Genomic DNA, 55,752 nt, shown 5'->3' on the forward strand with positions numbered 1-55,752 from the left:
GCACCGTCTTGCCCGCTCCTGGCTCGCCGAGAACCACCAGTTGCGGGGTCGCGAGCCCGCGGAACTTTTTGGCCATGTCGAGGATGTCACCGCGCAGCGCCTCGCGCTCGCGGGTCACGGGCCGGCCCGTGGTCGACCACCGCACCCGTACCGGTGCCGGTCGGTGCAGCGACCGGATCTCGGCTTCGGCCGTCCACTGGTGTTTCACGGCGGTGGACAACTCCTCGGCCGCCCGATCGAGCCGAACAGCCGGAGCGGGGTCGTCGGCAGCGGCAAGGGGCCGAGTACGCGGCTGGGCCAGCTCCGGTTCCGCGGTGAGTATCTGCTTGAACAGGTATTGGGTGTCTGGTCCGGGGTCGGCGCCGAGCTCATCGGCGAGCTGGCGGCGCAATGCTTCGTAGTGCTGCAGCGCGTCGGCCTGCCGGCCGCAGCGGTAAAGGGCGAGCATCATCTGGCCGGCGGCGCGTTCATCCAACGGGTGCTGTGTCGCCCGCGCCGACAGGCTCGGCAGCAATTCGGCGTGCCTACCGCAGCGCAACGCGGCGTCGACGTGGTCGAGTTCGGCCGCCAAACGTTCGCCGTCCAACGTGGCGCGCAGACCGGTCGCCCAAGGCGTGTCCAACTCGGACATCGGTTCGCCTCGCCACAACCGCAGGGCCTGCTCGAACAATTCGACGGCCTGTTGATCATCGTGCGCGCCCCGCCCCTGGGTGACCAGGGCGCGGAACCGATGGATGTCCGCGGCCTGCTCGTCGACCGTGAGAAGGTAGCCGCCGGAACGGCTGTGCAGGCGAACCTCGTCGCCCGCGGCGCGCAAGGCTGTGCGCAGGCGGGACACATAGTTGTACACGGTCTCCCGACCCCGGGACGGTGGCTGTCCTCCCCAGACCCGGTCGAGCAACTGGTCGACGGTCACGAGTTGGTTGGCCTCCATGACCATCACTCCCAGCACCGCACGCTGCCTGGGGTGTCCCACATCGATCACGACATCGTCAATCTGGACTTCGACGCCACCCAGAATCCGGAACCGGACTCCCATCACGACTCTCCACCCACGGACTTCCTGGTGCCGGTGACTGACAGCCTGACCTGCGAATTTTAGGTTCTTCGCACCATTCTCTCATTGTCGGCACTGCATCGTGGGTCCCGTTGCGACGGCTGCGGGACCCACGGGCGACCGTGTCCGCCCCGCTGCCCAGTACGGCCCGGCCTGGTCACCGATCCGGGCACGCCGCAGCGTTGATCGACAGTGTCTAATGGGAGGAGCACATCGTGCGAAAGCGCAATGGTCTATTGGCGGTTGCCGTCACCGCGGCTGGCCTGATATGCATGCTAGCGTTCACCGGCTCACCGGCGTCCGCCGCAAGTACGAGTCGGCGCGACGCCTGCTTCACCGGCGCCTGCGGCAGTGCCACGGTCACGTGGCAGAACCACTACAGCGCCTACGTGCGCATGTCGGTGGCGGACACCGATTGCGACGGTCACGCCGCTGAGATCCGGATCATCGCCCACCAGATCCACCTGGGCACGGATCAGTACAACTGGTACGGGCCGTGGCACGTCAACAACAGCGGCTGCCACGGTGGATACGAATCGTTCAACGGGCCCTTCAATGGCGGCGACCCGTTGCTGGGCTTCAAGGTCGAGGTCTGCGTCAAGGACACGTCCCGGTGCGTGACATCGACCGAGATGGGCAACATCTACTGACCCGGCCACACGGAGGTCGCCGCACCCGACACAGGGTGCGGCGACCGCCAGCCGGTCGGTGAGACTGGCAGCAAAGCGGACGTTCCCACCGGGCCGCCGCAGTTGCGGTGTGGCGTTGTCTGCCGGTCGTGAGTGCGGCTTTCCGTGATCGAGAGCCCTCGCGTCGGGAGCCTGGAGACGAGTTCGGAGTTTCACTGATCTGCCGCAGTGCGGGCGCGCGGCGATGTGTTGCACTAGGGCATGCAGATGCGTCCCGCGGAGCTGGCGGGGATCCGTGCCGGCGAGGTTGACGTGGCGTTCCGCCAGTGGGAACGGCCTCGTGTCAGGGTCGGTACCCGGATGCGTACCGCGGTCGGACTGGTCGAGGTCACGTCTGTCGACCGGGTGCCGCTGAGGTCGCTGACCGCCGCGGACGCCCGCCGGGCCGGCGCGGCGTCGCTGGCCGCGCTCCGGCAGGGACTTCCAGAGCTTATGCACTTCGTTGCGCTGCCGCAGATCGACCGGAGAACGCACACGCTCATGGCCCGCGAGTCAGGGCAGGGTGGTATGCGCCGTCGAGCAGGATCGATGCCGGGGCGGCTTTCGGGTTCACGACACGAGTACGAGCCAGGGTCCGCTCCACGCACCAGCGGCGCGGGATGACAGCGAAGCCTCAAGGGCCGGCGGGCCTGTGCACGATATGGTCCACCAGCGTCGGCGAGTACCGACGACGCTGCTGTCTTACCGAGTCCTGGGCCGCCAATCGCGTTGGCGGCCGCACGGCGATGGTCGTACAGGCGACACAACCGCGGCGGAGGCGGACGTCAGTCCCTTCCCGGCTCGACCGGAAGGACCATGGGCCCGATCCAGCGAGCCATGTCGAACACCGCCGCGCAGTAGTCGTCCCGGGTGTCGACGACCGGCTGGTTCACCAATTGCCCCTCCCGAAGGAGCGGCACCAGTTCCTGCGGGAGACTTCCGCCGAAGTGCTGCAGCACCTTCCCGTCACGGCGCAGCAGCGGTATCTCCAGTCCATAGGTGACACCGCTGTCCATGATGCGAATGTAGATGCGACACCTGTGGTCACCAACCAGCATGAACCCCGCAAGCGTGTAGAACTCTTCGAACCACGGCGAACCCCCGCCCTGGACCATCAGGTTCAGCAAGGTGTACAGGCTCTGGTCGTGGTGGAGGGCTTCGTGCTGCTGCGAGAAACCCAGTGTGGCAGCCTCGACAATGACATTCATGCAACTGTCGTAGCGCCGGGAGGGCTGGTTCCGAATCGCGTCCAGTTGCCCCGGCAGGACAAATCTGACGTAGTCGATCGCGGCTCTGACATCCAACGGCTGGCCAGCTCCGGAGAGTTCGAACTCGACGCCCACGCCGCTGGTCATCCGCGCATCGTCGGAGACGGCGATCCGTGCACGCTCGTTGCTTGCGCGGACCGCGCCGCGTAGCCGGGGACCCGACGGCGGTAATGAGCCCGGGGGGACGACCACCAGAGGAATCACGCCTCGAAGCATGAAGTCGTAGGTGCCGTCCTCCAGGCTCATCACCATGCGCGTTGCCGCTCCTGCTCCTCGTTGCCAATCGCCCTAGATGGTGTTCACCCAGTCAGGGCAGCGGTTGTAGCCCTCGCAGGACGGCGAGGGCCGTCACCGCGGATCGTCGGCCCGCAACGACTGATAGCACTGCCGACCGGAACGGCAACTACAGATCTTGAAAGGCCAGCTTCATCCACTGTGATGTCGCGGGGTGGACGATCGGGCGACGTTCACGGCGATCGTGTTCGTGTTGACCAGCGGTTGCACGTGGCGGCATCTACCGCCGTCGTTCGGGATGACGGTGCCCTGACGGGTGGCCAGCAGGCCCCGCAGTGCCTCACGTTCGCCGCGGCGACGTGGGTGAGTCAGATGGTCGGCAGTCAGCGCCTCGCGGGCCGCGCGCATCGGATAGTGTCGATCGATGTCAACCCTCGCATCTCGGCTCACACGACGTACCCTGCTGGCCGCCTCCGCCGCGAGCGCCACCGCGCTCGGCGAGGCGCCTGCCCTGGCCGCACCGGCGTCGTCGGAGACCGCCGCGTCTGGTGGCCTCCTCCGTGACCTCGACAGAAAGATCGAGACCGCCATGGCGCGGTACGCGATTCCCGGCGTGGCGGTCGGCGTGCTGTGGCAGGGCCGGGAGTACGTGCGCGGCTACGGCGTCACCAACGTCGACCACCCGGTGCCCGTCGACGGCGACACCATCTTCCGGATCGGCTCGACCACCAAGACGTTCACCGGCACCACCGCCATGCGTCTCGTCGAGGCCGGCAAGCTGGCGCTGGACGCACCCGTGCGCCGGTACCTGCCCGACTTCCGCACCTCGGACCCCGCGGTCGCCGAGCGGGTGACCGTGCGGCAGCTACTCAACCACACGGCGGGCTGGCTGGGCGACTACCTCACCGACACCGGCCCCGGCGACGACGCCGCCGCGCGGTACGCGGCCGGGATCGCGCGGCTGCCGCAGCTAACCGCGCCGGGCGCCGTGTTCTTCTACAACAACGCGGCCGTCGAGCTGGCCGGCCGGGTGATCGAGGTCGCGGCCCGCATGACGTACGAGGCGGCGGTCCGCGCGCTGGTGGTCGACCCGCTGGGACTGGCGCACAGCCGGTTCTTCACCGACGAGATCATCGGGTTCAACATCGCCGCCTCGCACGACATGGTCAACGGCAAACCGGTCGTGCAACCCGACTACTTCCGCCTGTGGCGCAGCCTCAACGCCGCCGGTGGGCTGATCTCCAGCGCGCGTGACCAACTGCGGTACGCCCGCTTCCACCTCGGCGACGGCACCGTCCCCGGCGGTGGACCGCGGCTGCTGAGCCACCGATCGCTGCTCGCCATGCGCAGCGACCCCGGCCCCGGCGGCACGCTGTTCGTCGAGCTCGACGGTGTCGGTGTGACCTGGATGCTGCGCCCGAGCGCCGAGGGCGTGCGGATCGTGCAGCACGGCGGCGACTGGGCCGGGCAGCACTCGGGCCTCATCATGGTGCCCGAGCGCGGCTTCGCCATGACGCTGCTGACCAATTCGGAGACCGGCCCCGCGCTCATCGAGGAGCTGTTCGTCGACGACTGGGCGCTGCGGCGCTTCGCCGGCGTCAGCAACCTGCCGGCCGTTCCGCGCAAGCTCACCCCGCAGCAGCTCGCCGAGTACACCGGCCACTACAGCCGGTCGGCGGTCGGCCCGGGCGGCGAGCCGATCGACATCGTCTTCGATCTCGTGGCCGGCGACGGCGACCTGCTCGTGACGCTCGGGGGCGTCACCACCGCCCGGCTGAAGTTCTACCGCACCGACTACGCGCTGCTCCACGGCCCGGGCAACGAGCCCGGCGCGTCGCGGGTCAACTTCGAGCGCGGCTCGGACGGCCGGGTGGACTGGCTCCGCCTGGGCGGCCGGCTGGCCCGCCGTGCAACGACGGCCGCGGCGGCGAGGGCCACGGCGTCCACCCCACCGGCGACCCTGTTCCGCCATCCTTGGGCCCAAACGGCTTACTGAGTTGCGCGCACGTCACATATACCAGCGTTGCCGGGTCGAGCTGTGCTGTGTGGGCGCCCTTGAGCAGCAGATGCCCATCGGGACTGAACGCCCCGGCGGTGACCGGGGCCTGGTGTGGCCAGGCTACCGAAACGGCCTGTCAATCGGACTGCACTCCCGGCCTCGACGGCTATCGAGGCCGGGAGTACAGCCCAAAGAGGCAATCAATCGTTCGTCACCACCAGGCGCTGCATCCGCTGCCTAGGCTGTCGCAGGCGCGTAGGTAGAACCTCTTGACGTGTGAGTAACTGCCGCCCCTACCGATAGTGGAAACGCGGCCATCCTCGTACTTTTGCACGTATGTGTAAGAGGTCGTCACACCGATCGAGTAGGTGCCGTGGTAGTAGCCGCCACCATCGGCGATCCAGCTCTTGCACACATAGGAGTGTCCGCCCCGCCCGTCATAGAGCGTCGTGCATCCTGAGGCGGCATATGCCGCCGCCGGAGTGAGGGCAATGCCCGTAGCCGCTAGCATGCCAGCCAGCAGACCGGCGGTCCGTCGTTTCATGAATCCTCCCGTCAGTTACACGTACCACTGCACGTAGCCATAATCGAGCGATGAGTTCACGCGGGTGCAGTAGGCGTACGACCAGGCGCCGCTATTGCCGCCTTGGTAAGGGCCGCCTACAGCCCTGCCGTTCTTGCACACCGCAACCGCGCGGTAGGCGGCGCCCGGCCGGCCGGTACAAGCGGCGCCGAAGGTGTTGGAGTCCTGCCACTTCCTACAGCTAGGGGCAGCCGCCGCCGGGCTGCCGGCGGTCAGCGTTGCGGCCGTCACGGTGGCGGCGGTCAGCAGACCGATTGCGGCGAAGCGGATCTTCATCTTCATGTGTGGGCTCTCGTTCGAGACATGCCGACAGCGAGTCGGGTCATTGACTTTTGTGTGGACACCCGTGTCTCCCCTCGGTTCGTCCGAGTGCCTTCTTGATGTTCATGCCATCCTCCTGTGAGGTTCTGATCCTCATCGGGTTGGGAAGCTGACATCGTCATCCTGCGATGTATCATCATTCGGCATGATTGCGAACGGGACCCTTCCCCGAGCAGCGTTGAGGGTGCTGCCAACGCCAGGGCCGGCCCCGACAAGAACGATCGACTCTGTCGTGCTGTGACCGCCTTCGGTAGCTGATCTGGGGATGACGGATGACGCCGCCGGCCGAACTGCTGATGAATCGACTATGTACGGCTGACCTGGGATCGATCTGGGACAGTTCTGGGATCCGGGCCGGCGCAGGCTGGCGACGCCGTCGACGCGCGGCGAGCAGGTGCGGTCAGGTGGCGTGATGACGGTACGGTTCGGGCTACTCGGCGACGTGGTGGCTGACCTCGACGGCCAGCCGCTGGACCTCGGCCACGTCCGGCAGCGGTGCGTACTGGTGGCCCTGCTGGTCGATGCGAACCGGACGGTGTCGGTCGACCAGTTGATCGACCGGGTGTGGGCTGACCACCCGCCACGGCGGGCGCGCGACACGCTGTACGGCTACCTGTACCGGCTGCGCCGGGCGCTGGCGTCCTCCCCTGATGTCGCCATCGTCCGGGCGCCGGGCGGGTACCAGTTGACCGTCGACGTGTCCGTCGTGGACGCGTACCGCTTCGATCGGCTGGTCGCCCAGGCGCGCGCCGACGACGACGAACAGAAGGCATTGACGGCCTTCGACAACGCGTTGGGGCTGTGGCGGGGCGATGCCTTCGCGGATCTGGGCAGCGTGGATACCCACTGGCTCGACGCCCAGCGCGAGTCGATGCACGCGCAGCGCTTCGCCGCCGAGCTCGACCAGACCGATCTGGCGCTGCGCTTGGGCCGGCACGGCGATTTGCTGGCGGGCCTGGCCAGCCGTGCGGCGGCACATCCGCTGAATGAACGTTTGGCCGGCCAGACGATGCTCGCCCTGTACCGCAGCGGCCGACAGTCCGAGGCGTTGGAGCATTACCAATGCCTGCGGGATCGGCTCGCCGACGTGCTGGGTGTCGACCCCGGGCCGGACCTGCTGCGCCTACACCATCAGATACTCACCGCCGATCCGTCCCTGACCACACCCGATACCCTGCCTGTCCGCGGGCCGGTCGCGGTGGTTCCGCGCCAACTGCCCGCCACAGCCGCCCAGTTTGCCGGTCGGGCCCGTGAGATCGCGACGCTCACGGCGCAACTGGAGGCGGCTGCCGACGCGGGAAGTGTGGTGATCGTGTCGGTCAGTGGGGCCGCCGGAATCGGCAAAACAACCCTTGTGACACACTGGGCGCACCGGGTCCGGGGCCGCTTTCCCGACGGGCAGTTGTACGTGAATCTGCGGGGGTTCGACCCGAGCGGAAAGATGGTGGAGCCGGCTGAGGCAGTGCGCGGCTTCCTCGACGCCCTTGGCGTCCCTCCGCAACGCCTCCCCTCGAGCCCGGAAGCGCAGATCGCCCTCTACCGCAGTCTGCTGGACGGCAAACGAATCCTGCTGGTGCTGGACAACGCCCGAGACGCCCAGCAGGTCAGGCCGCTGCTGCCTGGCACCGCGTCCGCATTCGTCCTGGTAACCAGCCGGGACCGGCTGTCCAGCCTGGTCGCCGTGGACGGCGCGCACCCGATCAACCTCGGCCTGCTCTCCGGGAAAGAAGCGCGGGAACTGCTGAGTCGCCGGCTCGGCTCCAGGCGGATAGCCGTCGAACCCGAAGCGGTACGGCAGTTGATCTCACGGTGCGCCCGGCTGCCCCTCGCCCTGACCATCGCCGCGGCTCGCGCCGCCCAGACCGGCTTTCCCCTCAGCGCCCTGGCCGCCGAGTTGACCGAGGCCGGCCAACGGCTGGACATCTTGTCCGCCGACGATCCGCAAAGCGGGGTACGAACGGTCTTCTCCTGGTCCTACACGGCCCTGACGTCCATGGCGGCCCGGCTGTTCCGGCTGCTGGGCCTGCACCCCGGCCCGGACGTCTCCGTCGCGGCGGCGGCCAGTCTGGCCGCGCTGCCTCTGGCCCAGACACGCAGGCTGCTGGCCGAGCTGAGCCGCGTCAGCCTGCTTGCCGAGCACATGCCCAGCCGGTACACCTTCTCCCACGGCCTGCTGCGCGACTACGCGATCGACCAAGCCCACACCGGTGAGCCCGAGCACGAACGGCACGCCGCAACCCACCGGATGCTGGACCACTATCTGCACACCGCGTACGCCGCCGCCCGATTGGTGAAACCAGGGTGGAACCCGCTCAGCCTCCCCCCACCCCAGCCCGGGGTCGCCCCAGAGCAACTCGCCGACCCCGAATGGGTGCTGGCCTGGTTCACCACGGAGCGAGCCGTGCTGCGGGCCGTCACGGACCACTCCGCGGCGGCCGGTTTCGACGCCCACGCCTGGCAGTTGGCCCAGTCCCTCGTTACCTTCCTGGACCGGCACGGGCACTGGCACGATCTGGCTGCCATCGGGAACGTCGCCGAGGCCGCCGCGTACCGGTTGGCCGACCCGGCAGCGCAGGCCCTGGCCCACCGGATTTCCGCCCGGGCACTGCTCCGACTGGGTCACCTGGACGACGCACAAACCCACCTGGACCAGGCGCTGGAACTGTTCGGCCGGGCCGGTGACCTGGCCAGGCAGGCCGACACCCACATCGCCCTCGCTAGGGTATGGGCCCGGCGGGGGCCCCACGCCCTCACAGCGGGCCTCTACCATGTCCGGCAAGCCCACAAGCTGCATCACGCCAGCGGCCACCGGGCGGGGCAGGCCCAGGCCCTCAACGCTATCGGCTGGGCCCACGCCCGCCTCGGCAACCACGCGCAGGCCCTCGTCTGCTGCCGGCAGGCCCTTTCCGTGCTCGAGGAACTCGACGACCGCGAGGGGCAGACCTTCGCCTGGGACAGCATCGGCTTCGCCCATCATCATCTGGGCCACCACCGTCAGGCTGTCACCTGCTACCGACGCGCCCTCGACCTGTGCCAGAACATCGGCGACCGCTACCTGGAGGCGGATATCCTCACCCGCCTCGGCGGCACCCACCACGCCACACACGATCTCGACGCCACCCGCGATACCTGGCAACACGCCTTGGGCATCCTCACCGAACTCGAGCACCCCGACGCCGAGCAGGTCCGCAGCAAACTCGCCACCCTCGACATTCCCCACCCGGCCGGTACGTGATGTCTCACAACTGGGATTTCGGCCCCCTTCTAGACTCCACTGGCGAATTCTTGGCTCTCCCGGTCACCCTCGACGCCCGTATCGCCAAACCAGTGACGGTCGAGGTGCAACGCAAAGACGTTGCGCTGGTGGCCAGCTCGACGGGTTTGGCGCGACGCCCTACAAGGGCGGTGTCGTGGCCGGTTGGCTGGGCACCGAGAACCTCGGCCGGGTGGGCACCGCGCAGATCGGTCCAGACGCGCCCAACGGCCGGGCCGGACGATCATAATTCCGCCTGTCCGTATCGACGCGGCAAGGATCGATGCTGATGAAAGGGCGCTCGTCGATCCCGGCCCAGCACCGGAGGGTGGTGGCGAGCGAGGCCAGGTGCCAGCGCAGCACCGCCGATGCTGCCGGGCGCGGCCGTGAGTGGACTCCCGGCCCACGGGCGGCGCCGATCGACGGAGCAGGAAGGTCAACGTAGGCCACGCTGCCGTGCGAGCAGTTCGACGGCGTGCTTGGCCTCCTTCAGGCCCGCGCCGGTTGCCTCGCGGAACAGCTTGATGGCCTGGATCTTGCGGCCGGCCATGAGTTCCTGCAGCACCGCATCCGGTGCTTCGGGCTCGGGCTCGCGTATGCCGAGGTGAGCCATGATCAAGTCCAGCTTACGCTCGAGTTCGGCCAGATGGCGGGACTGCTGGACAGCGACGGCGCGGCGGCCGCTGCCGGCGATCAGCAGGGCGAGTGCGAACGGCAGTATCACGGCGAACGGCACGAACCAATTCATGCCTGGCATTGAACACCACCCGGGCGAGACCGATGGTGTCGGCGAGGCAGTAACGAAGGCACACATGGTCGGTGTCACCGCCTCGGACCTCATCTCGGTGCGGTGCTCGCGGATGCCCACACCGACGCACCTTCAGCACCCCCAAGATTCACGTTTCGAGGGTCAAGGTTCAGAGATAGCCAGGGGGTCAGTCTTCCGGGAGCGGCGAAAGGCCTTGGTACGGCCGAGTTGGTTCAGGTAGTCGAGGATGGTTCGTGCGTCGGCCCAGCCGGTGGTGGCGGCGATGTAGCCATCGGGCCGGACGAGTATGAGACTGTCGTGGGATATGCCGTACCCGCTGAAAGCGTGTCGCTTCTCGTCGAGGAGCGTGACTGTCACGGCGTGCGGTGTTGCCCGCCCGTCGGTGATCAGCGCGGTGTGGATCCGGTCCAGTCCTGCGGCGTTCACCGTGTTGAGGGCGGCTGCGCATCGGTCGCCGAATCCGAGCAGGGTAAAGCGGGTGCCGCGGAAGAGGTCGAACAGTCGGGTCGGCGCGCCAGTGGCGAGGTTCTGGCACGGCGCGTCGGGTGCCCGGTCTCCGGCCGACAGGCCAATGCCCGGCTGGCCACGGTCGAGCGACAGGGTGCTCCATCGGTAGCCGAGGCCGAGTTGCCGCGTGTCTGCCGTGCCGACGTTGGCCAGGTTGCCGGCACTGCCGTTCGCGATTTCCTCGGTCATGGCACGCAGACGGTCGGAGCTGGTACCCAGCGCCCACGCCGCGATGGGCAGCCGTTCCTGCTCGTAGCTGTCCAGCAGCCGCGGTCCGGCTCCGCCTGTGAGTACCAGTGCCAGCTTCCAGCCGAGGTTGTAGGCGTCCTGTATGCCGGTGTTCATGCCGAGTCCACCAGTAGGCGGGTGGACGTGCGCCGCGTCGCCGGCGAGGAAGACGCGGCGCCATCGCATCTGGTCCACCATCCGGGCGTTGACCCGGTAGGTCGACAGCCATGTGGTGCTGGCCAGCCGTATCCGGTCGTGGCCGGCGATGTGGTCGACGACCTGCTGGAACGTCTCCAGCGACGGCGCGGGTGGGTGAGCGCCCCATTCCGGTAGGCCGGCGGCGAACTGCCAGGCCGCGGTTCCGGAGAACGGACAGAGCTGGAGGAACCCGCGCGTGGCGTCGAACCAGACGTGCAGTCGGTCCCGGCGTAGGCCAGCAACCTCGACGTCGCCGATGAGAATCTTCTGGCTCTCGTGCGTCGAGCCCTCGAACACGGCGCCGAGCATCCGGCGTACGGCGCTGTGCCCGCCATCGCATCCGACCAGGTAACGCACATCGACATGTGCGGTCTGCCGTCCGTTACGCAAGGTGGCCTGTACGGACTGCGCGGACTGTGCCAACTCGATCAACTCTGTGTCGAGTTCGACGCTACCCCCGAGTGCGGCGAGACGGTCACGGAGGAGTTGCTCCGTTCGCCCCTGCGGTATCAGCAACTGGGTGTAGGGCGAGTTCGGGGTCGGTGTCCAGTACCCCGGCAACGGCTGGTCCCGGAAGCCGCCGCAGCGGTCGTAGTGGCGGAACATGAGTGTCGTGCTGGCCGCTTTGGCCTGTTCGGAGATGCCGAGGTCGTCGAAGACCTCGACGGTACGGGGCGTCACGCCCTTGCCGCGCGACCCCTGGAAGAACATCGCGGACTTGTCGATGACGCGGGCCCGAACGCCGTGTCGCAGGAGGTCGCAGGCGAGTGTCAGACCAGTCGGTCCGGCCCCCACCACGAGCACGTCCGTCTCAGTCATGTTGATCCTTCTGGCCGCCGGGCCCGGTCAGCCCGTCCAGCAACAGATCCACAAGTTGGTCGCGCAGTTGCTCTCGGTCCCGAGGCGTCGGGCGTTCACCAACGAGATCGGCGAAGCGGGCAGGCGGCCCGGACAACGCGGTCAGGAGAACCATCGCAGCCGTGTAGAACAGGGCAAAGTCGCTGTCGGTGCGGAACACCCCTTCTTCCTGGCCCCGTTTGAACAGACCTCGCAGCGGTACCGGCACCTGGTCGACGCCGACAGGTGTGCGCAGTGTTTCCTCGCTGAGCCCCTCGTGCGCAAGCAGCGCAGCAAGCAGGGGACGGTCGCTGACCAGGTCGAAGAACGCCCGCAGCGCCCCGCGCAGCCCCTCCTGGGGGCCCAATGTCGCAGCTCGTTCGAGCATCGGAGTCCACGCGGCTCCGATGTCCGCGCTCTGCTCCTCCAGCACCGCCCGGTACAGGCCCTCCTTGCTGCCGAAATGCTCGTAGAGCATCCGCTCGTTCACGCCCGCTCGCTCGACGACATCGCGCACTCGCGTCCCCCGCAGCCCATGGCGGGCAAACTCCTGGGCACCGGCCTGGAGCAGTCTGTCTCGACTCTTGCTCGTCACAGTAAACGTTTACCTTACTTCGTTGTGCCGCCGCAACCCGCCGCACAGCGGATGCACAGCGCAGGTACAGCTCACGGCCACTAGGATCGTCGACAAGCCGGCGACGGCCTCGAACCACTGTGGCGAGAGAGGGATGCCCCGATGCCGCGCCCGAACGTGCCGCGCCGAAGACATTCGACGAGTTGGTCGGGCTACTCCAGCGCGACTTCGACGAGCTGACGCCGGCGCAGCGGCTCCTGGCGGAGCGGGTCATGTCCGATCCGGAGGGCACCGCCTTCATGACCGTCAACGACTTGGCCGCCGCCGTCAACGTCAACGAGGCCACCGTCGTGAGGTTCGCGACGAGCCTGGGGCTCGACGGCTATCCGGGCCTGGCCCGGTTGTGTCGCGAGCGGCTCCGCGAGCAGGCCCAGATGCTGCGCCGCTACGGCAATCTGGAGCAGTTGGAATCCAGTCGGCGAGACCTGATCGATCTCGCCATCACGTTCGACCAGACCAACATCATGCGCACATTCTCCCGCGTCGACCGCACGAACTGGGACGCGGCGGTCATCGCCACCGCACCCGCGGTCCGGATCATCGGGCTTCGTGAATGCTATACGGCAGCATACCTGCTCGGATACTTGCTGCGGCTGGTACGCAAGGACGTCACCGTGCTCACCCCGGGCCCGGGCACGCTCGCCGACGACCTGCGCCATCTACGCCCGGACGACTGTTCGTGGCCATCGCGATCCACCGCTACAGCGCCGACACCGTGCGCGCATTTCGCTGGGCACAGCGGGTCGGCGCGACCACGGTCACGCTGACCGACAACCCGTCCTCACCCCTCGCGGGCGGGGCGACCCACACGTTCTACGTGGACACCGCCGGGGTGGCCATGCTGCGGTCGGTGACCGCCCTCACCTCGCTCGTCCAGGCACTCGCCACCGCGGTCGCGGTGCGGCGCGGCGCGGACGTCCAGCCAGCTCTGCGGGACGAGGAGGAACTACTGGCGACGCTCGGCACCTATGCCGACGAGGGACACGCCCCACCGGCACCGCCCGCCACCGAACGCGGGCACAGGAGCCGCCGCGTGCGATAGGCCGCAACGTCCCGGTCAGCCAAGACCTGCGTAGCGGTGGTGCCGCGCCGGCGGGAGCCCGGCAACGTGGAACGCCATGGAACCCCTTCGGCGAACACGCGGACGGGGCGCAAAATGGACACGACCTCGCCGGTGTGTTGTGATGCCTTCTCATCATCAACAACAGCCGGCAAGGCCGTGTCATCCTCACTCCTGGTGATCTACCCGGGCCTGGTTACGCGCAGAACCTCGGTCAACCTAGATGGGTCGCAGGTGGAACCAGACCTCGCCGTCACCGATGCAGAGCGCACTCTCGCCGCTGTTGCCCGGGTTGAACAGGGACATGAAGTGCAGTTGTTTGTTGCTGCCGAAACTGACCGTCTTGTTAAAGGTCCATGTCTTGGTGTATCCGGCAGGCGTGATGGACACGTAGTTGAAGTAGTTGCCCACGTTCTTGCCGTTGCCGTCGACCAGGGACCCGCCTCCCAGCGTCATGTTCCGCCCCGGCTTGTAGGTGATCTTCAGCGAGTGCAGGTACGCGGAACTCGACGTCACGTTCGAGACCGTCCATGTGGGGTATTCACTGATCCAGTTGTCCGATCTGCACAGACCGGGATTCAGGGCGTTGTTGTTGTAGGTCGCGGTCGGTGCCAGGACGGTGCGTACCGCGGCGACTCGCTGGGCGGTGCCGTCGGAGTACGGCTTGTGCGCGGGCGCGGCCGCGGCCGGCTGTGCCGACACCAGAACCAGCAGGCCCGCAAATGCGGCGATCAGCGCTGCCGACACGGCCGCACGCGCACTCGCGACGGCCGTCGCGAGTGTTCTTGGGCGAGACATCGATCCTCCAAAGATTGACGGTGGACGGTTGGCCTTGCCCGGCGACCTTGCCAGCACGCTCGCCTCGAGACTGTGCGCGCGGCGCACGAAAAGTTGCCCATCCGCGCAAGCACGCGAATACGCTCAAGATTTACGCAAGCCCTCCGCATCGAGGTAGACGTGGATCGCATCGAGAGACCACTATGACCGCCTGTCATCGCAAGCTGACCGAATTCGCAGTGCCGGCCCGGCGACGAATGTGGCGGTGGGTGCACGATGTTGACCAGCGTTAACCTTGACGAGACGCCCCAGGCGGACCGGTTCGACGCTTGGTGGTCGATCGTTTCGAACTCCGTTGTGCCGGTGCGACCGACCACCCGGCACCGGGAAGACTTCTGGGCCGAGATGACCTGGATGCTATTCGGCGGCCTACACCTTTCTCAGGTGCGCAGCGCGTCGTTCGAGGTCGAACGGACCGGCCAGCTCATCCGGCAGTCCGACCCGGACGGCTACCAGTTGTCCGTCTCGTTGCGCGGCGACTCGCACTTCGAGCAGCGCGACCGCTACGTGGCGGCCGGGCCCACCGACATCTTCCTGTACGACACGTCCCGAGCTTTTCGGGCCGCCACCGTCGTCGCCCCCGCCGATGCCCGTCCAGGGCCGGACGGTCGCCCGATGTATCCGGCGGACGGACTTATCGTTCATATTCCCCGCAACCGGTTGCCGCTGCCGGCGGCCCGGGTCGAACGCCTGCTCGCGGTAAGCATGACCGGCGATGCCGGTGTCGGCGCTGTTCTCCTGGGCACACTCAAGCAGTTGATCGCCCAGTCGGGTTCGATCTCCGACATCGGCGCCAGCACTCTGGCGGGGGTGGTGCTCGACCTGCTCGGCGCCCTACTGACGGAACGGCTCGACATGCCGCCCCGGCTGGACAACGAGCGGCACACGGCGTTGTTCTTGTGCATGCGCATGTTCATCGAGGAAAACCTCTCCGACCCGAACCTGTCGTTGTCTGACATCGCCCGTGCACACCATGTCTCACTACGGTCGCTGCACAAGGTCTTCGAGAGAAGCGGCACGACGGCCGCGGCATGGATACGGCGCCGTCGGCTGGATCGCTGCCGTCTCGATCTGGCCAATCCCGCCCTGGACCGGGTGCCGGTGCACAACATCGCGCGACGTTGGGGCTTCGTCAACGACTCCCATTTCAACCGCGCGTTCCGAGCGGAGTTCGGGGTTTCTCCGGCGGCATATCGCAGACATGGCTCGGCCATGTCCGCCGGCGTCGGGTAGAAGCGATAACGATCTCGGCTGTGCTTCAGACTGGCGACGAGTTGCCGGTCGTGGCGGGCGCGCCGTATGTGCTGGTGAGGGCTGCGTCGAGGTCGGCGACGAGATCGTCTGCCGATCCGAGCCGACCGCGAGCCACCACCGTGGATGGCGCTGGCGATTGTCAGAGGTCCGTGGTCGTGGACGACGCTCGCCGCAACCGGCATGTACACGAGGAGTCCGACATGCCGGCCCGACATCGCAACCGTCCTGAGCATCGACGTCCTGCCCCCGACGGTCCGCCAAGCGACCGGCGCGCCGGCAGCCCGGCGAGTCGGGCTGGCCCACCGGCAGAGGCCGCAACGGCGCAGCGATAGCCTGACGTCATGGCGAGCGCCGAACTGGAAGAGTTGATCGTCGCGGACGCCGATGCGCTGCGCGCGTGGTTGTCGGCCAACCACGCCACGTCGCCCGGTGTCTGGCTCGCCCTGACCAAGAAGGGCGGCACAGTTACGACGCTGATCTGGCAGCAGGCGGTCGACGAGGCCCTGTGTTTCGGCTGGATCGACGGGCAAGCCCGTAAACGGGATCAGGAAACCTCCTGGATCCGGTTCACCCCTCGCCGGCCCCGCAGTTCCTGGTCACAACGCAACGTCACCCACGTGGCCCGGCTGGAGGCGCAGGGGCGAATGCTGCCCCCAGGCCGCGTCGCGGTAGAAGCCGCGAAGGCGGACGGGCGGTGGGCGGCCGCCTACGCCCCGCCGTCGGAAGCCGAGGTGCCGGCCGACCTCCTCGCCGCCATCGCTGCCGACCCCGCCGCCCAGGCCATGTTCGACGTACTCACCAAAGCCAACCGGTTCGCTCTCATCCACCGCGTCAACGCCGTCAAACGGGCGCAGACCCGCGAGCGGAAAATCGGCGAGTTTGTTGCCATGCTGGCCCGTCACGAGACGATTTACCCGCAGAAGGCCAAGCCTCCGAACTCGCCGTAATCGGCAACGCCGACCAAGGCTTGACTCAGAACGTCTTACGCTGATGAGCGTGCGCTGCCGCGCGATGGCACATGACTGCGACGCCCGCTGTGTGACGACGGGTTCTCGGCGATCGTTCGCCGCGGTTGAGCAGTATCGTGACCGGTCGAGATCGGTTGTGCGGGCGCGGCGCGGGACGATCGGGTGTAGCGGATGAGTTTGCATTACGAGTGGACGTTGGCCCTACGCCTACTGCCGGATGTGCAGACGTCCGGGCCTTTCGGGAAATCATCCGCGTTGTACCTGCTCGAAGTGGAACTCGCGGATGAAGCAGTCTCGCGGTTGGCCGACCGCGAAGAGCACGCAATCGATGACCGAGCGGGCGGTAAGGTCGCCGTCAGCGCGCCGCGGTCCCTCCTGCACGAAGTCCGGCGGGAACAGCGAAATCACTCTGATCCCTTCCGGCCGAAGCCGGTACGAGAGGATCTCCGCGAGCCCGGCGTGCGCATGTTTCGCGGCGTAAAAGGCCGGATGAGCGCCGGAACGGCGGTGTCCCACCTCGCCGCAGGCGGAAATCATGTTGACGATGTCTGGCCGTGACGAGGCACGCAGCAGCGGAAGCAGGTGCTTCGTCAACAACAAGGTGCCGGTCGCGCCGGCAGCCATCACACTTTCGATCTCGTCGTCAGAGACGTCGGGCAGGTCGCGGCCTTCGAGGTAGACGGCACCGTTGTTGATCAGTACATCAAGAGATGGCGTCCGGTCATTCAAGGAGGCGGCGAACGCCCGCACCGAGTCCGCTACAGCCAGGTCGCACAGGAACGCGTCGGCCCGGCCCAGACCCCGCCGGTTGATCATGGACGCGACGCGCTCGGCCGCTGCCAGGTCGCGCGCAGACAGGAAGAGCCGTGCGCCGCGTTCGGCGAAGGCCTCAGCCAACCGTCGTCCTGTGTCACGCGAGGCGCCGGTGATAGCGACGCGTAGGCCCTCAAGAGTCACGACCGACAGCGAATCACCTCAACCCCACTTCAGATCAACAGAGAGCTCGAAGATCCAACGCCCGCTCGTCGCCGATCGTGACGGCGGCATGTCCGGGCACCTGATCGAGGCGGTCTGGCCGATCAGTGCGCCAGAGTTTCGGTGCGGCGCGGTGTCCTCGGCCAAACGGAACACCGCCGCGGCCTGAGACGAGGTGAAGCCTTTCAGCCTCGCCGTGTTCGTCGACTAGAATCGAAGCCCTCGCCGGCGAGTTGAGCGCACTCCGTGTGGCGATCGCGGCATACCTTCGCACCTCGTGCGCGGGCACGCGCGCCGGCGCGGAGCGCTCCGCATTACGGCGCAGCCGAACCTCTTCGGCGACCTGGAATCGCAATACCACGATCGGACGGCCGTACTGTCGAGCCCCAGCGATCCGAGCATGCGGCATCACACGGGTCGGCCACGACCGGGAGCCCGCCCCTCAGTTGCGTCGCCGCCGCCTCGGCGACCTTGCGTAGCGCGGCCGCGGCAGGGTTCCGGGTCACGCATCTTCTTCCCCGCGAAGTAGATACCCCTGCAAGCCGCGCCGGCCACGAAATTCGTCCTTTATCGCCATACCGGCAGCCGACGGGCTACTCGAGACGCCGGATGGGCTGCTCGAGGCGGCCGGCTGGGTCTGGGACCGGGCCGATTCCGCCGTCGGCGCCGCGGTAGGGGCAGGCTCCTTCCCGCGGCCTCCGACGGCCAGCAGGGCAGCGATCGCAATACCGAGAACACCCGCTCTCATGAGCGTTGGCGTCTTCACTGGTGTCCCGACTCGCCACGTCGACGAGCGGGCGCACCTGCGGTAGACGCCCGTGGTGGGAGCGGTTGGGCAGCGGTCTTGGCGGCATCCTGCTGATCGCGGACGACCCCCACTCCGCACCGGGGGTATTGGGAGCGCTCGGACCACGCGATCACGTTGGCTGACATCCGGGCAAAGGCTGGCTGCGCTATGCGGATCGCCAGACGGTGCCGCGTCGTTCGTACTCCAGCACCATTTCGGCGAGCAAGGCAGCCTCGGGACCGAGGAAGCGCTCGGTGAGCCACAGGCCAAGATCGATGCCAGAGGTGACGCCGCCGGAGGTTATCAGGTCGCCGTCGTCAACGACCCGCCCGCTGACCACATTCCCACCCTGCATCCGGAGATCTTCTCGGGCGATGTGGTGTGTCGTGCAGGACCGCCCGGTGGTAATCCCGGCGGCGGAGAGCAACAGCGCCCCGGTGCACACCGACGCCAGGATCAGGCCGGGCCGCCTCGCGTCGGCCAACGCCTGTGGCAGGACGCCGTGGCGGATCTGCTCGCTCACCCCGGAGCCCTCTCCGTAGCCGCCACCGGGCACCAGGATTATGTCGGCTGTCCGTGGCGACCACGGGGCGCGGACCACGATCTCAACCGCGGAAGAGGTGGTCACCGTGCACGGACCATCGACGGTGACGAAGGTCTGCTCGGTGTTGTCGGCGACGCCGAGCACCGCGACCGGACCGACGAAATCCTGGTCCTCCACTCCGTCGTACAAGACTGTGTGCACGCGAAGGGGCGTGCGGCGCGGCTCGGTGGCCGACACCGGTCCGGCGACGATCGCGTCAGGGCCAAGGACATCAGGTCCACCCACGTTGTTCCTCCAGAAAGTGTTATGGGCGCAGCGATTACGCTGAGTATGTCGACCGACAGGGCTGTCGAATACCGGCGCGGACGCCGATAATGCGTAAGATCCGGCCACATGCATGTAGTCGCCGTCCTTGCCCTCGACGGCGTGGTGGCCTTTGACCTGACCATCCCGTGCCAGGTGTTCGCCTCCGCGCGATGTTCCGACACCACGCCCGCCTACGAGATCCGGGTGTGCGCCGAACGGCAGGTCACCACAACCGCTTGCGAGCAGCAGCCTTTCCAGATCTCCTCCCGCTACAGCCTCGACGACGCGATCGACGCCGACACGCTGATCGTGCCCGGTGTCGATCCGGATCAGCCGCTACACCCGCGAACCGTACGACTGATCCGTGACGCGGCCGCCCGGGGCGCACGTGTGGCGTCAATCTGCACGGGGGCGTTCGTGCTCGCGGCGGCCGGGCTGCTCGACGGCCGCAGGGCGACTACCCACTGGCAACTCGCCAGCCGGCTGGCCGATGCCTTTCCCAACGTGCAGGTGGACCCATCCGTGTTGTTCGTCGACGACGGGCAGATCCTGACGTCCGCGGGCGTCGCGGCGGGACTCGATTTGTGCCTCCATATGGTGCGGTGCGACCACGGGGCGGCGGTAGCAGCCGGCACCGCGCGGGTGATCGTGATGGCGCCGCAGCGGGCGGGCGGTCAAGCTCAGTTTATCGAGCACCAGGTTCCTATCGGCGACACCGACGGACTCGGGTCGACCCTGCAGTGGATGCAGGACAATCTCGACAAACCCCTGCGTCTTGCCGACATCGCGGCCAAAGCGACGATGAGCACGCGCAGCCTGTCACGACAGTTTCGTGCGCGGACAGGCACCACGCCGTTGCGGTGGCTGCTCGACCGGCGTCTACAACAGGCCAGAGAACTGCTTGAGACGACTGACCTACCAGTGGATCGGATCGCCGAGGCCTCGGGTTTCGGATCAACCGAGACCCTGCGGCACCATTTCTCCCGCCACGTGGGCACCACGCCGAGGGACTACCGCACAAGTTTCCACGGGTGAGAACTGCGACACTGACGCACCCGGCCGGCAGGGCAGCGAAGTCGTCATCGGGATCCTCATCTGCCGCAGACAACGCGCGGTCAACCGCCAGTCGCCGCGTGACGGGCGTGGGCAACGGCTACGTCCGGTGACAGGCTGGTAGTAGCGACCAGCAAGCCCGCAGGACGGATCGCTTCAGATGATGCCCTCGTCCACGATCTCTACGGTCAGATGGGGCCAAGCAGCGAGGGTCAGCCGAACCAGCTCGGGCGCTGACACCAGCCGTGCCGTACTGAGCGCTGCGTCGGCGAGGAAATGCACGGTCGTCCCTGTCGTGTCATCGGCGGGAACGGGGAGCAGGTCGGTGACGGGCATGCCGTGTTCGTAGCGTTGGGTCCACGCCCCGTTGCGGCGGTGATTGGTGTGGATGAGCCACTCACTGAGTGCCGCGACGACTGACATGCCTCGGCGGGGGTGACCGTCGGGGAGCCGTTGGGCGTCGGGGAAGTCGAAGTACCGGAGATCCTTGGTCGCCATGACAGGCTTCTTGATCGGCTGGCCTTGCTCGTCGCAGCGGGTATCGGTTCCTCGCCCGTTGTCCGCAACGGACACGGAGCCGTCGCTGTGCAAAGTGACAATGCACCGTCCTGCGGCCGTGGTCTCGGCTTCGTCAGCCGCATACGCGATCACCTCAAGGATCAGGTGCACCATGCCGCCGGGAGCAAACTTCGCTGGATGCTGGCGAACCTCGGCCAGGTGCTCGGCATCCACGGTGCTTTTCCAATCATGCGTTGTGTTGCGCCACGGCATCCTTGAGTCATCCACTCACGAATTGTCCCAGCCAGTCGACCTCACCAACATACCGGCTGGGGGTGCACTGTCATCGTGGGCGCGGATGGCGTCGTCCGTGACGACATCTGGAGTCCGTGGAGACGCACTGGCGATCATTCAGGCGTCCGGCCGGACTGCCGCGCGGCCCTCGATGCGGCGCTCGCCAATCCGTCCGCAGATGACGATGTCGGCAGTGCCCTCGCCGTGCCCAGTGGCACACTCGCCATCTTCAGCGCCGCCGTCGATGGAGTCGGCGAGTACGCCATGCCGTTAGTAGATGTGCGCGCTGTGTCACGGTAGGCGAGATCGTCCGGCCGTTGTCGGTGGCGGTTTGCGAGCTGATGTTCGGGACGTCTCCGGAGTGATGGTGACCTGCGGTGATGTGCCGGGATCGTCGCGGAAGGCCAGCCCGGCCGCGTTCATCGCGGCTCGTAGGTGGCGGAGGGCGTAGGGCCCGACTCCGTGGAGTGCCTGCACCTCGGCCGCGCTGAGTTCGGCGACCTGTTCGAGGCGGATCACGCCGTGCGCGGTGAGCGCACGGGTCGCGGCTGCGCCGAGGTGTGGCAGCGGGAGGCCCGGCTCCGGTACCGGCCGGCCGGGGGTCGACCGGGGATGACCTTCGTGGTCCAGGACGGCGGCGCCGCGCGCCGAGAGTCGGTAGCCGATGTCGAGCGATTCGGTCAGACCGCGCTCCTTGAGTTTGCGCACGTTCTGTTTGAACGCGGGGGTGTCGCGCCCCATCCGTTGTGCGAGGTCGGGTGCCCGGGTGGCCGGCAGTTCGTCGATCAGCAGGAGCGTTGCCCGGGTCCAGGGTCCGGTCGGCGAGGCGCGGTCGAGCCGGTCGAGCCACGCGACGATCGTGTCGATCTCCGCGGCGTCGGGCACCGTCTCGCGCAGCGCGTGCCGCGGGTCGACGCCCGCGTACCGTAGCCCGATCCGATACACCGGCCGGTCGGGATGGAGGCGGTCCAGTCCCTGCCGGAGCGCGGCCAGCGACGCCGCGCCGGCCCGGCGGGCGTCCGCGGCGGTCAGCGACCTCAGCGGCACCCGGTCGACAGACGTGACCTCGACCAGTCCGACCGCGGTACGCATCCGGGTACCGACCCTGACACGAGGCCGTTCCCACCGGCGGAACGCCACGTCAACCTCGCCGGCACGGATCCCCGCCAGCTCCGCGGGACGCATCTGCATGCCCTAGTTCAACACATCGCCGCGCGCCCGCACTGCGGCAAATCCGCACCTGACCTTGGTCAGGTACGACTTCCGGCTCAGCTCGCTTCCAGACCTTCGGCGCTTCAAGGTCTCCGGCGGAGTAGGCGAAGAGGAGTCACGATTCGTGCGTCGTCAGGATCACGAGCCCACGCTACGGGCCGGGATACCGCGCGTGGATATCGCCGTCGAACAGCCGCCAGCAGAAGTCGTTCATCCGTGCCGCGGCGGGGGCGTGCCGGGCCAGGATTCCGCCCACGCTCGCCGGCACGCCCTGCGGGATGTCGCCGGCCGCGCACCGGCGCACGTACTCGTTGCGGGCAACGGGGCCGCCGGTGGCCGGCACCGGCACCCCGCACACCGTGGTGACCAGCCAGTTGACCAGACGCATCGCCGCGTAGTCGGCATCGTGGCCGACGTGGTGGGCGACAAAGGCGCGCTCGGCGTCGGACAGGTCGAAGCGGGGGGACGTGGCCAGGCCGAAATCGGCGAGGTAGATCCGATCATCGTCGGCACGCATGTTGCCGAAGTGCCCGTCCATGTGCAGCAGCTCGTGGTTGCGCAGGAACGCCACGACGTCAAACATCTGCCGCACTTGGAGCGTGGGTAGCCGCACAAGTCGCCGGATTGCGTTCGTCGATGTCGCGGCTCGAGCAAGCCCCGTCCGTGTCGCGGTACAGCGCGGTCGTGGAAAATGTACCCGCTGATCATGGCGCTGGAGCCGGATCCGACCATGGGTTTCCGTAGGATGCGTGGGCATGACGCGGATGCTGGTCACCGGCGGTGCCGGATTTATCGGTGCGAACTTTGTGCACTACACCACTCAGCACCATCCGGAGTACGAGGTCGTCGTGCTCGACGCGCTGACGTACGCGGGCGACCGTACGACGCTCGCGCCGGTGCAGGACCAGGTCCGGTTCGTCCACGGTGACATCTGCGACGCTGATGTCGTCGACGGCCTGGTCGCGGAGTCGGACGTGATCGTGCACTTCGCGGCGGAGTCGCACGTGGACAACTCACTGCACGACCCGGCACCGTTCATCCGCAGCAACATCATCGGCACGTTCACGCTGCTGGAGGCGCTGCGCCGGCACGGCGGCCGGTTCCATCACATCTCCACCGACGAGGTGTTCGGTGACCTGCCGCTGGACAGCGCGGACCAGTTCGACGAGGGTACCCCGTACGACCCGTCGAGCCCGTACTCGGCGTCGAAGGCCAGCTCGGACATGTTGGTGCGGGCGTGGGCGCGCTCGTTCGGGGTGCAGGCGACGCTGTCGAACTGTGCGAACAACTACGGCTCCTACCAGCATGTGGAGAAGTTCATCCCGCGGCAGATCACGAACGTGCTGACGGGGCAGCGGCCGAAGCTGTACGGGGAGGGCGTGAATGTGCGGGAGTGGACGCACGTCGACGACCACAACGCCGCCGTGCACGCGATCCTGTCCCGCGGCCGGCTCGGTGAGACGTACCTGATCGGGTCGGGTGACGAGCGGTCGAACCGGCGGATCCTGGAGCTGATCCTGGAGCTCATGGGTGAGGCGCCGGATGCCTACGACCATGTGTCGGACCGGCCGGGCCACGATCTGCGGTACTCGAACAACACCACGAAGCTGCGTACCGAGCTGGGTTGGGCGCCGGTGTACGGCGACTTCAAGGCCGGGCTGGCGGCGACGATCGACTGGTACCGGGCCAACGAGTGGTGGTGGAAGCCGCAGAAGGAGGCCACCGAGGCGAGGTACCAGGTCCTCGGCCGCTGACCTCGCGGCTCAGCCGCCGTTGCGTGGCGGCGGGATGCCGGCGCTGTGCAGGAGGTAGGTCAGCAGGCACGCTTAGCGACCAGGTCGAGCGCGGTGTCGCGGTCGACTCGGAGCAGCTCGATGCCCGGTTCAGGGTCTTGGACGGGCCGGGCATCATGCGCGATGAACAGGTGCACGGTCGCGGCGACGTTGGTCGGCTAGGGGTGCACGATCCCCGCCGAGGTCCAGGTGGCGGCGGCCATCCCGGTCTCCTCGAGCAGTTCGCGCATCGCCGCCTGCAGTGGTTCCTCGACGTCGTCGACGCCGCCGCTCGGTAGCCGCAGGATGTGCCGGCCGATGGCGTACTTGTACTCCCGGATCAGGTACCGCTGGTGACGGCGAGGACGGTGACGCCGTCACCGCAGTACAGCACGTTGAACATGCCGGACGTGCCGTCGGCGTGGATGACGTCGTGTTCCTCGACCTGCCACCAGCGGCCGCCGTCGGCGCGCCCATCGGCGGTGCCCTCGCCGACCAGTTCGGCTTCAAACCCACTCTGTGGTTTGGTGTAGGCGGTCTAGCCTTCGCCGCCGTCGCGCTGGCGCTCTCGCAGTTTCGCCACGCCAGGCTCGAGGAAACCCCACGACGAGCACGGCCACATGACCGGTGTCCATCGGTTCACCGCGCGTTGATCTTGCAGTTGTGGTGCCCCAAAAACAGGACATCCAGGGAGTGTCTCGGCACCACAACTGCAAGATCAACGAGGACTGGAGCCGGTGGGTGGTGGACACCGCACTCGCGGCCAAAGGTCGTCAGCGGGCCGCTACGCACGCTTCCTCGCGCTGCTGCCGGTCGGTGGGCGACCCGGCTCGCCGAAGCGCGGCGATGACTACCGCGGCGGCCGTCGCGAGGGTGAGCACCGCCACTCCCCCGAAGGCGATCAGTGTCCGCCAATCCGGATGGATCACCGACTGGCCTCGTTTCGCCTGCCAAGTGAACACCGCGAACACACCGGTGTAGCCGAGAGCGGCGACGCCGACCAGCCGGGCCCGGACCCGTTCATCGCGCAGCCAGACATGACTCGTCGCGAGTACACCCAGGATCGCCGTGATGAGCAGCAGCACCTGGATGGCGTGCAAGCCAACGAAGTGCGGTACGCGGAGGTCGCCGCCGGTCGTGCTCCAGTTGGTGAGGGGCATTCCGTTGCCGTCGGCGTCGCCGATGCCGTGGCCACCGGTCATGGACACCGCGTGGCCGTTGGCGTCGGTCACCGTCCGGGGCGCTGCCCCAGAGCTCAACCAGAGGGCCACGATCATGCTGGCGACGGCGAGCCCGAGTCCGGCGCGCAGGGCGCGGGTCACGGCGCGGTCGCCGGTGCGTTGGAACATGACCAGGATCGCGATGATCAGGGTGGTCAGCAACAACGGCGGGACGCCGACGGCGAACAGCGTCCGCACGGTTTGAGCGACCGGCTCGTGGTTGTTGTTGAAATGGCTGACGGTGCCCTGTGCCGCAGCGTAGACGACGGCACCGACGTCCAGCAGACCGGCGACCGCGAAGACGGTGCCGAGCCACCAACCGGTACGCCTGCCCTTGCTCAGCTTGCTGAGCAGCCATGCCAGCGTCAGGCCGTACACCCCCATGGCGAAGCCGAACTTCATCGGTTTCACCCAGACTGATTCGTCCATGAGCAGGCGATCGTCGACGAACAGACCGACGGCGGAGACGAACGACAGGGTCAACATGAGCGTCGCGTTCGCTACCAGCGGGCGATGCCAGCCGCGCATCGCGCTGAGACATGTCGTAAGCATGGTCATGGGGATGCTCCATACGAGAATCAGCGGGTCGTGGCCAGGTACGGCACGACCCGCCGCCGATGACGTTGATGTCCATCAATCTTAGCGGGTCCGCTCCGTGCAACCATCCGACATGCCCCCGAATGCGCCCGCCGGTCAACCCCCGAACGGACCCGGGGGTTAACCCCAGGGCCGGGACCGTGGCGGGCCGCAGGCCGACCGCGCCGAGGGATTCACAAGGGCTCACGGCCGCCGCCGAGCGGGGACCGATCAACGACCCCGGACGCCGTCCACGCGGTCTGGCCCGACGCGGTCACCGCGCCACCCAGGCCGAGCAGGATGGGGTCGTTGACGTTGGCCAGGTCGTACACACCATCGACGTCGATGAGCAGCGTGTCGGCCAGTCGGGCGAACTCCATCAACCGGCTCAGGTCGGCGTTGAACCGGCCGAACCACGACACCTCCAGCCCGAACACCGCCCCGACCTCGCCCATGCACATCCGGGCCACGATCTCGCGGTAACCGTCGCGTTCCGAGCCGAACCGGCCCGACACGCCCGGTCGGGCTGTTCCCGGCAGAGTCCGGGGCGGCCGAGTGCATCAGCGTGCACGGCGCCGGGTGGCCGCGTTGGAGCGACCCGCACCGATCACGCCGGATCCGCTGGTGCGCAGGTCAACGCATCCGCTGCCCAAACCGCACCGGACGACGGTTTCCAGCGCGCCGGGCGGTCACCAGCACGCCTCGCGCCGGGCGGTCCGGTTGAGGTCTTCGGACGGCACCGACGCAGTGCGTGCCGGTTGCAGGTATTCCGCGTCGCTCACGTGGGATCCCCATTCGGTACCGCCGCCACCGTCAGCGCCGCCACCGTGAGTGCCGGTGCTGGTGCCGCCGGCCGCGTCACGGCCGATGCTGCCGTCACCGTCGGTCTCATACGCCGACAGCACGGCGAAGACGGACGTCGGCGCAGCGCCGTGCCAGTGCCATTCGTCGGGGTCGACGACGATCGTGTCCCCGGCACGGACCTCGACGACCGGGCCACCGCGGCGTTGGACACGGCCCGTGCCGTACAGGACGTGCAGCACCCGGCCGTAGGGTTCGCGGTGCCAGGCCGTCCGGGCGCCGGGGCTGAACTGTGCGGTGAAGACCCGGAGCTGGGACGGCTTCACAGCAATGACGTCCATGCCGGCCCACACCACGCCGCTGTACCTGTGCGGCGCAGGTGCATGGTTCGTCCATTGGCTGTGTACAACGTCCATAGCATGGACCTCCCTCAGAAGGATCTCGTTGTGGTGACACTGCGGAACAGATCGGGACCGCGAGCGGCCCGTGGTGGATGTGGCTGATACGGACCAGTACACGGCCTGGCCCGGGGACGCTCACCCGAGCGGTGGCTGACCAGCGCTGTGTATCGCCTGACGCCCGTCGATGGCCGAAATGAATGACCGTGGCCGATGGCCGGGGCCGCGGAGACGGCCGGCGCCGTGGGGCGCGTCTGCGCCGGTCAGGCGGTCGCGATCCAGGCGGCCGCGGCGGGGTCGCCCGCGGTGGCCTGCTCAGCCACCCGGATCAGGTCGTTGCGGTTCAGCGGATCGGATGTGTGCGAGATGCCGAGCACGGTGAGCTTCTTGTCCTCACCGAGGTCGACGACGAGGTACTGCAAGCTCAAGGGACGCTCCGGGACCACAAACCGTGCAGGGAGCCCGTTGACGGTCAGGCTCTCGCCGCCAGCCGGTGCGGTGGTCGTCGGGCTCAGTGACACGGAGATGCTGCGCTGGTTCGAGCCGGCCGAGTGGCCGGTCGGGGCGGTGGAGGCATCACCCGGGGCACCGTTCGCATTGCGCTGCGTGGCGGTGACCGCAGCCCGCCATGCGGTCGGTGCGTCGCCGCTGATCTCGCCGGAGGTGACGCTCCATCCGCCAGGCAGCCAAGCCAGGCGCAGTGGCACCTGTAGCTGCTTCGGATCGGGTCGGACCGATCGAGCGATCCTCAACATGTCCTGCTGGGTCAGGTGCTCGTTGTGCACGGCCAGTGAGACAACGGTGCCGGTGTCGGCACGCCACTCTACGTAGGCCTTGTCGTCGCCACCCTGCGGCCCGTGATAGTAGCCCACGATGCCGTTGATGTCGACCGAGGCGCCGGTGTTGGCCTGCGGGTCGCCGGGTGCGACGGCCTGGCGCAGGGTCAGGATGATGCCGTTGCTGCCACCCGAACCATCGGTGCCGACCGGCTCGTCGGTCCAGATGCGCCGGACGCTGAGGGCCGAGCCGGATCCGCCCGGCCCGGGTTGTGCGGTGCGGATGCGTTCGGTGAACCCGGACGGCAGCCAGGTTGGCCGGTAGCCCAGCGCCACCGGCGGCAACGTCGAGGCTCCGGCGGGGTTGTCCTGGGACGCCGCTGACGGCCGCCCTCCGGGCTGCAACGGCGAGGCGTCCGATCCGCTGCGGAGCCCGAGCACCGGCACGGACAGGGTCGCGGCGGCCGCAACGGCCGCGGCGACGGTGCCGATCATCTGGTACCGACGGCGGCGGACCCGGCGAGCGACCCGCACCGGCAGCTCAGCGGCCAGCCGGTCGGGCGCGTGAGCACGCTGTGCCTGACGTTCCTGTGCCTTACGGATCAAATCTTCGATAGGACTGGTCATGCCTGCTCTCCTGTCGTGACGAGATGGAGCGGAAGCGCGCCGCGGAGCGTCGCCAACGCGCGAGCAAGATAGGTACGGACCGTGACCGGCCTGCAGCTCATAAGGTTGGCGATCTGGTCAATGGACATGTCCTCGTAGAAGCGCAGCGCGATGACTGCTCGCTGTCTGGGCGTCAGCGAGGCGATCAGCCGCAACATCGCGTCGCGCTCGTCACGCGATCCGGTCGGGTCCGGGGCCGGCGTCACCATGCTGTCCAGCGACTCACGTGCCAGCGGTATGAGTTGTGCCGCGCGGCGTCGCCGCCAGGACAGGAACTCGTTGACCACCATGCGCCTGAGATACAGTTCTGGATCGTTGAGTCGCGTGATCCGCGACCAGCGCGCTCCCGCCTTGATCAGTACGTCCTGCGTGATGTCCTCAGCCAGATCGGGGTCACAGGTCACGACCGTCGCATAGCGCACCAGCACGCCAAGCCGGGCCGCCACGAACTCTTCGAACGTCACGCCACCACGCCTTCCGGACATGTCCAACGGGTCTGCCGTAACACGCATCGAGCCCGCCACTTTGATGACAGCCACACCAGATCAATCGCATCGGATTCCATGCGTACCGGCCGGCGTGCGGGGGCGGAACGGCCGTGACGTCACCGGATGTCGACGGTTTCGCCGGATGTCCGCGGTGTCGGCGACGATGTGGCGCAACCGCTTCGTCACAGCACAGCCCGCCATCGTGTCGGCGGCTGACGCGCCGCGGGCTCGGCCCAGTGGGCCGTAGGTTCTAGTACGTGCGGCTGTCAGTGCATGCGGCTGATGCGATGGATGCGACGCCGGGCAACCGACCGGCTCGTCGGGCGTCAGCGCAGGGTGCCACGTAGCAGGGAGTGTCCGGAGTGGGCGGCGTTGCCGTCGTGGGGTTCGGCGGAGATGTCGATGATGCTGTAGTGCTCGAGGTTGAGGCCGGTGGGGACGGGGAGGTCCTGTTCGGCGCCGCCGACGAGGACGCCGAGGGCTTCCATGCGCAGGGTGGGGCCGTTGATGCTGGTGGCGTCGAGCAGCCAGGCCTCGTAGCCGCCGTCGGTCTGGGTGGGCATGCCCTGGGCGTGGATGTGTAGCCGGCGCTGGCCGTTGACGGTGCGCAGGCAGGCTGAGCCGGTGACGCCGGGCGGGGCGCCGGGAAGTGCCTCGAGCCGGATCTGGGTGGCACCGGCGCACGGCGCGGCTTGTGGGGCTGGAGCGGGGCGGTCGGTGGCGACGAGGGTGGCGAGGACCGCGAGTGCGGCGGCGGCGCCGGCGATGAGGGCGGTCATCGCCCAGCCGGGGCTGTGGCGGCGTGCCCGGCGTTTCCGGTGTGTCCGGCGTGCCGCGACCTCGTCAGCGGCAAGCGACGGGGGGCTGAGGCGCGCCGGGGGCGGGTCGGTGTGCAGGGTGACGGCCGGTGGAGCTGACCCGCGGCCGGGGGCGGCGAGTTCGGCCTCGATGCGGTCCCACACCCGCTGCGGAGGCATCGGCAGGTCGTGCAGGGTCTGCGTGTGCCGGCCCTCACGGGCGACGTGGCGCAGCTCGTCGAGGTCGGTGCGGCACTGCTGACAGTGGTCGAGGTGGTCGGTCTCCTGCTGCGTGAGGGGTTCCTCACCGAGCGCCTGTAGGATTAGCTGATCGGCGTCCAGGTGCGGCAACGTCCACCTCCCATCGTTCGCGGAGCCGGGCCATGCCCCGGCGCAGATGGCTTTTCACTGTACCGAGTGGCAGGTCGGTGACCGCCGCGATCTGGCTGTGGGTCAGGTCGTCGTAGAACGCCAGGTGCAGGACACGGCGCTGTTCGGGCGGCAGTTTGGCGAGCTCGTCGGCGAGCACGAGCCGGTCGACGACCTCGTCCGCGGGCGGCTCGGTGGCCACGGCGGGGACGCTGTGGCGAGCGGACTGGGCGGCGCGGTCGTAGCGGCCGGCGGCCCGCAGGTGGTCGACGACCTTGCGGCGGGCGATGCCGAGGAGCCATCCGAGCAGGGTGCCGCGGGCGGGGTCGAACCCGGCCCGGCCCTGCCAGGCGGCGACGAACGTGCCCTGGGTGACGTCCTCGGCGTCGGCCGTGGTGCTCAGCGTCCGGGTGGCGAGATGAAACACGGCCGGCGCGTACCGCTGGTAGACCAGACCGAGGACGTCGTCGCCGCGTTGGAACGCGGCGGCGAGTTCGTCGGTCTCACCGGTCGGGCCACTGTCGGCGCTGCCGGTGTCCGGTTCGGCCGGGGTCACCGTTGGTGCCACCATCGCACAGCCACCTCCAGAAGGTATCGCATGAACAGCGAGGTCGTGCCGGTGCTGCCGGGCGTCACGCCGCCGGCTGGGCGGTGATGACGACGTTGTCGCGGTAGTGCCGGGTGCTCGCGTCGAACGGGCCTCCGCACGTGATGAGGGTGAGCCGCACGGTGCCGTCGCGGGCGAAGTACCGCTCGAGCGGGATCTTCGCCTTGGGGTACACCTCCCGGGCGGTGACGGTGAACCGTCGGGTGCTGCCGTCGGCGCCGGTCACGGTGATCGGGTCGCCGGGGCCGAGATCGCGCAGGTGGAAGAAGGCGCCGGCCCCTTGCTCGGCGCTGTCGACGTGGCCGGCGATGACGATCGATCCCGTGGTGGCGTTCAGCGCCGGGCCCCACTTGTACCAGCCGACGACGTCGACGCTGGGCGGGACGGCGAAGTCGCCCGTCGTGTCATCGACGCCGACCGGGTCGACCTTGACATCGAGCTTGAGCCGGTCGATGTTCAGGCCGGTCGGCGGGACGGCCGCCGCCGGTGTGGCGCTCACCTCCGGTGCCGGACCGGCCGGGCTGGCCGCGGTGGGTGGCGTGCCGGTCGGGGACGCTGGCTGCTGGGCGCAGGCGGTGACCGCCGCCGCCAGCATCGTGGCGATGCCGGCGGCGACGGCGGACCAGGCTGCGGCCCTGGTCCGTGACATCAGGCCCGGACCCGGGACTTCCGCAGCGCGAAGCCACCGGCCAGGGCGGTCAGCAGGCCGAGGGCGCCGGCGAGGTACACCCAGGCGGCCGGGCCCTGGTCGGCGCCGCCGCCGCTGCCGGAGGGGACGCCGCCCGGGGTGCCGTGCAGGCCGGTGATGGTCTGCGTGACTACGCCGAGGGTCTTGCCTTCGGCGGAGCCGATGGCGTAGACGATCGTGGAGGTGCCCTCGGCCAAGTTGAGGTCGGCGGCGGGGATCGCCACCGTGCTCGTGCCGGCCAGGACGACGTCGGCGTTCACCGTCCCGGCGGGCAGGTCGGCCTTGGCCTCGTTGGGGTTGGTGAGGTTCTTGAACACCGGCTGCCCGCCCGCCCGCACGTCGACGGCCGGGGCCGCCGCCGTGTGCCGCACGACCAGCCGGGCCTTGCCGGGGGCCAGCTTCGACACGTCGTTGACGAACGGCCTCAGGGTCGGCTTGCCGTCGGCGGTGAGGTGCGCGACGAGGCTGAGGTTGGCGTCGGCGGGCACGGCGGCCTGGTCGACCTTGATGATTGGGCTGGTGACCGGGTCGCCGGGCTTGACGATGACGATGTCGTACTTGCCGGCCGGCAGGTCGAGCGGCCCGGCGACCTTCGACGGCTGGAAGTTGTCGAGGGTCTTCTTGCCGTTGACGTACACGTCGACCGGCTGGCCCGGGATGCCGTGCACCACCGACACCTTGCTGGGCCCGGCGGCGTGCGCCGGCGAGGCGACCAGCAGGGTGGCCGCAGCGACGGCGCCCAGCGCCCCGGCTCCGGCGGCGACGCGGCGCAACGTCAGACGAATGCTCATGGTGAAGCCCTTCCACTTTCCGGACATACGAGCGGCTTGCTCTGTCGCCATGTCCTTCGCGCGCTGGAGGGCAGTGCGGATTCAGTCGGTGGAATTTGCCACGAATCGCATCCATGCGCGGGTCGTGACACGAACTGACTTCGATACGGGGCTTGACTGGTTCATCCAACCGCGTACCAGGCGGGCGGTCCGGCCAGCGCTCCTGGACAGGACAGCGTCGGTCCCTTCCGGGATGCAGCTTTACCCGGGTTCCGCAGTCCGTGGTAACACGCGAGTCTGAATTCGTGGCTTGAGCTGCGGAAATGCCGGTAGGGCCGGGAGGTGGCGTGTCTACGCCGTCCGGCCTGTGTCGGTGGTGTTCAACGGGGGTCGAAGGTAGTGACCCGGGCTGGCGGCTGGGCGGAAAGGGCCTGGTAGATGGCCTTCTGATCGGGGTTGAGCGGGGTCGTCTGGGTGACGGGGCCGGCCGGGCCGGCGAGGGTTACCTGGGTGATTCGCCTGAGTTGCCGTTGATGTTCGCCAGGCTTGGCCGGTGCCGCGTTCGGCGACGCGGGTCAGCAGCAGGGCCAGCCAGCAGATGAGCACGTGCGCGCGGATGCGGTGTTCGAGGCGGTGGAAGACCGGCCGGAGCAGCAGTTGGGTCTTGAGATCGCGGAAGCCGCGTTCGGCCTCGAGGAGGTTCTTGTAGCGCAGCGCGACGTCCCCGGCGCTGATGCGCGGGTCGGAGGTGGCGATGAGGTACTTGCCGTCCAGCCGGGCCTCGGTCTTGACTTTGCTCGTGTTGATGCGCAGCCGGCCGTTGGCAACTACCCCTACCCCTACACCTACACCTACGACAACGCCGACAACACCACCGGTACCAGCGATGCACCGGCCGGCCAGACTTCCGACCAGTGCTTCACCTACGACTACCTGCGCCGGCTCACCCAGGCCTGGACCCCCGCGTCCGGTGTCTGCGCCGCCGCACCGACCATCGCCGGCCTCGGCGGTCCCGCACCCTACTGGCAGAGCAAGAGAACCCAGTACTAGTCGCAATAGTTGACCGGAGTTGTTCGGGGCGGTGCGGGACCTGTGGACCGCACCGCCCCGAGGTCTCGATGTCTCCTTAGGATGTGAAATGTCGCCGCTTCGTTGGGGCCTTCGGGGGTTCGGGCTATTCGTGTTGACGACCGTCGTCGTCTCGTTCGTGCACCTCACAACCTTCGGGAAAGGCTATCAAGACCTGGCGAGAGGGTCGGTCGCTCCCGTCGCGGGCGGCACCATGTACCTGGCACTGCTCATCCTGCTCGGGGTCGCAGTTCCGTCGGCCATGGCGATATTCTGCGTGTATCTCCTCGGGCGCAGGTTCGGAGCATCCCGCGTGGTCGTGATCGGTCCCGTCCTGCTTCTCCTGGCAATGGTTCCGCTGTTCATCATTGAGGTTTCCTTCAGGAGGGCGTCGGTATTCATCCCATACGGAATCGGCCAGATCCTGGCTGGTCTATTCCTTTCGCGCTCGTTTCCGAGGTTGTGAGGCCCCTCTTGGTCCGATAACGCCCTGGACGGCGCTTGCGGTCGTACGCCGACGGGCAGGCGATGCCGTCGTTGGTCAACCCGCGAGCGATCGAGGTCATGCCCCGCCCGGCGACGTACTCGGTGAAGATCCGCTGCACGATCGGCGCGGTGACCGGGTCGGGCTCCAGCCGGTGCAGCCGCCTGCCCAGGGCCGCCTTGGCCGGATTCGGGTGCGGGCCGGCGTCGGCGAGCCGGTAACCGTACGGCGGGTGACCGCCCAGGAAGCGATCTCGGTCTGGGCCCGCATCGCCGACCGTACGCGGATCTTGATCCGATTCCGCTCCCCTTACTCATCCCGCCGTAGAGCGCCATCACCAGGTCGTGGGCATCGCTGCCCGGGTTGATCGCGCCGCCGACCTCGGGCACCCACAGTGGCACGCTGTAGTGCACGAAGATATTGCGGATCAGGCGGAGTTGCATCAGGTCGTCGAACTGCCGGGCGGACATGGTGTTTCGCGTATCACCAACCACAACGGCATCGAACGAGCGATCCGGATCGGTCAACGCGTGAGGAAGCGCCGACCTTGGTAGCCGCCGATTTTGGCGTGACCGAACCCGGCGCCCTGCTTCTGCTTACCGTAGATCCGCCGCAGCGGCGAGTCGACCATGGTGACCGCGCCGGCGCCGGGCAGCAGCGGCGCCTTTGCGGTCAGCCGGACAGGAACTGCCATGCGGCGGCCTGCACCTGCCGGACATGGCCGTGGCTAAGAAATTGCCGAAAAATGACTGGTGTTTCTGCCCCGTGCGAGTGTCTGATGTGATATGGCCGTGACGGTGGAAACCGAGCTGGTGTTGCGGGGAAGTTTCAGGTGCTGTTTCCGCATCTGGATGAGCGGCAGCGGCGGTTGTTGATGGGTGCTGAGGCTCGTGCGTTGGGGTATGGCGGGATTCGGGCGGTGGCGCGGGCGGCCGGGGTGGCGGAGAACACGGTGGCCCGTGGAGTATCCGATCTGGACAGTGGCGGGCCGCCGTTGGGCCGCACAGGTCGGCCGGGCGGAGGTCGTAAGCGGCTGGTCGAGCTGGATCCTGAGCTGCGCGCGGTGTTGCTGGCGTTGGTGGAGCCGGACGAGCGGGGCGATCCGATGTCGCCGCTGCAGTGGACGACGAAGTCCACCCGCCGGCTGGCGGAGGAGTTGACCCGGCAAGGCCGTCGCATCGGCGCGGACACCGTCGCCGACCTGCTGCGCGCCGAGGGATTCAGCCTGCAGGCCCCGACCAAGACGATTGAGGGCAAGCGGCACCCGGACCGGGACGCCCAGTTCCACTACATCAACGACCAGGTCAAAGACCACCAGGATGCCGGGGATCCGGTGGTCAGCGTGGATACCAAGAAGAAAGAACTCGTCGGGCAGTTCAGCAACCCCGGTCGGCAGTGGCGGCCCACGGGCGAGCCGGTCGCCACGCGCACCCATGACTTTCCCAGTGACAGCATGGGCAAGGCCGTGCCCTACGGCGTCTACGACCTGGCCGCCGATTCCGGCTGGGTCAACGTCGGCACCGACCACGACACCGCCGCGTTCGCCGTCGAGTCGATCCGCCGCTGGTGGACCGCGATCGGCCACCGCGACTACCCGGCCGCCGGGCGGCTACTGATCACCGCGGACCCGGGCGGGTCCAACGGGTACCACACCCGGGCCTGGAAGACCGAACTGGCCGCGTTCGCCGCGCAGACCGGGCTGCAGATCACCGTCTGCCACTTCCCGCCCGGCACCTCCAAGTGGAACAAGGTCGAGCACCGGCTGTTCAGCCACATCACCATGAACCGGCGCGGCCGGCCACCGGCCAGCCACGAAGTCGTCGTGCAGTCGATCGCCGCCACCACCACGCGGACATGACCGCCCTGCCGATCGCCAGGCACGCCTTCCACGGTGACTGGAACTACACCCTGCACCCGCAACCAGCCACCGGCGACAGCCACGGCACCGACCAGCACCACCGGCCGGCGGCCGAGCCTGTCCTACTGCCGGATCCGCTGCTGACCGGACTATCCACACAGGACCTCCAGCAACTCGTCACCGACCTCGACGCGCTGCGCCAGACCCAACGCCATGCCCGGCACGAGCAGGCCGCCCGCCACGCCGAGCAGCAAGGCAAACGTGGCGCCCCTCAAGTACCACTGCCAGTGTTTCCTTGTTGCCGACAGAAGAGGAAACAGCTCATGACCGCACCTTCCGACGGCGCTCCGAACGGATCGCCGGGCGCCTACCTGCGCCGATTTCGGCTCGCCGCACGGATGTCCCTGGCCGACCTGGCCAACAAGGCCCACTACAGTCGGGGATATCTCAGCAAGATCGAGAACGGTCTCAAGCCGCTGAGCCGGGACATTGCACAACGTTGCGACGACGCCATCGGCGCCGGGGGCGCCCTGCTGCGGCTCGTCCAGGGACAGCCCGCGGTCCGCCGGCGACGCCAGGTCCCGGTGATTCGGATAGTCGACCTGCCGCCCGCAACGACCTGGTTCTACGGTCGCGATGACCTGCTGGACCGGATCGCCGCCCTGCTCGACCCGAAACGTCCCCGCGCATCGGTCATCGCGTTGTTCGGCCTGCCCGGCGCCGGCAAGACCGAACTGGCCGTTCAGATCGCCACGCAGATCCTCGACGCATATGACGGCTGTCTGTTCGTCGACCTACGCGGCGACCAAGGGCCGCTTGCGACCGACGACGTGATGAACAAGGTACTGCGTCGCCTGGGACTGCCCGGTGAGCTGATCCCGCACGATGCCGACGAGCAGACCGCCCTGTACCGGAGGACGGTCCGCGAGCGCCGGCTGCTTCTGGTGCTCGACAACGCCGGCGGCGTCGCCCAGGTCAGCCCGCTGCTCCCGCCGGGCGGGCGCTCCGACGTCATCGTCACCAGCCGCATCCGGCTTGCCGCGCTCGATGAGGCGGAACACATCCAGGTCGGCGAACTCGACCCACTGGCCGCTCGACGGCTGTTCGCGAGCGTCACCGGCATTGACACCGCCCTTGACGACCCAGCGCGCAATGAGCAGGTGGACCGGATCGCCACACAGTGCGGGTTCCTTCCGCTGGCGGTCCGGGTCGCGGCGGCCCGGGTGCGAGGCGGATCGGATGACGCGCTGGACCGGCTCGCGGTGCAGCTCGACGAGGCGCCACGGTTCAGCGTGCTCGATGACGGCACCCGCAGCGTCGGTGCGGCGTTCGCGTCGGCCGTTGCGGCATTGCCGGCCGAGGTTGCTCACGCACTCGCCCATCTGTCACTGCATCCCGGGCGCGAGTTCGACGACCGGTCGGCCGCGCTGCTCACCGGAGCCGGCGCGGCGCCCGGTCATGACGTCGTCCGACTGCTGGAGGGGCTGATCGATGCGTGCCTGCTCGAGCGGCGGCATGCCGGCCGGTTCGCGTTCCACGATTTGGTGCAGCTCTTCGCGACGGAATTGGCCCGAGCACTGCCTCGGGAAGGTGCCAAGGACCGGTTCCTGCAGGGATACCTCCAGATAGCCCAACACGCCGACCTCATCGTCACCCCGAGCCGGTTCCGGGCGCCGCAGGTGCGACCAGAACCGGCCGACTGGTATGCGAAGTTCGCTGACGCGGAGGCGGCCACACGGTGGTTCGACGACGAGCAGAGTGCCTTCGTCGGCGTCTGCGAACTCGCTGCGGTAGATCGTCCCGACATCTGCTGGCGGCTCGCGTATGCACTGCGAGACTACTATTTCCGGACGAAACGGTGGGCGCCGTGGGTGCGCACCCATGTGCTGGCGCTGGCCGCGGCCGTGCAGTGCGACGACCCGTGGGCGGTCGCCGTCACCTGCAACAACCTCGGTCTGGCCTACGCCGAGACGGAGCGGTTCGAGGCGGCCGCCGTGCAGTACGCGAGGGCGCTGGAGCTCTTTTCGAGCCTCGACGACGGCTACGGCGCGGCCAACACCATCGGTCATCAGGCATGGCTGGCGCACTGCCTCGGCCACCAGCCGACCGCCATCCGGCTGGGTCTTCAGGCGCTGCGGTTCTACGAGCGCCACGACGTCAGCCGCAACGCGGCCATCACCCTGCGGACCGTGGCGCTGGCCGAGGCCGCGGACCGCGAGTTCGATGCTGCGCTCGGGCACCTGTACCGAGCCCGGGAGATCTTCTCCGCCGAAGGCTTGATGCTGGACGAGGTGATGACGCTGAACTGCATCGGCGAGGTCTACGCACAGACGTTGAACCTGGCCCGGTCGGCGAAGTACTTCCGCTCCGCACGCAGGCTGGGCCGGACCGCCGGCAGCACCTTCGAGCAGGCCAGGGCGCTCTGCGGGCTGGCCTGCGTCGAGGCGACCGCCGGTCGGGCCCAGCACGCGGCGTTGCTCGTGGATCAGGCCCACACCCTGCACACCGGTTACCACCCCGTCCCCCGACAGGCCACCCGCCCGCATGCGTCAGGAGTTGTCGATGAGCAACCAACGGTATGACGTGTTCCCGTCGCTTGCCGGGCCTGACCGGGACGCCGTCCGCCGGCTGTATGCCGCACTGACCAGCGTCGGCCTTACCGTATTCATCGACGAGCGCGAAATCCGGGAATACCACGGCATCACCGCCGAGATCGAGCAGGCGCCGCATCATTCAAAGGCGCTGGTGGCGTACTATTCGCGGCACTTCACCAGCCGCACCGCGTGCCAGTACGAGCTGACCGCAGCGTTCCTGGCCGGCCAGCGGGACGGCGACCCGACCAAGCGCGTTCTGGTATTCAATCCGCACGAGGAGACCGATCACCTGCTCCCGGCGGAGCTGGCCGAGGACAAGTTCGACCGGCTTCCCGCGCATACGACGCCGCCACGATGGCGAAGGTGACCGCCTTGATCGTCGCTAGGGTCAAACCCTGAACGGCTACATCGGTGGGGTGCCGTTCACTCGACGTCCGAGATGGTACGGGCGGCGTGAGGGCTCATACGAGTTCGTCGGGCGGTACCGCGAGCTGTGGCTGCTGCACTCCGCCCTGCACCGGCAGCGGTTCGGTCTGACGCAGTACGCCTCCTCCGGCCCACTCGCGATCCTGGTCGGCATTCCCGGCATCGGGAAGTCGGAGTTGGCGGCCGCCTACGCGTGGCAGTTCGGCGCTGCGCACTTGGGCGGGGTGCACTGGATCTCCCTGGCCGGCAGCCCGGCCGAATCCACCGCCGTCTCCGCACGGTTCATCGACGCGCTCCGTTCGCTGCTTGCCCAGGTCGGCCTCGACGTCGGCCGGACCGGACCACGTGCGCGGCATATTCGCTGAGTAGCTCGTGGCGAAGGGAGGAGCCGAGCCTGCTCGTCGTGGACGACATCCCCGGGGGTCGCGCTCGGCAGCGAACTGGTGGTGCCCGCGGGCACCCGCCTGCACACCGTTCTGGTCACGAACAAGGCCGCCTTCGACGGTCCGGCGACCCTGGTCGAGATCGGGTCGATGACGTTGACGGACTCGGTGGAGGTGCTGCGGCGGTACCGAACCGGCAGTGACACTGAGGTGGAAGCGCTCGCGAAAAGGCTGGACGGGCACCCGATGGCGCTCAAGCTGGCCGGTCGCGAACTGCGGGACCTGGGCGGGAGGCTGCGGTCACCGCGCTGCGCCATGGCTTGATCGGCACGCCGGCGGACGACGCCTGGCAGATCCACACCTTGGTCCGAGACACCGCGGCGGAGCACCTGCCGTCCGCCCCGTTGTCGCAGCCGGGATTCATAGTCGATGTGGCACTGCGGGTGTAGCTGGCGATGCCGGTCGTCAGGTTGGTCCAGAGTTGGTCCAGATCGTTGCCTGCCAGCCACCGATAGTCATCGGGCCGTGCAGCCGCAGGCGGGAGTGGGGTTCACCAACTGTTGGTCTCGGCAGCGTTCGGGACGACTTTCCGGTGTTTCCTCTTCGTCCATGCGACATGCAACAGCTTCCTGCGAGCGCTTCAAGGGTCGAGTCTCGAAGGAGCGAAACCGACCGCCCGACATCGGCCACCAGAATTCGTGGTGTTCGGTTACCGCACCGCATCCACCGACCTGCAAGGAGCAGACCTATGTCCAACAGGACCACAACCCGCCGCCGCCTCGCCCGGCTGGCCGCCGTCACGGGGGCTGCGGGGGCTGCTGTCGCACTGATGGGCGCTCCCGCGTTCGCGGCCGGACCGTACATCAGCTCGAACTCCGGCGGCGCCAACATCCGTAGCTGCCCGAACACCGGGTGCGGCAGCTACGGCTTCTGGGGCAACGGCACCAGCGTGACGATGGTGTGCTACACCGACGCCCAATGGGTGTATCCGCCCAACTCCAACTACGCGTCCAACCGCTGGTTCTACGTCAACAGCCCGCACTCCGGCTACATCCACTCCTCGCTCGTCGCCAGCCAGGTCTCCACGCCGCACTGCTGACCGATGCTCGACAGCCGGCCCGGCGAGCCGTCACGGCCGCCGGGCCACCGGCGATAATGGTCGCCGGTGAACAGCATCGCGTTCCGCTGCGAGCACGGGGGACTGCCGGACCTCCTCGGCACCGGGCTGCTGGGTGGCTACGACGGTGCCGGAGCCTGGACTGTGGTTCTGCCCGCGCTGCGTGACTCCGACGAACAACAGCTCGTCGAAACGCAGGAAGGTTTGCACCACGAGCTGCGAGTCAGCAGTGCCTGGGGCCTCGTCAGCGCGATGGCCAGCCTCCTCGCCATGCGCGGGACCCGACCCGCATCTGCGCTTTCTGAGCCTGGGCGGCAAAGTGTCGGCACGGCCATGCTGATCGAGCGGGTCCTGCGCCGACATGAGGACCGGCCACCGATCGACAATCGCCTGTTGGGCGGCGGCACCGAGCTCGCGGTGCGCGCGATCCTGGGTACCTGGAGAGTGCCGGAGCAGGGCTCGGTAGCGTGAGCCCAATGGTGGACGAGAACTGGATCAACGAGGTTTTTCCTGAGGCCGCGAACCCCGCCGTCCACCTGGACGCCGCCACGATCGACCGGCTCGCCGACATCCTGGACCTGGATCGGCTGGACGTCGTGATCGGGCTCCGCGGGACCCTGCGGGTCCACGGCTACGACGTGCCGCCATTCGAAGTCCGCACGAACACGTGGCGCATCGACCTGCCCGTCGCCGTCGCGCATGCGGTGCTCGGCGGCGTCGCCGGGGCAGCGATCATCGCCGCAGCCGGAGCACCGCCGCTGCCAACAGCGCTCGTTAGTCTGGCCGTGCCGTTCCTGCTCCGCATCCGGCGCGTCGAGCTCGAGGCTAGGGACGTCACCGTTCACGCCGAGCTGACCGCAGCGGTCCGTGACGAGCCGCATCACCTCAACAAGCTTTATCAGCAGCTACCGGCCCGCTCCCGGGCAGAGCTCACCATCGGTGAGTTCATTGAAGTCGTGGAGCGTCTGCTCGACGCCCGGCTCGCCGCCGTCGGGCCAGACGGTGTCCGGCTGCGCGCCCGCGGCCGGCACCGCGGCTTTCGGCTCGCCCTCACCGCGCCGTCGCTCGTGCCTAACCTCCTGCAGGTCACAGCTCTTCCGCACACGAGCGCCGTGAACGGCTCCATCGATACCGGAGCGGCGATCACGCCCGCCGATCCAGGTGCCGGGCTGCGCCTCGCGGCCGGCCGTCCCCGCGTCTTCATCTCCTACGCCCAGGAGAGCGACGAGCACAAGCGCGATGTCCTGGCCTTCGCCGAGTGCCTCCACGACAGCGGCGTCGGCGTCATCCTCGACCAAGACACTCCCCCAGACCGCGGCGACTGGCAGCTATGGGCCACCAAGCACATCACCGAGAGCGACTACGTGCTGGTGATCGCCTCGCCGACCTGCCGAGCGGTCGGCGACGGCACCATCGACCCACAGCGCAACAAGGGCCTGCAAGCGGAGATGCGCACCCTGCGTGAGCTGTACAACTCCGACCACCCGACCTGGCTGCGTCGCATGCTGCCGGTCATCCTGCCGGGCATGACCGTCAAAGACATCCCCCTGTTCCTCCAACCCCATAATGCCGACCACTACAAAGTCGTCAGCCTGGACCCGGCCGGTACCCTGGACCTGCTCCGCACCCTGACCACCCCATGAGGTGGACCTTCGCCTGCCGCTCCCAAATCCTCGCCTCCAGCGACCTCGGCGGCCACGACGGCATCGGCTTCTGGACCCTGCACACCGCGCGCCTCGGCAGCCACGACCGCCAGCACCGCGTGTCAGTGCACGAGCGCCTCCACCACGACCTCATCATGTCCACCCCTTGGGGCCTACTCACCAGCGTTCTCGGCGCCCTCGCCGGGAACGCAGCGCCCACCATCGAACACGAGGACATGTTTCTGCGGGCCGCCGCTTGGTCAACCGACGTACACGAGACGTACGCCACCTACTTCAGCATCGGCCCGGACGAAGCCGTTCTTGCCGAGGACAACCTCGGCGACGCTTACCGCGCCTACTACGACGCGGCCGACCGGTTCTGCCCCGACCCCGGTGCGGCGTGGCCGGCACGCGCAATATTCACCCACGCCGCACTGACCGCCGCCATGGCGCCGGCCGCACTGTCCGATCTGCTGGCCCGCCCGCTAGCTACCTGGTGCGCTGAAGACCTGTACCGCCTCGAACCACACCACCCCGATACGCGCTGGCGGCATATCGCGCAGCACCGGGACAGAGCCTGGGCCGAATTCCGCCACCGCGGCTTGGACGACGTGCAGCCCATCGACCACGAGCGGCTGATCTACACCTACGAGGAGATGGCCGATGCCCTCCACGCCGCCGGCGTCGTCACCATGGACCGCACTACATACCGGCGGCTGACCGAGCAGTTGCTCCCGCAGCTCGACGAATACCTCGGCACTGGGCCGCACTATGAGATCGTTGACCGGCCGGTTGAACCGAGCCGCTCGGAGCTCGAGGAACATCAGCGCGAGCGACTCCAGTTCCGCGACCATCCGCTGCGCGCTGTCCCCGCCGGGGACGCTCTTGTGCAGCACTGGCGCGCTTTCGCCGCGAACCACTCCGGCCTTGGCCTGCACACCGTCCTGTACTGGCTGCGCGCCGACCTGCTCGACCGCCAGGTCGCCGGTCCGCCGCACGCCTCCTCCCACGTGCTGGCCATCATGCCGAGCGGCGGACTCGATTCGGCGCCTGGCGACCTTCTGCTGTGGACGATGAACGGCGACCTCGGCCCCGACCCGGTCGCCGAGATCTTCGCCGCGCACAACCAGCGCCTCATCGTCGTGACCACGCTCGCCACCATCGCCGACGCACCCGACCACGCGACGTCGGCTCACGCCCCGCAGTTGTACACGCTCATCGACATTCCGGTCCTGCCTGTCCTGGAGTCTTGGCTTGCAGCCGGGGCGCACGTGCGCTGGCACTCAGCTTGGATCGAGGGGCCGCACCCCCTGTACGCCTTCGCGTTCGATGTCTCCCTGAACCCCGGCCTTGTGCTGCTCCACCTGACCTCGAGCGCGGGCCGCACTCTGCTCCTACAGTGGCTCGCCACCAACCAACCGGCCACGTTCGTTCGCGACCGCGACTGGGGTACGGAAGAAAGCGCACCGATCAGCAGCCTCGTACAGCACCTTACGGCGGCCTGGTGGTTCCTCGACCAGCGCGCCGGCCACCGCAGATCTCCACCCTGACGCCGTCCGCAGCGAGTCGCGGCGCTGAGCAAGCGCGACCTGCTTGCTAAGAATAGTGACAACCGCCCACCGGCACCCGCACATGCCCCCGCGGCATGTGCGGGCGGTGATCGAGCTGCGCCGGTACCGGACGGATTCATCCGGTACCGGCGGGAACTGACCGGTTTCGAGGAGGACGGCCAGACGGGGCGATATACCTCCTCCTCAAGGACCGTTGGGACGTCGACCGGCCGTGCTGGACACCCCGGCCAACCGCCGACGAGCGATCTCACAACGCGATCGCTGCGGCGTGGGCTACGAGACCCTCGACCGCCGGTCGTGCGCCCTCGCGACTAGCCAAGATCGACGCACTCATCTGTCGGGAAGAGCGAGTCTTGACTGGTGGCAGCTAGCGGCTTTACCCGGCCGCCGAAGGCTGGGCAAATCGCAGCACGTTGCCGTAAGGGTCGATGACCTCGAGTGTCGGCCCGCCAGGCGCGGCAGCGTCAATGCCCGGGCGCACTGGTGCGTTCGGTTTGGCAAGCAACTCCTCGTGCAGGCCGAACACGTCAGCAACAGGGAACCACACCACACCGTGCGGGCTGCCGTCGCCGTGGTGCTCGGACAGATGCAGTACGGCCTGCGACCGGGACACTTGCACGTACAGGGGTAGGCCGGGCTCGAACCGGTGCTCCCAGTCAAGCTTGAAACCGAGGTAGTCGACGTAGAACAGCAGCGCAACCTCAACGGACATCACCCGGAATACCGGCACGCCTGGTCGGATCTTCGGCGAGGCTGAACGTCCAGGGCGGCCCACCGCTGCGGCCAGGACGTTCCAGTCCTTGGCGCCGAACTGGTGGGCGATGAGTTCCAGCGTGAGGCTGTGCGGGACGCTGAACCCGGCTGCGGCGAGGTCATCTTGCAGGAGCTTGGCGAGCTTCTTGGCGTGCTCTGTGTTGGGGGACGTCATTGCGTCGGCCTTCCGCGCGGTGCGTCCTGCCGATGCTCGCGTTGTCGGCCAGCGCCGCGGTTAGAGAGCCGATGCTCGGCAACCCATCCGGTGCATTCACCAAACCCAGAGGGCGCGAGCGGCTGGCTGCACCTAGCCGGTCATGATGATAGCCAACCTTGCTTCGATGCGCCACCGTTCATGAGGTCGGCCAACGGCCGACCGTCGCGTGGCAAGCTGTGCGCCATGAGGACGGCAACGATGGGGGCGGTGGCGCGGGGTCTGGGCGCCGGCGTCGCAAGCGTCGCCGCGGCCCTCGGCGTCGGGTGGGCGATCCTCGCGTCGGCGCCACCCGACCCGCCGTGCGACAGCGATCTCGCGTGCCTGCCGCACCTGGGGCCGGTGATCGACGCCGTGCTGGCGTTCCCGGTCGTCGTCGCGGTCGTCGGGCCGCTCGCCGGCCGCCTGCTGCGCGTGCCGCGGCCTTGGTGGCTCGCGGCACCGGCGGCGTGGGCGGTGGTGCTGGCGTGCGTCGGGCTCGGGCCGGCCGACGGGCAGGCGCACTGGCCGTTCTCCAGCGCCCTTAGCTGCCTCGCGATCCTACTGCTGCCCTACGGGCTGATCGCGTGGTGGACGTCCCGGCCGGCGCCAGGCGAGACGCGGGCCGCCGCGCCCCTCTACAAGATCCTGCTGCCGGATGAGTGGGCGCAGTTCGACGCCTCGGGCCGCTTCGACGGCTCGCCGTTCGACCGCGCGAGCGGGCACGTCCAACTCTGCACCCGCGACCAGGTCGTCATGGTCGCCGGGCATCGGTTCGCCGGCGCCGGGCCGCTGATGCTCGTCGCCGTGCGCGCGGACGCGTTCGGCGAGCGGCTGCGGTGGGAGATGATGCCCGACGGCCGGACCTACCCGCACCTGGACGGGCCGCTCACCACGGACGCCGTCGTGGGCCTCTACCGGGTCGAGGGCACGGAGGCCATCGACGCCATGCTGCCGCGGCACGGCGCAAAGGCCGCGGCCGGTCGGGCCTGGGCCGCACGGAGCACCGGTCAGTAGATCGTCACACCGAAGCGCGTGGCGGCGGCACACGCCGGCTGAAGAAAGGTCGTGCCGTCGTTGGCGTGGTTGCCATTGTCGCCCGACGTGAGACCGAGCGCGTGGGTGCCCGTCGTGAAACGAGCCGCTCGACGCGACCAGCTCGGACACGGTCGCTGGCGTAGGCTCTTCCGGGTTGACTACGGTGAGCACGGGCGTACCCTTGCGGCCCGCGTTGGTGCGCTGGCTCTACCCGATTCGAGCATTGCTCCGTCCACAATGGATGGCGGGCCACTTCGTGGCCTTCGGTGCTGGGACCTCAGACCAACAACGTCGTCGGACAAAGCGCACCGTTCGACTCCAGCAGGGTAGTACACACCTTTCCAGTAGTCGCTGGTCGACTCCATCACCACCAGCGTCACCTGGTTGCAGCACAGCCAGTCGGCCAGTTCCAACAACCGCGTCGGCGAGCGACCACACCCCATTTCCCGCACGCGCGGCGCTCCGAAGGAGCCTACCTCGACGCCCTGGGGGACGTCCGTGCCGCCGCTGCGGCGCTGCACGTTCACCCGAACACGCTGCGGCACCGGATACGCCGGGCCAGGGCGGTGAGCGGAATTGACCTCACCGACCGGGCCGAACGTGTGGTGTGTCATCTCCAACCGCTGCTCGCCGTGCGAGCGCGTGAGAGCACGCCTGCCTCGCCGCGCGTCGCACGGTCAGGTTTCGTGATAGCCGGCCCAGGTGCCGCGGACGTGGCCGATGTGCCGTCGCATCAGGTCCGCCGCCGCCGCCGCGTCGCCGGCCACCACCAGGTCGACGATCTGCTTGTGCTCGGCGGCCGAGCGCCCCAGCTCGCCGCGCGCAGCGAGGTCCTGCAGGCCGTACAGGCGACTGCGGGCCCGGAGATTGGCGACGACCTCGACGAGGTGCCGGTTGCCTGCCAGGGCCAGCAGCGAGAGGTGGAAGCGCCGGTCGACCTCGACGTAACGGATGAGGTCCCCGATCTCGGCGAGCCGTTCCACCTCCTTCGCCAGGGGACGCAACTCCTCGACGGCCGCCCGGGTGGGCTCGTTGATGCCCCGGGCCACCTCTGCCACCGTTGGCACTTCGATCAGTGCACGCAGCGAGGTGATCTCGTCCAGGTCCCGGTCGGTCAGCTCCTTGACCCGGAAACCCTTGTTGCGGACGATCGTCACCAGTCCCTCGTTGGCGAGGTCGAGCATCGCCTCACGGACCGGGGTGGCGGAGACACCGAACTTCTCTGCCAGGCCGGGCGCGGAGTACAGGACACCGGGCCGCATCTCGCCCGTGATGAGCGCTCCCCGCAGGGCGAGGGCGATTTCCTGCCGCAGGTTGGGCCGGCCGGCGAACTGCGGCAAAGCGAGCGTGTCTGGGGCCATGGGCCCGGTGGTGTCCGTCACGGTGTGCTGCTCCTTGTCCACGTCATCGCCGCGTGAATCCCAGGCCCAGGGGATCGTCGGGCTCGAGCACGAACTGGTGTTCACCGGTGCGGTGAGCCATCCCGCGCATCTCGGAAACGTAGGCCGGACGGCCTTCCGTCTCCACTTCCTCCACGACGCGGCCCAGGAATCGGGTTCCGACGATCGAGTCGTGGGTAAGCACCTCGTCGCGCCGAGCTTACCCGACCATGCCAGTAGCGCGATCCGCGCGGACGTGCCCGAGCCGCACGGTGACCTGTCGACCTCACCGTCGGCGAAGACGGTGATATTGCGCTGGTGCGGATCTCCGGGACGCCGTCGGTGACGATCCGGAATGGCTCCCGGCCGTGTGGTAGTCCGTCGTGCGAATGTCCCGCATCGTCTCAGGCCCCCAGGTACGCCTCGACCACGCGCGAGTCGCGGGCGAGCTCGTCGGCCGCTCCCTCCAGCGTGATCACGCCATTCTCCACCACGTACGCACGGTGGGCGATCTTCAGCGCGGCGCGCGCGTTCTGCTCGACGAGCAGCACGGACGTACCGGTGGTATTGATCTGTCGGATCAGGTCCAGGATCTTCGCGACGACGAGCGGCGCGAGCCCCATGGACGGCTCGTCGAGCATCAGCAGCTTGGGACCGGCTACCAATGCTCGGCCGACGGCGAGCATCTGCTGCTCGCCGCCGGAGAGGGTGCCGCCCTGCTGGGTGCGACGCTCGGCCAGGCGCGGCAGCAGCGCGTAGACCTCGTCGATCCGGCTGTTGACCACGGCCTTGTCTTTCACCAGATAGCCGCCGAGCTGCAGGTTCTCGTGGATGGTCAGCCGGGAGAAGATCCGCCGCCCCTCCGGCACGTGGACCACTCCCCGCGCCACGATGTCCCACGGCTTGGCCTTGGTGATGTCCGCGCCGAACGCACGCACGGTGCCGCTCGTGGGCCGGACCACGCCGGAGACCGTCGACAGCGTGGAGGTCTTGCCGGCGCCGTTGTTGCCGAGCAGGGTGACGATCTCGCCCGCACCGACGGTGAGGGTCAGTCCTTGGAGGGCGTGGACGCGGCCGTGGTGGACGTCGAGGCCATCGATTTCGAGTGCCGCGCTACCGGCGACCTCACTCATGGCTCATCTCCTTGGTCGTGGCGTCGTCCGCATCGTCTTCCTTGCCGAGGTACGCCTCCAGCACGGCCGGATCGCGGCGTACCTCCTCAGGGGTGCCGTCGGCGATCTCGCGGCCGAAGTTGAGTACGACGATCCGGCGTGATACCTGCATGACGAGCCCCATGTCGTGCTCGATGAGCACGAGGGCGACGTCGAGCTCGCCGATGCGGTGCAGCAGGTCCAGCAGTTCCACCTTCTCGCCGTGGTTGAGACCCGCTGCCGGCTCGTCCAGGAGCAGCAGCTTGGGCCCGCGCGCGAGAGCGCGTGCGATCTCGACACGCCGCTGCTCGCCGTAGGGAAGGTTTCTCGCCGCAGCGTCCCGGTCTCCGCGCAGACCGACGAAGTCGAGCCAGCGGTTCGCCTCGTCGGTCGCCTCCCGCTCCGAGCGCCGGAACCGTGGGGTGTGCAGCAGGGCGTCGAGTGCGTTCTGGCGCAGCCGGACGTGCATCCCCGCGCGGACGTTGTCCAGGACGGTGAGCTCGCCGAACAGGCGCAGGTTCTGGAAGGTACGGGAGACGCCGCGGGAGGCGATTGCGGACGGCCGCAGGCCGGTGATGTCATCACCCTGCAGCTTCACCGAACCGCCGGTGGGCTTGTAGAAGCCGGTGATGCAGTTGAACGCACTGGTCTTGCCGGCGCCGTTCGGTCCGATGACCGAAAGGATGTCGCCCTCGTTGACCGCGAAGGTCAGGCCGTCCACGGCCTTGACGCCACCGAACTCCAGGTGCAGGTCCTGGACCTGGAGCAGCGGCGCCGATACTGGCGCGCTCACTGTGACACCTCCTTGGCCTTGCGCTTGTCGCGTCGGGACCGTCGTTCCGCGGCCACCGCCGGCCACAGTCCCTGGGGCCGGAAGATCATCACGACAATGAGCAGGATCCCGAAGACGAAGTACCGGTAGTCGGCCGCCTGCCGGAGCAGCTCCGGCAGCACGCTGATGAAGATGGCACCGAGCACGACTCCTGGGTTGGAGCCCATGCCGCCGAGCACGACGGCCATCAGGATCAGCGCCGACCACAGGAACGTGAAGCTGGGCGGGGAGATCGCGGAGAGCTGTGCGCCGAAGAGAATTCCGCCGAGGCCGCCCCATACGGCGCCGGCGATGTAGGCGGCCAGCTTCACCTTGTACGTGTGGATGCCCATGGCCTCGGCGGCGTCTTCGTCCTCGCGGATGAAGCGCCATGCCCTGCCGAGCTTGCTCCGGCCGAGCCGCCCCGCTCCGAGGACGGCGAGGGCGACGATGACCACGCAGGTGTAGTAGAGGGCCACCGGGCCGGACAGGTCGAGCGAGAAGATCTTGAGTCCGGGAATCCCGTAGATGCCCGACGGCCCGCCGGTGACGGGCAGGTTGTTCGCGGTGATCCGGATGATCTCTCCGAATCCGAGCGTGACGATCGCGAGGTAGTCGCTGCGCAGGCGCAGGGTGGGGCCGCCGATGACGATGCCGGCGACGACGGCCGCGGCAATGACGACGGGGACCGTGGCCAGCAGCGGCCATCCGTACCGGGTGGCGAGGATGCCGCTGACGTAGGCGCCGATGGCGAAGAACGCGCAATACCCGAGGTCCAGCAGGCCGCAGTAGCCGACGACGATGTTCAGGCCGACCGCGAGCATCACGAAGAGCAATGCGGAGGTCATCACCGACAGGGAGTAGCTGGTCGCGGTGACGAACGGCGCCAGCAACGCGACGGCCAGCCCGACCGGACCAAGGTAGCGGTTTTGCTGGAGGCGGCCGAGAAGGGCGCTTGGGCGGGCGGCCCCGGTAGAGGGGGCCGCGATCTTGGTGGCCATTAGACACGCTCCGTAACGCGTTCGCCCAGGATGCCGGTCGGCCGGAGGGTGAGGAGGAGAATGAGGAAACCGAACGCGAAGACGTCGCGCCACTGACCGCCGAGCCAGGCGGTGCCGAACGACTCGAGTAGGCCGAGGCACAGGCCGCCGAGCATCGCGCCCTTGATGTTGCCGATACCGCCGATGACGGCTGCGGTGAACGCCTTGAGCCCGATGATGAACCCCATCAGGAAGTCGATCTTCCCGTAGTAGCCGCCGGCCATCACGCCCGCGGCGCCGGCGAGGGCGGAACCGATGAAGAAGGTACGCGCGATGACGGCGTCGACGTTGATGCCCATGAACAGGGCGGCCTTCGGGTCCTGGGAGATGGCTCGCATGGCCCGTCCGGTGCCGGTGCCCATGACCAGCCACTGGAGGGCCGCCATCAGCAGAACGGCGATGAGGATCAGCCCGACCTGCTGGAGGGTGATCCGGGCACCCAGGACGTTGATCGCGTTTCCGGCGAGACGGACGGGGTAGACCTGCGGGTTCGGCCCGGCGACGAGGCGCATGCCGTACTCGAGCGCGAAGGATGCGCCCACCGCGGTGATGAGTACGGACAGCTTGGGTGCCCTCCGCAGGGGACGATAGGCGACGCGCTCGAGCACCAGGCCGACGGTCCCGGTCGCCAGCATCGAGATGATCAGCACGACGAGCAGGGCCACGAAGCCCAGGGACGTCGCCAGCCCGCCCGCGACGCTCAGGACGCCGAAGCCGACGAACGCGCCCAGCATGTACAGGTCGCCGTGGGCGAAGTTGAGGAGCTTGATGATGCCGTAGACCATGCTGTAGCCCAGCGCGACCAGGGCGTAGAACGATCCGACGAAGACACCATTCCAGATGAGTTGGCTCATGGGGAGTCCTCCAGAAGAAGTCCCGGTGGCGCACTGGACGGCGCGCCACCGGGACCGTGCAATTACTGCAGCGAATCCTTGAGAACGATCTTGCCGTTCTGTACGACGAGGATCTGGAAGCCGCCGCTGGAGAGCGTATGGTCGGCGGTGAACTTCAGCGGTCCCGAGAAGAGCTGGAGGCCGTCGACCCCTTCAAGCGCCTTGATGACGGCCGTGCCGTCGGTCGAGCCGGCCTTCTTGATCGCCTCGGCGGCGACCCGGACGGCGTCGTAGGACTGCGTGGAGTACGGGCCCGGATCGGCGCCGAACTTGGCCTTGTAGTTCGCGATCCAGCCGTCTGCACCGGAAAGCGTGTCAGGGGTCTGCGTCATGGTCGCGAAGACGCCTTCAGCGTTGGCGGCGCCGGCGATGTCCACCAGCTTCTGGTCGACCGATCCATCGGCCACCATGACGGATCCCTTGTAGCCGGCCTGCCGTAGCTGGCGGATGATGAGCCCGCCCTCCTGGTAGTAGCCGGTCCAGTAGATGAAGTCCGGGTTGGTCTTCAGAACGGCGTTGACGTTGGCGCTGTAGTCGCTCTCACCCGCGGTGACCGACTGGCGGCCGGCGAGCGCCGGGGAGCCGGTGAGGAGCTTGGCCGTGGTGTCGGCGATGTCCTTGGAGTAGCTGGTGTTGTCGTCCATGAGCGCGACCTTGGTCGCGCCCTGCTTCTTCATGAACTTCAGCGCCGCGTCGGCCTGCTGGGTGCCGGTGCCGTTGATCAGGAAGACGTTCTTCTTGTGCTGCTTGACCAGCTCGGTGGAGTTCGCGGCCGGGATGATCATCGGCACGTTGGCCTTCTCGAAGATCGGCAGCGTCGGGAGCGTAGCACCCGAGCAGTAGCCGCCGACCGAGATCTTCACGCCCTCGGTGACCAGCTTGTTGGCTCCGGCGGCGGCGCTCTTGGCGTCACAGGCGTCGTCCTCGACCTTGAGCTGGAGCTTGCGTCCATTGACGCCGCCCTTGTCGTTGATCTCGTCGATGGCGAGCTGAGCGCCGTTCTTCATGTAGGGGCCGATGGCCGAACTGCTCCCGGACAGGGGAGTCAGCATGCCGAGGACGATCGGTCCACTGTCCGACGACTTGCTTCCGCCGGAGGCAAGCCCGTTGCCGCAGGCGGAGAGCACCATGGCGGCCACCGCCGCGCCGCCCAGGAGGGCGACTCGCGACAGCCGGCGGGTGACATTTGCGGTCACTTCAAACCCACTTCCCTAAGAGGACCGACACGCGGACGGCCAGAGGTGGTGTCAGTAGTACTGCAGTGTGACGTTGCACAGGACTATGACACACACCACGCCAACGCCCTAGAGGAGCAGGTAACAGCGCTATATAGCTTTGGCCTGAGTTACATCGAACCCTGTGTAATATTTTACTAACCGGGACAAAAGGGCTCTCCGACATGACCGCTTTCCTCCGCTGAGCGCACCCGCCCCTGGCACGGCGCGCTCGTCGCAGCCGACCCGCCCTACCGCGACGGCCTGTTCGCGGACTTCGACGCCTACGCCGTACCGCACCGACGAGCGGGTCGCCCTCGATCACTTCCGCGAGATCAACAAGGCCGGCCTGCCGGTGCCGGCGTGGGGGTGAAGGAGTTCAGCGGTGACGTGCGCCGGGCCTACGAGATCTCCGAGCTCGCGCCCGGGCTGGACCTGATGGTCGAGGTCGTGCTCAGCGGGTCCGGATGCCGCGGCCGGGGGCCGTGGCCGCGGTTGCGTAGAGGCTCGGGCCAACCATCACGGTCCGGGTGCCAGAGCTGATCTATTCCAGTCCCGCCAGGTCTTTGATCCAGCGTTGCAGCCGCCGGGTTTGCCCGACTAGAACGGCCGGGTCGCGGAATGTATTCGCCAGCAGGGCCGCGCCTTGGATCTGGGCTACCAACGTGTACGCGAGATCGTCGGCGTCGGTGCGGCCCATGGCCTGAAACTGCGCGCGCGCCCAGTCGAGGCGGATGCCCATGAGCACCGAGGCGGCGCCGGTGAGGTCGTCGTCGCGGCGGCCCAGCTCGGAGCAGAGGGTGCCGTGCGGGCAGCCGTAGCGGGCCGTGTCGGGGCCGGTCTTGACCACCTCGCGGACGAACGCGGTGAGCCTGGCCGCGGGGCTGCGGTGCCGGTCGAGCGACTTCAGGCCGGCCCGGAGATGGTCGGCGTGCGAGTCGATGACGGCGCGGATGATGTCGTCCTTGGTCTTGAAGTAGTAGTAGACGTTTCCGATCTGTACGTCGGCGGTCTTGGCGATGTCGGCGAGGCTGGTATGTCCTACCCCACGCTGGTGGAACAGTGAGCAGGCGGCCTGCACGAGGCGGTCGCGCTTGCTGCTCGACCTCGCCTGGATCAAGTTGGTCATCACATCAACTTTACCGGTACGGCCTGGCCGGCCGGGGACACCGGCCGGCCAGGCTGAGGTTCGGATCAGCCGGTCGTTCCGAACGCGTCGCGGTGGCGTTCGATCCAAGATGTCAGGGTGCGGGCCGGGCGACCGAGCACCTCGCGGACGACGGCGTCGCCGACCGCGAACACGTTCCGGGCGGCGAGCCGGCGGGTCCCGGCGAACACGTCGCCGAGCCAGTCGGGCATGCCGGCGCCGAGCAGGCCGGCCCGGAACGTGGTCTCGTCGACGCGGCCGTGCTCGACCGGCCAGCCGAGCACGCCGGTGAGGGCGGTGGCCACCTCGTCGTAGGTGAGCGCTTCGGGGCCGCCGACCTCCCAGGCCCGGTGGGTGTGTGCGGGGTCGGTCAGCGCCGCGACCACCAGGTCGGCGACGTCCTCGGGGTCGATGAAGCTGAACAGGGCGTCGCCCATCATGGTGTTCAGCCGCCCGGCCCGGATGGCCGCGGCCTCCCACAGCAGGATCGAGGCGAACGGGGTGGGCCGCACCAGGGTGACCGGAATGCCGGCCTTCTCGATCCGGTCCTCGCTGGCCTGGTGCCAGCCGAACGGCGGGTGCGGCGACTGCCGGCACCCGGCGGCGGACAGCTTGACCAGGCGCGGCAGCCCGGCCCCTTCGGCGGCGTCGATGAAGTTGGCCTCCTGCTCGGCGAGGCTCGGTTGGGGTGATGTGGTCAGGAAGGCGATGTCCACGCCGTGCAGCGCGGCGGCGAGCGTCGGCGGCTCCAGCAGATCGCCGCGGACGATCTCCACGTGCGAGCCGAGGCGCTCGACCGCGGTCTCCACGTCACGGGCCATGACGCGTACGGGGGCGTCGTGGTTTCGCAGTTTGCCGGCGACCAGGGAACCCACCTGCCCGGTGCCGCCGACCAACAGGATCCGGCCGCGGTCGCCGCCGGTACTCATGCGGCCACCCCGAATCCGCCGCTGACCATCATCGTGGCGCCCGTGACGTAGGTCGCCTCAGGGGACGCGAGGAACGCCACGGCGTCGGCGATCTCCTGCGCGGTGCCGAACCGGCCGAGCGGCACGCGCGCCGTGATGGTCTTCTTGAACGCGTCGAGTTCGTCCGCGGGCATGCCGAGCTTGGTCAGCGCGGGCGTGTCGACGGGCCCCAGCGTGATCGCGTTGACCCGGATGCCGCGCGGCGCGAGCTCCACGGCGAGGGACCGGGCGAGCGCGACCTGAGCGCCTTTGGTCGCGCAGTAGACGGCCAGGCCGGGCAGCCCGTGCTGGGCGCCGGTCGAGCTCATGAAGATCACGCTGCTGCCCGGGCCGAGTAGCGGCAGCAGCTTCTGCAACAGGAAATACTGGCCCTTGACGTTGACCGCGAACTGCTCGTCGAACCCGGCCTCGTCGATGCCGTCGAGCGGGGCGGGATGTTCGACGGCCGCGTTGAGCAGTACCACGTCCAGCGCGCCGAACCGGTTCCCGAGGTCGGTGGCGAGCCGGTCGGCGTCCGCGACCGAGCCCGCGTCGGCGCGCTCAACCCGGACGCCGGCGGGCAGGGCGCGCTCGGCGTCGGCGAGGGTCCGCGGGTTGCGCCCGGTGACGACGACCGCGTATCCCCGGGCGGCGAGGGTCTGGGCGGTGGCCAGGCCGATGCCCGACGTGCCACCGGTTATCAGGGCTGTGCGTGTCATGACTGTTGATGTCCTTTCTCGAGGGCGTTTCAGGCGATCCGCATGCCGCCGTCGACGGCGATGTCGGCGCCGGTGACGAAGGCCGCGGCCGGCGAGGCGAGGAACGTGACCACCTGGGCCACATCGGCGCCCGACCCGACCCGGCCGAGAGGGACGCGGGCGCTCACTGCCGCGCGCCACTCGGCCAGCGCATCGCCGCCGAGGCCGAGTTTGCCGAGCGCCGGGGTCTCGATCGGCCCCGGCGAGACCGCGTTGACCCGGATCCCGCGCGGGGCCAACTCGACGGCCGCGGCTTGCATGAACGACAGCACCGCTCCCTTGGCGGCGGCGTAAACCGACCAGTCGGGCAGCGCGCGGTGCACACCGAGGGCGGCGTTGAACACCACCGAACTGCCCTCGGCCAGCAGCGGCAGAACCTTCTGTAGCAGGAAGACCTGGCCCTTCACGTTGACGTCGAAGTGCTCGTCGTAGACGGCCTCGTCGACCGCCGCCACCGGCAGCATCGCGCCGACGCCGGCGTTGAGGAACAGCACGCCCACGCGCGCGAACCGCTCAGTCACCTCGGCCACGACCTGGTCGGCGTCGGCGAGCGACCGGGCGTCGGCGGCCAGCACCAGGGCGTCACCGGGCAGTTCCCGGCGGGCGTTGGCGAGCGTGTCCGGATTCCGTCCCGTGACGACTACCGTGTGTTCCTTGGCTAGCAGACGAGCGGTGGCCAGGCCGATGCCGGAGGTGCCCCCGGTGATCAGCGCGACCGGCCGTGATGCGGGAGAGAGCATGCGCACTCCATAGTTAGTTACCCAACTTACTTCTCGGAGCATACCCGCCGCCCACTCCCAGATCCAGTGAAGGCATCACCACACCGGCAGAGCTCCCCTCCCCTGTTGCTCACTCAAGACGAACGCACCCGCGCGCTGGCGGCTGAGCCGCCGTCAGCGCGCGGAAATGATCGGCTACACGGATGGCGCTCGCCGGCACGGCGCTTTCCAGATATGTAATGACAGCGCGTCGCATCGAAGGACTTGAGTCCACTTCGGTATACTGCCGAGAG

At 68.3% G+C, this 55,752-nt stretch carries 57 protein-coding genes and 4 pseudogenes (1 of these 61 cut by a window edge); 24 read left to right on the plus strand and 37 right to left on the minus strand.

Annotation, left to right across the window (positions count from 1 at the left end):
• Nucleotides 1–952 carry the 5' portion of a BTAD domain-containing putative transcriptional regulator gene (locus tag Drose_RS26165; RefSeq protein ID WP_260723973.1) on the minus strand. 1,697 nt of this gene lie to the left of the window's left edge, so 952 of the gene's 2,649 nt are visible here — the first part of the coding sequence; it begins with the start codon at nucleotides 950–952; its stop codon lies beyond the left edge, outside the window.
• A 15-nt stretch (nucleotides 953–967) separates the two neighbouring features.
• On the opposite strand from Drose_RS26165, the gene Drose_RS26170 reads away from it, so the two are divergent.
• Together Drose_RS26170 and Drose_RS26175 are read left to right on the plus strand one after the other, a co-directional pair.
• Entirely contained in the window at nucleotides 968–1,102 is a 135-nt protein-coding gene (locus tag Drose_RS26170; RefSeq protein ID WP_260723974.1) for a hypothetical protein, read from the plus strand.
• A gap of 227 nt (nucleotides 1,103–1,329) precedes the next feature.
• The gene (locus Drose_RS26175; RefSeq protein ID WP_260723975.1) at nucleotides 1,330–1,707 is read left to right on the plus strand and encodes a hypothetical protein; all 378 of its coding nucleotides are present in this window, start codon (nucleotides 1,330–1,332) and stop codon (nucleotides 1,705–1,707) included.
• Nucleotides 1,708–2,510: 803 nt separating this feature from the next.
• Here Drose_RS26175 and Drose_RS26180 read toward each other — a convergent pair.
• Nucleotides 2,511–3,245 (minus strand): hypothetical protein, encoded by a 735-nt coding sequence (locus Drose_RS26180; RefSeq protein WP_260723976.1) that lies wholly within the window; start codon nucleotides 3,243–3,245, stop codon nucleotides 2,511–2,513.
• 232 nt (nucleotides 3,246–3,477) lie between these two features.
• Here Drose_RS26180 and Drose_RS39180 point away from each other — a divergent pair, with 232 nt between their 5' ends.
• Nucleotides 3,478–3,540, plus strand: coding sequence for a hypothetical protein (locus Drose_RS39180; protein ID WP_390891453.1), 63 nt, complete (start codon nucleotides 3,478–3,480; stop codon nucleotides 3,538–3,540).
• A gap of 111 nt (nucleotides 3,541–3,651) precedes the next feature.
• Complete coding sequence (locus Drose_RS26185; protein WP_260723977.1) at nucleotides 3,652–5,223, plus strand: serine hydrolase domain-containing protein; 1,572 nt, start codon at nucleotides 3,652–3,654, stop codon at nucleotides 5,221–5,223.
• 562 nt (nucleotides 5,224–5,785) lie between these two features.
• Here Drose_RS26185 and Drose_RS26190 read toward each other — a convergent pair.
• A complete protein-coding gene (locus Drose_RS26190; RefSeq protein WP_260723978.1) occupies nucleotides 5,786–6,091 on the minus strand; it encodes a hypothetical protein in 306 nt (101 codons plus the stop codon).
• Nucleotides 6,092–6,542: 451 nt separating this feature from the next.
• Between Drose_RS26190 and Drose_RS26195 the strand changes: the two genes are divergently transcribed.
• Entirely contained in the window at nucleotides 6,543–9,365 is a 2,823-nt protein-coding gene (locus Drose_RS26195; RefSeq protein WP_260723979.1) for an AfsR/SARP family transcriptional regulator, read from the plus strand.
• A gap of 454 nt (nucleotides 9,366–9,819) precedes the next feature.
• On the opposite strand, the gene Drose_RS26200 is transcribed toward Drose_RS26195, so the two are convergent.
• The 3 genes from Drose_RS26200 to Drose_RS26210 all read right to left on the minus strand — a co-directional run bounded on the left by Drose_RS26200 (nucleotide 9,820) and on the right by Drose_RS26210 (nucleotide 12,439).
• Nucleotides 9,820–10,131 carry a ribosomal protein L7/L12 gene (locus tag Drose_RS26200; protein ID WP_260723980.1) on the minus strand — a complete coding sequence of 104 codons (312 nt, stop codon included), beginning with the start codon at nucleotides 10,129–10,131 and terminating at the stop codon, nucleotides 9,820–9,822.
• 162 nt (nucleotides 10,132–10,293) lie between these two features.
• Nucleotides 10,294–11,904 (minus strand): FAD-dependent monooxygenase, encoded by a 1,611-nt coding sequence (locus tag Drose_RS26205; protein ID WP_260723981.1) that lies wholly within the window; start codon nucleotides 11,902–11,904, stop codon nucleotides 10,294–10,296.
• The gene (locus Drose_RS26210; RefSeq protein WP_260723982.1) at nucleotides 11,897–12,439 is read right to left on the minus strand and encodes a TetR/AcrR family transcriptional regulator; all 543 of its coding nucleotides are present in this window, start codon (nucleotides 12,437–12,439) and stop codon (nucleotides 11,897–11,899) included. Before Drose_RS26210 ends, Drose_RS26205 begins: the two co-directional genes overlap by 8 nt.
• Before the next feature lie 260 nt (nucleotides 12,440–12,699).
• Here Drose_RS26210 and Drose_RS26215 point away from each other — a divergent pair, with 260 nt between their 5' ends.
• Entirely contained in the window at nucleotides 12,700–13,323 is a 624-nt protein-coding gene (locus tag Drose_RS26215) for a MurR/RpiR family transcriptional regulator (RefSeq protein ID WP_260723983.1), read from the plus strand.
• Nucleotides 13,236–13,598, plus strand: coding sequence for a MurR/RpiR family transcriptional regulator (locus Drose_RS26220; RefSeq protein ID WP_260723984.1), 363 nt, complete (start codon nucleotides 13,236–13,238; stop codon nucleotides 13,596–13,598). The genes Drose_RS26215 and Drose_RS26220 overlap by 88 nt, the downstream gene beginning before the upstream one ends.
• Nucleotides 13,599–13,835: 237 nt before the next feature.
• Here the strand turns inward: Drose_RS26220 and Drose_RS26225 are convergent, their stop codons facing one another.
• Nucleotides 13,836–14,363: a hypothetical protein gene (locus Drose_RS26225; protein ID WP_260723985.1), complete on the minus strand. Its 528-nt coding sequence runs from the start codon at nucleotides 14,361–14,363 to the stop codon at nucleotides 13,836–13,838.
• Nucleotides 14,364–14,669: 306 nt separating this feature from the next.
• On the opposite strand from Drose_RS26225, the gene Drose_RS26230 reads away from it, so the two are divergent.
• Nucleotides 14,670–15,686, plus strand: a complete 1,017-nt coding sequence (locus Drose_RS26230) for a helix-turn-helix domain-containing protein (RefSeq protein ID WP_260723986.1) — start codon at nucleotides 14,670–14,672, stop codon at nucleotides 15,684–15,686.
• A 362-nt stretch (nucleotides 15,687–16,048) separates the two neighbouring features.
• Nucleotides 16,049–16,654: a YdeI/OmpD-associated family protein gene (locus Drose_RS26235; protein WP_260723987.1), complete on the plus strand. Its 606-nt coding sequence runs from the start codon at nucleotides 16,049–16,051 to the stop codon at nucleotides 16,652–16,654.
• A 267-nt stretch (nucleotides 16,655–16,921) separates the two neighbouring features.
• Here Drose_RS26235 and Drose_RS26240 read toward each other — a convergent pair whose 3' ends face one another.
• Both Drose_RS26240 and Drose_RS26245 read right to left on the minus strand, forming a co-directional pair.
• Nucleotides 16,922–17,632 carry an SDR family NAD(P)-dependent oxidoreductase gene (locus tag Drose_RS26240; protein ID WP_260723988.1) on the minus strand — a complete coding sequence of 237 codons (711 nt, stop codon included), beginning with the start codon at nucleotides 17,630–17,632 and terminating at the stop codon, nucleotides 16,922–16,924.
• Nucleotides 17,633–18,603: 971 nt separating this feature from the next.
• On the minus strand, nucleotides 18,604–19,380 hold the full coding sequence (locus Drose_RS26245; protein WP_260723989.1) for a DJ-1/PfpI family protein: 777 nt from the start codon (nucleotides 19,378–19,380) through the stop codon (nucleotides 18,604–18,606).
• Here Drose_RS26245 and Drose_RS26250 point away from each other — a divergent pair.
• Nucleotides 19,375–20,322 carry a GlxA family transcriptional regulator gene (locus tag Drose_RS26250; protein ID WP_260723990.1) on the plus strand — a complete coding sequence of 316 codons (948 nt, stop codon included), beginning with the start codon at nucleotides 19,375–19,377 and terminating at the stop codon, nucleotides 20,320–20,322. The two genes, Drose_RS26245 and Drose_RS26250, sit on opposite strands and share 6 nt — an antisense overlap.
• A gap of 174 nt (nucleotides 20,323–20,496) precedes the next feature.
• On the opposite strand, the gene Drose_RS26255 is transcribed toward Drose_RS26250, so the two are convergent.
• From Drose_RS26255 to Drose_RS26265, 3 genes are all read right to left on the minus strand, one after another.
• The gene (locus Drose_RS26255) at nucleotides 20,497–21,126 is read right to left on the minus strand and encodes an ATP-binding protein (protein WP_260723991.1); all 630 of its coding nucleotides are present in this window, start codon (nucleotides 21,124–21,126) and stop codon (nucleotides 20,497–20,499) included.
• 297 nt (nucleotides 21,127–21,423) lie between these two features.
• A complete protein-coding gene (locus Drose_RS26260; RefSeq protein ID WP_260723992.1) occupies nucleotides 21,424–22,224 on the minus strand; it encodes a helix-hairpin-helix domain-containing protein in 801 nt (266 codons plus the stop codon).
• 271 nt (nucleotides 22,225–22,495) lie between these two features.
• A complete protein-coding gene (locus Drose_RS26265; protein WP_260723993.1) occupies nucleotides 22,496–22,927 on the minus strand; it encodes a hypothetical protein in 432 nt (143 codons plus the stop codon).
• Between the two features lie 181 nt (nucleotides 22,928–23,108).
• On the opposite strand from Drose_RS26265, the gene rfbB reads away from it, so the two are divergent.
• Nucleotides 23,109–24,098, plus strand: a complete 990-nt coding sequence (gene rfbB / locus Drose_RS26270; RefSeq protein WP_260729805.1) for a dTDP-glucose 4,6-dehydratase — start codon at nucleotides 23,109–23,111, stop codon at nucleotides 24,096–24,098.
• 197 nt (nucleotides 24,099–24,295) lie between these two features.
• On the opposite strand, the gene Drose_RS39185 is transcribed toward rfbB, so the two are convergent.
• From Drose_RS39185 to Drose_RS39380, 11 genes and pseudogenes are all read right to left on the minus strand, one after another.
• Complete coding sequence (locus Drose_RS39185) at nucleotides 24,296–24,460, minus strand: NUDIX domain-containing protein (protein ID WP_390891454.1); 165 nt, start codon at nucleotides 24,458–24,460, stop codon at nucleotides 24,296–24,298.
• A 429-nt stretch (nucleotides 24,461–24,889) separates the two neighbouring features.
• Entirely contained in the window at nucleotides 24,890–25,894 is a 1,005-nt protein-coding gene (locus Drose_RS26275) for a hypothetical protein (protein WP_260723994.1), read from the minus strand.
• Between the two features lie 212 nt (nucleotides 25,895–26,106).
• A complete protein-coding gene (locus Drose_RS26280; RefSeq protein ID WP_260723995.1) occupies nucleotides 26,107–26,427 on the minus strand; it encodes a recombinase family protein in 321 nt (106 codons plus the stop codon).
• Between the two features lie 174 nt (nucleotides 26,428–26,601).
• The gene (locus Drose_RS26285) at nucleotides 26,602–27,054 is read right to left on the minus strand and encodes a cupin domain-containing protein (protein ID WP_260723996.1); all 453 of its coding nucleotides are present in this window, start codon (nucleotides 27,052–27,054) and stop codon (nucleotides 26,602–26,604) included.
• Nucleotides 27,055–27,374: 320 nt separating this feature from the next.
• The gene (locus Drose_RS26290; protein WP_260723997.1) at nucleotides 27,375–28,514 is read right to left on the minus strand and encodes a hypothetical protein; all 1,140 of its coding nucleotides are present in this window, start codon (nucleotides 28,512–28,514) and stop codon (nucleotides 27,375–27,377) included.
• The gene (locus Drose_RS26295; RefSeq protein WP_260723998.1) at nucleotides 28,511–29,017 is read right to left on the minus strand and encodes a SigE family RNA polymerase sigma factor; all 507 of its coding nucleotides are present in this window, start codon (nucleotides 29,015–29,017) and stop codon (nucleotides 28,511–28,513) included. The genes Drose_RS26290 and Drose_RS26295 overlap by 4 nt, the downstream gene beginning before the upstream one ends.
• A 350-nt stretch (nucleotides 29,018–29,367) precedes the next feature.
• Nucleotides 29,368–30,189, minus strand: a complete 822-nt coding sequence (locus Drose_RS26300; RefSeq protein WP_260723999.1) for an anti-sigma factor — start codon at nucleotides 30,187–30,189, stop codon at nucleotides 29,368–29,370.
• Nucleotides 30,143–30,778 carry an RNA polymerase sigma factor gene (locus Drose_RS26305; protein WP_260724000.1) on the minus strand — a complete coding sequence of 212 codons (636 nt, stop codon included), beginning with the start codon at nucleotides 30,776–30,778 and terminating at the stop codon, nucleotides 30,143–30,145. The genes Drose_RS26300 and Drose_RS26305 overlap by 47 nt, the downstream gene beginning before the upstream one ends.
• A gap of 61 nt (nucleotides 30,779–30,839) precedes the next feature.
• A complete protein-coding gene (locus tag Drose_RS26310) occupies nucleotides 30,840–31,463 on the minus strand; it encodes a class F sortase (protein WP_260724001.1) in 624 nt (207 codons plus the stop codon).
• Nucleotides 31,463–32,293, minus strand: a complete 831-nt coding sequence (locus Drose_RS26315; RefSeq protein WP_390891241.1) for a DUF4397 domain-containing protein — start codon at nucleotides 32,291–32,293, stop codon at nucleotides 31,463–31,465. Before Drose_RS26315 ends, Drose_RS26310 begins: the two co-directional genes overlap by 1 nt.
• Nucleotides 32,294–32,652: 359 nt before the next feature.
• Nucleotides 32,653–33,094: pseudogene (locus Drose_RS39380) on the minus strand (IS1634 family transposase); the annotation flags it as partial.
• Between the two features lie 358 nt (nucleotides 33,095–33,452).
• On the opposite strand from Drose_RS39380, the gene Drose_RS26325 reads away from it, so the two are divergent.
• Nucleotides 33,453–33,806 (plus strand): hypothetical protein, encoded by a 354-nt coding sequence (locus tag Drose_RS26325; RefSeq protein ID WP_260724002.1) that lies wholly within the window; start codon nucleotides 33,453–33,455, stop codon nucleotides 33,804–33,806.
• Here the strand turns inward: Drose_RS26325 and Drose_RS39190 are convergent.
• Nucleotides 33,739–33,936 (minus strand): hypothetical protein, encoded by a 198-nt coding sequence (locus Drose_RS39190; protein ID WP_343869644.1) that lies wholly within the window; start codon nucleotides 33,934–33,936, stop codon nucleotides 33,739–33,741. The two genes, Drose_RS26325 and Drose_RS39190, sit on opposite strands and share 68 nt — an antisense overlap.
• Here Drose_RS39190 and Drose_RS26330 point away from each other — a divergent pair.
• The gene (locus Drose_RS26330) at nucleotides 33,842–34,045 is read left to right on the plus strand and encodes a hypothetical protein (protein WP_260724003.1); all 204 of its coding nucleotides are present in this window, start codon (nucleotides 33,842–33,844) and stop codon (nucleotides 34,043–34,045) included. The genes Drose_RS39190 and Drose_RS26330 overlap by 95 nt on opposite strands.
• 302 nt (nucleotides 34,046–34,347) lie before the next feature.
• Here the strand turns inward: Drose_RS26330 and Drose_RS26335 are convergent, their stop codons facing one another.
• Nucleotides 34,348–34,518: a hypothetical protein gene (locus tag Drose_RS26335; protein WP_260724004.1), complete on the minus strand. Its 171-nt coding sequence runs from the start codon at nucleotides 34,516–34,518 to the stop codon at nucleotides 34,348–34,350.
• Between the two features lie 180 nt (nucleotides 34,519–34,698).
• On the opposite strand from Drose_RS26335, the pseudogene Drose_RS26340 reads away from it, so the two are divergent.
• The 9 genes and pseudogenes from Drose_RS26340 to Drose_RS26380 all read left to right on the plus strand — a co-directional run.
• Nucleotides 34,699–35,921, plus strand: a pseudogene (locus Drose_RS26340) (ISAzo13 family transposase); the annotation flags it as partial.
• 159 nt (nucleotides 35,922–36,080) lie between these two features.
• Nucleotides 36,081–38,264 (plus strand): helix-turn-helix domain-containing protein, encoded by a 2,184-nt coding sequence (locus Drose_RS26345; protein ID WP_260729807.1) that lies wholly within the window; start codon nucleotides 36,081–36,083, stop codon nucleotides 38,262–38,264.
• On the plus strand, nucleotides 38,245–38,643 hold the full coding sequence (locus Drose_RS26350) for a toll/interleukin-1 receptor domain-containing protein (RefSeq protein ID WP_260724005.1): 399 nt from the start codon (nucleotides 38,245–38,247) through the stop codon (nucleotides 38,641–38,643). Before Drose_RS26345 ends, Drose_RS26350 begins: the two co-directional genes overlap by 20 nt.
• A 49-nt stretch (nucleotides 38,644–38,692) precedes the next feature.
• Complete coding sequence (locus tag Drose_RS26355; protein WP_260724006.1) at nucleotides 38,693–39,067, plus strand: ATP-binding protein; 375 nt, start codon at nucleotides 38,693–38,695, stop codon at nucleotides 39,065–39,067.
• A gap of 81 nt (nucleotides 39,068–39,148) precedes the next feature.
• Entirely contained in the window at nucleotides 39,149–39,409 is a 261-nt protein-coding gene (locus tag Drose_RS26360; protein ID WP_260724007.1) for a hypothetical protein, read from the plus strand.
• A gap of 424 nt (nucleotides 39,410–39,833) precedes the next feature.
• Nucleotides 39,834–40,184: a hypothetical protein gene (locus Drose_RS26365; protein ID WP_260724008.1), complete on the plus strand. Its 351-nt coding sequence runs from the start codon at nucleotides 39,834–39,836 to the stop codon at nucleotides 40,182–40,184.
• Between the two features lie 66 nt (nucleotides 40,185–40,250).
• Nucleotides 40,251–40,673, plus strand: coding sequence for a hypothetical protein (locus Drose_RS26370; protein WP_260724009.1), 423 nt, complete (start codon nucleotides 40,251–40,253; stop codon nucleotides 40,671–40,673).
• Between the two features lie 5 nt (nucleotides 40,674–40,678).
• Nucleotides 40,679–41,845, plus strand: a complete 1,167-nt coding sequence (locus tag Drose_RS26375; protein ID WP_260724010.1) for an SEFIR domain-containing protein — start codon at nucleotides 40,679–40,681, stop codon at nucleotides 41,843–41,845.
• Nucleotides 41,842–43,395: a hypothetical protein gene (locus Drose_RS26380; RefSeq protein ID WP_260724011.1), complete on the plus strand. Its 1,554-nt coding sequence runs from the start codon at nucleotides 41,842–41,844 to the stop codon at nucleotides 43,393–43,395. The genes Drose_RS26375 and Drose_RS26380 overlap by 4 nt, the downstream gene beginning before the upstream one ends.
• Before the next feature lie 397 nt (nucleotides 43,396–43,792).
• On the opposite strand, the gene Drose_RS26385 is transcribed toward Drose_RS26380, so the two are convergent.
• On the minus strand, nucleotides 43,793–44,344 hold the full coding sequence (locus Drose_RS26385) for a glyoxalase superfamily protein (protein ID WP_260724012.1): 552 nt from the start codon (nucleotides 44,342–44,344) through the stop codon (nucleotides 43,793–43,795).
• Between the two features lie 225 nt (nucleotides 44,345–44,569).
• Here Drose_RS26385 and Drose_RS26390 point away from each other — a divergent pair, with 225 nt between their 5' ends.
• Nucleotides 44,570–45,379 carry a DUF952 domain-containing protein gene (locus tag Drose_RS26390; RefSeq protein WP_260724013.1) on the plus strand — a complete coding sequence of 270 codons (810 nt, stop codon included), beginning with the start codon at nucleotides 44,570–44,572 and terminating at the stop codon, nucleotides 45,377–45,379.
• A gap of 287 nt (nucleotides 45,380–45,666) precedes the next feature.
• Nucleotides 45,667–45,957: pseudogene (locus Drose_RS38830) on the plus strand (helix-turn-helix domain-containing protein); the annotation flags it as partial.
• 120 nt (nucleotides 45,958–46,077) lie between these two features.
• Here the strand turns inward: Drose_RS38830 and Drose_RS26395 are convergent.
• From Drose_RS26395 to Drose_RS26445, 11 genes and pseudogenes are all read right to left on the minus strand, one after another.
• A complete protein-coding gene (locus Drose_RS26395) occupies nucleotides 46,078–46,782 on the minus strand; it encodes a GntR family transcriptional regulator (protein ID WP_260724014.1) in 705 nt (234 codons plus the stop codon).
• A 22-nt stretch (nucleotides 46,783–46,804) separates the two neighbouring features.
• A pseudogene (locus Drose_RS39195) lies at nucleotides 46,805–47,187 on the minus strand (proline racemase family protein).
• The gene (locus Drose_RS26405; protein ID WP_260724016.1) at nucleotides 47,184–47,912 is read right to left on the minus strand and encodes an ABC transporter ATP-binding protein; all 729 of its coding nucleotides are present in this window, start codon (nucleotides 47,910–47,912) and stop codon (nucleotides 47,184–47,186) included. Before Drose_RS26405 ends, Drose_RS39195 begins: the two are co-directional and overlap by 4 nt.
• Nucleotides 47,905–48,723, minus strand: coding sequence for an ABC transporter ATP-binding protein (locus Drose_RS26410; RefSeq protein WP_260724017.1), 819 nt, complete (start codon nucleotides 48,721–48,723; stop codon nucleotides 47,905–47,907). The genes Drose_RS26405 and Drose_RS26410 overlap by 8 nt, the downstream gene beginning before the upstream one ends.
• Nucleotides 48,720–49,742 carry a branched-chain amino acid ABC transporter permease gene (locus tag Drose_RS26415; RefSeq protein WP_260724018.1) on the minus strand — a complete coding sequence of 341 codons (1,023 nt, stop codon included), beginning with the start codon at nucleotides 49,740–49,742 and terminating at the stop codon, nucleotides 48,720–48,722. Before Drose_RS26415 ends, Drose_RS26410 begins: the two co-directional genes overlap by 4 nt.
• Nucleotides 49,742–50,635: a branched-chain amino acid ABC transporter permease gene (locus tag Drose_RS26420; RefSeq protein WP_260724019.1), complete on the minus strand. Its 894-nt coding sequence runs from the start codon at nucleotides 50,633–50,635 to the stop codon at nucleotides 49,742–49,744. The genes Drose_RS26415 and Drose_RS26420 overlap by 1 nt, the downstream gene beginning before the upstream one ends.
• Before the next feature lie 62 nt (nucleotides 50,636–50,697).
• Nucleotides 50,698–51,870 (minus strand): branched-chain amino acid ABC transporter substrate-binding protein, encoded by a 1,173-nt coding sequence (locus Drose_RS26425; protein ID WP_260724020.1) that lies wholly within the window; start codon nucleotides 51,868–51,870, stop codon nucleotides 50,698–50,700.
• Between the two features lie 562 nt (nucleotides 51,871–52,432).
• Entirely contained in the window at nucleotides 52,433–53,017 is a 585-nt protein-coding gene (locus Drose_RS26430; protein ID WP_260724021.1) for a TetR/AcrR family transcriptional regulator, read from the minus strand.
• A gap of 65 nt (nucleotides 53,018–53,082) precedes the next feature.
• Entirely contained in the window at nucleotides 53,083–53,964 is an 882-nt protein-coding gene (locus Drose_RS26435) for an NAD(P)H-binding protein (protein WP_260724022.1), read from the minus strand.
• Nucleotides 53,961–54,701, minus strand: coding sequence for an SDR family oxidoreductase (locus Drose_RS26440; protein ID WP_260724023.1), 741 nt, complete (start codon nucleotides 54,699–54,701; stop codon nucleotides 53,961–53,963). The genes Drose_RS26435 and Drose_RS26440 overlap by 4 nt, the downstream gene beginning before the upstream one ends.
• A gap of 29 nt (nucleotides 54,702–54,730) precedes the next feature.
• The gene (locus tag Drose_RS26445; RefSeq protein WP_260724024.1) at nucleotides 54,731–55,480 is read right to left on the minus strand and encodes an SDR family oxidoreductase; all 750 of its coding nucleotides are present in this window, start codon (nucleotides 55,478–55,480) and stop codon (nucleotides 54,731–54,733) included.
• Nucleotides 55,481–55,752: the final 272 nt, after the last annotated feature.

Source organism: Dactylosporangium roseum (genome assembly GCF_025264685.1).
GTDB classification, from domain to species: domain Bacteria; phylum Actinomycetota; class Actinomycetes; order Mycobacteriales; family Micromonosporaceae; genus Dactylosporangium; species Dactylosporangium roseum.

What these genes read in the sequence shown, in the direction of transcription:
- Drose_RS26175 (WP_260723975.1), top strand. Translation starts at nt 1,330, where the DNA reads ATGCTAGCGTTCACCGGCTCACCGGCGTCCGCCGCAAGTACGAGTCGG.
- Drose_RS26180 (WP_260723976.1), bottom strand. Translation starts at nt 3,245, where the DNA reads ATGGTGATGAGCCTGGAGGACGGCACCTACGACTTCATGCTTCGAGGC.
- Drose_RS26185 (WP_260723977.1), top strand. Translation starts at nt 3,652, where the DNA reads ATGTCAACCCTCGCATCTCGGCTCACACGACGTACCCTGCTGGCCGCC.
- Drose_RS26190 (WP_260723978.1), bottom strand. Translation starts at nt 6,091, where the DNA reads ATGAAGATGAAGATCCGCTTCGCCGCAATCGGTCTGCTGACCGCCGCC.
- Drose_RS26195 (WP_260723979.1), top strand. Translation starts at nt 6,543, where the DNA reads ATGACGGTACGGTTCGGGCTACTCGGCGACGTGGTGGCTGACCTCGAC.
- Drose_RS26200 (WP_260723980.1), bottom strand. Translation starts at nt 10,131, where the DNA reads ATGAATTGGTTCGTGCCGTTCGCCGTGATACTGCCGTTCGCACTCGCC.
- Drose_RS26205 (WP_260723981.1), bottom strand. Translation starts at nt 11,904, where the DNA reads ATGACTGAGACGGACGTGCTCGTGGTGGGGGCCGGACCGACTGGTCTG.
- Drose_RS26230 (WP_260723986.1), top strand. Translation starts at nt 14,670, where the DNA reads ATGTTGACCAGCGTTAACCTTGACGAGACGCCCCAGGCGGACCGGTTC.
- Drose_RS26235 (WP_260723987.1), top strand. Translation starts at nt 16,049, where the DNA reads ATGGCGAGCGCCGAACTGGAAGAGTTGATCGTCGCGGACGCCGATGCG.
- Drose_RS26250 (WP_260723990.1), top strand. Translation starts at nt 19,375, where the DNA reads ATGCATGTAGTCGCCGTCCTTGCCCTCGACGGCGTGGTGGCCTTTGAC.
- Drose_RS26245 (WP_260723989.1), bottom strand. Translation starts at nt 19,380, where the DNA reads ATGCATGTGGCCGGATCTTACGCATTATCGGCGTCCGCGCCGGTATTC.
- Drose_RS26260 (WP_260723992.1), bottom strand. Translation starts at nt 22,224, where the DNA reads ATGCGTACCGCGGTCGGACTGGTCGAGGTCACGTCTGTCGACCGGGTG.
- Drose_RS26265 (WP_260723993.1), bottom strand. Translation starts at nt 22,927, where the DNA reads ATGTTTGACGTCGTGGCGTTCCTGCGCAACCACGAGCTGCTGCACATG.
- rfbB (WP_260729805.1), top strand. Translation starts at nt 23,109, where the DNA reads ATGCTGGTCACCGGCGGTGCCGGATTTATCGGTGCGAACTTTGTGCAC.
- Drose_RS26275 (WP_260723994.1), bottom strand. Translation starts at nt 25,894, where the DNA reads ATGACCATGCTTACGACATGTCTCAGCGCGATGCGCGGCTGGCATCGC.
- Drose_RS26285 (WP_260723996.1), bottom strand. Translation starts at nt 27,054, where the DNA reads ATGGACGTCATTGCTGTGAAGCCGTCCCAGCTCCGGGTCTTCACCGCA.
- Drose_RS26290 (WP_260723997.1), bottom strand. Translation starts at nt 28,514, where the DNA reads ATGACCAGTCCTATCGAAGATTTGATCCGTAAGGCACAGGAACGTCAG.
- Drose_RS26305 (WP_260724000.1), bottom strand. Translation starts at nt 30,778, where the DNA reads ATGGTGGCACCAACGGTGACCCCGGCCGAACCGGACACCGGCAGCGCC.
- Drose_RS26310 (WP_260724001.1), bottom strand. Translation starts at nt 31,463, where the DNA reads ATGTCACGGACCAGGGCCGCAGCCTGGTCCGCCGTCGCCGCCGGCATC.
- Drose_RS26315 (WP_390891241.1), bottom strand. Translation starts at nt 32,293, where the DNA reads ATGAGCATTCGTCTGACGTTGCGCCGCGTCGCCGCCGGAGCCGGGGCG.
- Drose_RS26335 (WP_260724004.1), bottom strand. Translation starts at nt 34,518, where the DNA reads ATGGCAGTTCCTGTCCGGCTGACCGCAAAGGCGCCGCTGCTGCCCGGC.
- Drose_RS26345 (WP_260729807.1), top strand. Translation starts at nt 36,081, where the DNA reads ATGTCCCTGGCCGACCTGGCCAACAAGGCCCACTACAGTCGGGGATAT.
- Drose_RS26350 (WP_260724005.1), top strand. Translation starts at nt 38,245, where the DNA reads ATGAGCAACCAACGGTATGACGTGTTCCCGTCGCTTGCCGGGCCTGAC.
- Drose_RS26365 (WP_260724008.1), top strand. Translation starts at nt 39,834, where the DNA reads ATGTCCAACAGGACCACAACCCGCCGCCGCCTCGCCCGGCTGGCCGCC.
- Drose_RS26375 (WP_260724010.1), top strand. Translation starts at nt 40,679, where the DNA reads ATGGTGGACGAGAACTGGATCAACGAGGTTTTTCCTGAGGCCGCGAAC.
- Drose_RS26380 (WP_260724011.1), top strand. Translation starts at nt 41,842, where the DNA reads ATGAGGTGGACCTTCGCCTGCCGCTCCCAAATCCTCGCCTCCAGCGAC.
- Drose_RS26385 (WP_260724012.1), bottom strand. Translation starts at nt 44,344, where the DNA reads ATGACGTCCCCCAACACAGAGCACGCCAAGAAGCTCGCCAAGCTCCTG.
- Drose_RS26390 (WP_260724013.1), top strand. Translation starts at nt 44,570, where the DNA reads ATGAGGACGGCAACGATGGGGGCGGTGGCGCGGGGTCTGGGCGCCGGC.
- Drose_RS26405 (WP_260724016.1), bottom strand. Translation starts at nt 47,912, where the DNA reads ATGAGTGAGGTCGCCGGTAGCGCGGCACTCGAAATCGATGGCCTCGAC.
- Drose_RS26415 (WP_260724018.1), bottom strand. Translation starts at nt 49,742, where the DNA reads ATGGCCACCAAGATCGCGGCCCCCTCTACCGGGGCCGCCCGCCCAAGC.
- Drose_RS26420 (WP_260724019.1), bottom strand. Translation starts at nt 50,635, where the DNA reads ATGAGCCAACTCATCTGGAATGGTGTCTTCGTCGGATCGTTCTACGCC.
- Drose_RS26430 (WP_260724021.1), bottom strand. Translation starts at nt 53,017, where the DNA reads ATGACCAACTTGATCCAGGCGAGGTCGAGCAGCAAGCGCGACCGCCTC.
- Drose_RS26435 (WP_260724022.1), bottom strand. Translation starts at nt 53,964, where the DNA reads ATGAGTACCGGCGGCGACCGCGGCCGGATCCTGTTGGTCGGCGGCACC.
- Drose_RS26440 (WP_260724023.1), bottom strand. Translation starts at nt 54,701, where the DNA reads ATGACACGCACAGCCCTGATAACCGGTGGCACGTCGGGCATCGGCCTG.
- Drose_RS26445 (WP_260724024.1), bottom strand. Translation starts at nt 55,480, where the DNA reads ATGCTCTCTCCCGCATCACGGCCGGTCGCGCTGATCACCGGGGGCACC.